Here is a 55,544-nt window from a genome sequence, read left to right on the forward strand (position 1 = left end):
GGTACCTCCTCATACGTCGCGCAGTTCCGCCCGCCGAAAATCCCCCCAGCACCAGCGCTCCTCCTTGCGGGGGCACCCCACCACGTCCCCACCCGGCCGGAGTCGCGCCCGCCCGTAGTGCCTCGATGACCGTTCAGACACCTCCTTCGCCTCCTTGTGGGGAGGCGCGGCGCCTGCCTGCACGTCATGGCAGCGCTACTGCCTGCCTTGCTCCATCAGGCCACGCCGCCAGCGGGGTGAAGCCTCTGTGGCCGCATTCGCCGAAGACCCTGATCGGGGCGCCTCCGGACAGGGCTACCAGCTTCCACAGAGCCGGGCGCGCTCCCGGCGGCACCGGGAGGGCCAACTCGTTGTTGGCATCAGCTAGTTGCCAGTCGTCGGCGCCATCCTTCGGGGGGATCGGTATCGCCCCGGTCAGCGTCATCGGGTACGTCTCCAGCCACGGGTCGTCCAGGAGGGCTTGGCCGTACCGCTCGACCGCTTCGGTCACCGTGCCGCCCGGGGGCGGGCCCTCGGGGGTGGTCGGAGTGCCGTACCGCTCGCCCAGGGCGGCCCTTAGCCGGCCCGCACCCGGGTACGGCGTCAGGTCGGCGTCCAGCGCCAGGCCCACCGGCAGCGCGATCCCCGGAGCTCGGCCCGCCGCACCGAAGTCCAGGATCAGCGCCGAGCGGCCCGACTTCTCGCCGTACAGCCAGATCCGGCGCGTCGTGAGCTTCGCGTCGGCCGTGTCGTACTGGGCGAGGACCTGCCAGCTGTCGCGGATCGCCTGTCCTTGTGGAGCGGTGGGGACGCCCATGCGCGAGCGCACCGTCGCGGCCAGGGAGTCCGGCAGCGCTTCCCGGCCGAGCCAGGCGCGGTCCAGGAGGTGCAGCAGCGCGCACTCTTCGAGCAGACGCATCGGCCAGCCCGGGCCCGAACCCGGTATCGCGCCCAACTCCCTTACACGTGAGGCAAGTCCTGGCGCCTGGGCGTCGACCATGCGGGCGGCCGTCTCCTCCCACAGGCCGTATCCCGGACGCTCCGCCGCCGCAAGCCCGCCGCTCAGCAGGTCCGAGAGTCGCTGCTCCAGTTCTGTGGCGCCCGCCGTGATCCGGTCGGCTCGTTTCTCCGCCCTGCGGTTGGCCGCCTCAACTGGATCATTTTCGCGTTTGGTTGGGGGCTGATCCGCTCTTCCCTTCAGCCACTGCTCCGCCCAGTCCGGTGCCGACCCGTCCGGCACCGTCTGCTCGTCCGCCGACCAGAGGAGCAGCAGGCCTATCGCGTGTTTGCACGGGAACTTCCGGCTCGGGCAACTGCATTTGTATTTTTGGTTATTTGTGTCGATCACTGTTTGGTACGGCTTGCTGCCGCTGCCCTTGCACAGGCCCCACACCGCCCCCGCGCCGTCGCACCCGCTCTCCGACCACGGCCCGGCCGTGCCGAGCCCGCTTCCCGCCTTGCGTGACGCATCGTCAGGTGCCAGTGCGAGCACCTGCTCCGACGTCCAGCGCACCCCCTGCTGAGTCATGTCCCCGAAGGTACGGGTGGCCACTGACAATCGGCTCTGACCTGCGGCGAAGGGCCATTGTCAGTGCCGTGGTGCACGGTTGTGACCACAAGCCGGTCGAACGTCTCGAACGATCTGGAGGGGGAGTCATGGCTGTGTCCGAAATCGAGTCCGCGAACACCCGATCCCGCGCGGAAGCCGCTACGGAAGAGGCTCTGCGGCCGCATGCCGAGCATGCCTTCGCGGGGGAACTCGCGGCGCTTGCCGCGGCTGATGACCGGCCGAGGCCCGTCCGTTGGCGGCTCTCGCCCTGGGCGGTCGCCACCTATCTGCTCGGCGGCACCCTGCCCGACGGCACCGTGATCACGCCGAAGTACGTGGGCCCGCGCCGCATCGTCGAGGTCGCCGTCACCACCCTCGCCACCGACCGCGCGCTACTCCTGCTCGGCGTCCCCGGCACCGCCAAGACCTGGGTGTCCGAGCACCTCGCGGCCGCCGTCAGTGGCGACTCCACGCTGCTCGTGCAGGGCACTGCGGGCACGCCGGAGGAGGCTGTTCGGTACGGGTGGAACTACGCGCGGCTGCTCGCCCACGGGCCGAGCCGCGACGCGCTCGTGCCCAGTCCGGTGATGCGGGCCATGGCGCAGGGCATGACCGCCCGGGTCGAAGAGCTGACCCGCATCCCCGCCGACGTCCAGGACACGCTGATCACGATCCTGTCCGAAAAGACGCTGCCCATCCCGGAGTTGGGCGCCGAGACCCAGGCCGTACGGGGCTTCAATCTGATCGCCACCGCCAACGACCGCGACCGTGGTGTCAACGAGCTGTCCAGTGCGCTGCGGCGGCGCTTCAACACGGTGGTGCTCCCGCTGCCCGCCACCGCGGACGCCGAGGTCGACATCGTCTCGCGCCGCGTCGACCAGCTCGGCCGCTCGCTCGATCTGCCCTCTGTGCCTGATGGGATCGCGGAGATCCATCGGGTTGTCACTGTCTTTCGCGAACTGCGTGACGGGGTCACCGTTGACGGCCGCACGAAACTCAAATCCCCTTCCGGGACGCTCTCCACGGCCGAGGCGATCTCCGTCGTGACCGGCGGCCTCGCGCTCGCCGCCCACTTCGGCGACGGCGTGCTCAGGGCGGGCGACGTGGCCGCCGGCATCCTCGGCGCGGTCGTGCGCGACCCGGCGGCGGACCGCGTCATCTGGCAGGAGTATCTGGAGACGGTGGTCCGCGAGCGGGACGGCTGGAAGGACTTCTACCGCGCCTGCCGCGAGGTGTCCGCATGACAGGGCCCCTGCTGCTCGGGGTGCGGCACCACGGGCCCGGGTCGGCGCGTGCGGTGCGGGCCGCGCTGGAGGCCGCCCGGCCGCGGGCCGTGCTCATCGAGGGGCCGCCCGAGGGTGATGCCTTGGTGGCTCTTGCCGCCGACGAGGCCATGCGCCCGCCCGTCGCGCTGCTCGCCACTGTCGTCGACGACCCGGCGCGGGCCGCCTTCTGGCCCATGGCCGAATTCTCGCCGGAGTGGGTGGCGATCCGGTGGGGTCTGGAGCGCGGGGCGCAGGTGCGTTTCATTGATCTGCCCGCCGCTCATTCGCTGGCGGTGGAGAAGGAGTCGGCGGAGGAGGGCGGGGCGCGGGTCGACCCCCTTGGCACGCTTGCCGAGGCCGCCGGGTACGACGATCCGGAGCGCTGGTGGGAGGACGTCGTCGAGCACCGTGACGCCGCGGCGGACCCCCGGGCGCCGTTCGCCGCGCTCGGCGAGGCCATGGCCGTATTGCGCGAGACCTACGGCGATGGCGGTCATGGGATCGATCTGGTCCGCGAGGCCTATATGCGTCAGCAACTGCGGGCCTCGATAAGGGAGTTCGGGGATCAGGTCGCCGTTGTCTGCGGGGCCTGGCACGTGCCCGCGCTCGCCGGGAAGTTCACCGTGGCCGCCGATCGCGCCCTGCTCAAGGGGCTGCCCAAGGTCAAGGCCGAGCTGACCTGGGTCCCTTGGACGCACCGCAGGCTCGCCCGGCGCAGCGGCTACGGCGCGGGGATCGACTCGCCCGGCTGGTACGGGCACCTCTTCAGCGCCCCCGACCGGCCCATCGAGCGCTGGATGACCAAGGTGGCCGGGCTGCTCCGCGCGGAGGACCGGCAGGTCTCCTCCGCCCATGTCATCGAGGCCGTCCGGCTCGCCGGGACGCTCGCCGCGCTGCGCGGCCGCCCGCTGCCCGGCCTCGCCGAGACCACCGACGCCGTACGGGCCGTGATGTGCGAGGGCTCCGACGTGCCGCTCGGCCTGATCCGGGACCGGCTGATCGTGGGGGAGGTGCTCGGCGAGGTGCCCGACGCCGCGCCCGCCGTTCCGCTCCAGCGCGATCTCGCGAGGGCTCAGCGAAGCCTACGGCTCAAACCGGAGGCACTGGAGCGGGAGTTGGAGCTCGACCTGCGCAAGGACACCGATGCGGGGCGCAGTCGGCTGCTGCACCGGCTGCGGCTGCTCGGCATCGGCTGGGGCGAGCAGACGCAGGCCCGCTCCACCGGCACCTTCCGGGAGAACTGGGGGCTGCGCTGGGAACCGGAGCTGTCGGTGCGGGTCGCCGAGGCCGGGGTGTGGGGCACCACCGTCCTGGCCGCCGCCACCGCCAAGGCCGGGTCGGAGGCGGCCGCCGCGACCGCCCTCGGCGAGATCACCTCGCTCGCCGAGCGCTGCCTCCTTGCCGAACTGCCGGACGCGCTGCCGGTGGTGATGCGCGCGCTCGCCGACCGGGCCGCGCTCGACACGGACGTCGCCCACCTCGCCCAGGCCCTGCCGGCCCTCGCCCGCACGCTGCGCTACGGAGACGTGCGCGGCACCACGACCGCGGGGCTCACCGAGGTCGCGGCAGGCCTCGCCGAACGCATCTGCGTGGGACTGCCACCCGCCTGCGCCGCCCTGGACGCGGACGGCGCCGCCGAGATGCGCACCCATCTGGATGGCGTCCACACCGCCATAGGCCTCCTCGCGGACGCCGAAGCGGGCGGGCTCCGCGAGCGCTGGTCCGCCGTGCTCGGCCGGCTCGCCTCGCGCGACACCGTGCCCGGGATCATCCGCGGCCGCGCGGTGCGGCTGCTGCTCGACGACGGGCGGATCGAGAACGAGGACGCGGCCCGCCACATGAACCTCGCGCTGTCACCGGGCACGCCGCCCGCCGACGCGGCCGCCTGGATCGAGGGGTTCGTCGGCGGGGCCTCCGGCGGCGGCATGCTCCTGGTGCACGACGAGCGGCTGCTCGGCCTCGTCGACGGCTGGCTGACGAGCGTGGCGCCGGACGCGTTCACCGACGTACTGCCCCTGCTGCGCAGGACGTTCGCCGCCTATGAGGCGGGGGTGCGGCGCACGCTCGGGGAGCTGGTGCGGCGCGGTCCGGCCGTGCGGTCCGGCTCCGGTGACGCCGCCGTACCCGGATTCGGGTCCGGGCTCGATGCCGCCCGCGCCGACGCCGTACTCCCGCTGATAGCCCTCCTGCTGGGACGGGACGGATCCAGTGACCCCGATGGAATGGACAGCCTTGGCAGACCTGACGGCCTCGATGACTCCAACTGCCTTGCGGGGGTGGGAGATTGACGACCAGCATGCGACCAAGCGCTGACGAGCGGCTGCGGCGCTGGCGGCTCGTGCTCGGCGGTGAGCCCGGCGCCGAGGGGACCGGCTGCGCGCTCGCCGGGCAGGACGCCGCCATGGACGGCGCGCTCGCCGCGCTCTACGGCGGCGGCAGGAGCGGGGGCAAGGACCGCGGCGCCGGGCTCGGGGCGTCCGCGCCGTCCGTCGCGCGCTGGCTCGGCGACATCCGTACGTACTTCCCGAGCTCGGTGGTGCAGGTCATGCAGCGCGACGCCATCGAGCGGCTCGGGCTCGCCACGCTCCTCCTGGAGCCGGAGATGCTGGAGGCCGTCGAGGCCGACGTCCATCTCGTCGGCACCCTGCTCTCGCTCAACAAGGCGATGCCCGAGACGACGAGGGAGACCGCGCGGGCGGTGGTGCGCAAGGTCGTCGAGGACCTGGAGAAGCGGCTCGCCACCCGCACCCGGGCCACCCTCACCGGCGCCCTCGACCGCAGCGCCCGCATCAGCCGGCCCCGCCACCGCGACATCGACTGGGACCGCACGATCAGGGCCAACCTCAAGAACTACCTGCCCGAGTACAACACCGTCGTGCCCGAGCGGCTCATCGGGTACGGGCGGGCCGCGCGGGGCGTGAAGAAGGACGTCGTGCTGTGCATCGACCAGTCCGGGTCGATGGCGGCGTCCGTCGTCTACGCGTCGGTCTTCGGCGCCGTGCTCGCCTCGATGCGGTCGATCGCGACCCGCCTGGTGGTCTTCGACACCGCCGTCGTCGACCTCACCGACCAACTCGACGACCCCGTCGACGTCCTGTTCGGCACCCAGCTCGGCGGCGGCACCGACATCAACCGGGCGCTCGCCTACTGCCAGTCGCAGATCACCCGTCCTGCCGACACCGTGGTCGTTCTCATCAGTGATCTTTACGAGGGCGGGATACGGGACGAGATGCTCAAGCGCGTCGCCGCGATGAAGGCGTCCGGGGTGCAGTTCGTGGCCCTGCTCGCGCTCTCCGACGAAGGCGCCCCGGCCTACGACCGCGAGCATGCGGCGGCCCTGGCCGCGCTTGGCGCCCCCGCCTTCGCCTGTACCCCGGACCTGTTCCCCGACGTGATGGCCGCGGCGATCGAGCGGCGGCCGCTCCCGATACCCGAGGCGTGAGCGAGGTCATACCTGGGCGCGCCCTGAGCAGGCGATCTGTGACAGGTATCACCGCTCAGGTGTGATCCCTGATTTAGGGACCTACGTCCTGCGGAGATAACCTGCGAGACGGACATGCCGCGTACTCGGACACCGTGTACGCCTCCCTCAGTGACAGCGCCGTCACGTTGCCCTTCGCGGCACGCCCAGCAGACAACGGAACCGCGATACCACTGAAAAGGGACGGACGCGCGTGGACCTGTTCGAGTACCAGGCGAGGGACCTCTTCGCCAAGCACGGTGTACCGGTGCTGGCCGGTGAAGTGATCGACACGCCTGAGGCGGCGCGCGAGGCCACTGAGCGTCTCGGCGGCAAGTCGGTCGTCAAGGCGCAGGTGAAGGTCGGTGGCCGCGGCAAGGCCGGCGGCGTGAAGCTGGCCGCCAACGCGGACGAGGCCGTCGCCCGCGCGACGGACATCCTCGGCATGGACATCAAGGGCCACACGGTCCACAAGGTGATGATCGCCGAGCTGTCCCCGGAGATCGAGGCGGAGTACTACGTCTCGTACCTCCTCGACCGCACCAACCGCACCTTCCTCGCCATGGCGTCGGTACAGGGCGGCATGGACATCGAGGAGGTCGCGGAGAAGACCCCCGAGGCCCTCGCGAAGGTTCCGGTCAACGCCGTCGAAGGCGTGGACATCGAGAAGGCGCGTGAGATCGTCGCCCTGGCGAAGTTCCCGGCCGACGTGGCCGAGGGCGTCGCCGAGGCCATGGTGACCCTGTGGAAGACCTTCGTCGCCGAGGACGCGCTCCTCGTCGAGGTCAACCCGCTGGTCAAGACCAAGGACGGCCGCATCCTGGCCCTCGACGGCAAGGTGTCCCTGGACGAGAACGCCGAGTTCCGCCAGCCGGAGCACGAGGCCCTTGAGGACAAGGCCGCGGCCAACCCCCTTGAGGCGGCAGCCAAGGCCAAGAACCTCAACTACGTGAAGCTCGACGGCGAGGTCGGCATCATCGGCAACGGCGCGGGTCTCGTCATGAGCACCCTGGACGTCGTCGCGTACGCCGGTGAGAACCACGGCGGCGTGAAGCCGGCCAACTTCCTCGACATCGGCGGCGGCGCGTCCGCCCAGGTGATGGCGAACGGCCTGGAGATCATCCTCGGCGACGCGGACGTCAAGTCCGTGTTCGTCAACGTCTTCGGCGGCATCACCGCGTGCGACGAGGTCGCCAACGGCATCGTCCAGGCGCTGGCCCTGCTCGCCGAGAAGGGCGAAGAGGTCACCAAGCCGCTGGTCGTCCGTCTCGACGGCAACAACGCGGAGCTGGGTCGCAAGATCCTCAGCGACGCCAACCACCCGCTGGTGCAGCGCGTGGACACCATGGACGGCGCGGCCGACAAGGCCGCCGAGCTCGCGGCTGCGAAGTAAGGGAAGAGGTTAAGACACCACCATGGCTATCTTCCTCACCAAGGACAGCAAGGTCATTGTCCAGGGCATGACCGGCGCCACGGGCATGAAGCACACCAAGCTCATGCTGGCCGACGGCACCAACATCGTCGGTGGCGTGAACCCCCGCAAGGCCGGCACGACCGTCGACTTCGACGGCACCGAGGTCCCGGTCTTCGGCTCCGTCAAGGAAGCGATGGAGAAGACGGGCGCCGACGTCTCCGTCCTCTTCGTGCCGCCGGCCTTCGCCAAGGCCGCCGTCGTCGAGGCCATCGACGCCGAGATCCCCCTCGCCGTGGTCATCACCGAGGGCATCGCCGTCCACGACTCCGCCGCCTTCTGGGCGTACGCGAAGGCCAAGGGCAACAAGACCCGCATCATCGGCCCGAACTGCCCGGGTCTGATCACCCCCGGCCAGTCCAACGCCGGCATCATCCCGGGCGACATCACCAAGCCGGGCCGTATCGGCTTGGTGTCGAAGTCCGGCACGCTGACCTACCAGATGATGTACGAGCTGCGCGACATCGGCTTCTCGTCCGCCGTCGGCATCGGTGGCGACCCGGTCATCGGCACCACGCACATCGACGCGCTCGCCGCGTTCGAGGCCGACCCCGAGACCGACCTGATCGTCATGATCGGCGAGATCGGCGGCGACGCCGAGGAGCGTGCGGCCGACTACATCAAGGCCAACGTCACCAAGCCGGTCGTCGGCTACGTCGCGGGCTTCACCGCGCCCGAGGGCAAGACCATGGGCCACGCCGGCGCCATCGTCTCCGGCTCCTCCGGCACCGCCCAGGCGAAGAAGGAGGCCCTGGAGGCCGCCGGCGTCAAGGTCGGCAAGACGCCGACCGAGACCGCCAAGCTCGCGCGCGCCATCCTCGGCAGCTGAGCACCGCCTCGCGTAGCGGGGACGCATGAAGGGCCCGCACTCCTCGGGGGGTGCGGGCCCTCGTGCGTCCGCGTACGGGAACGAGCGGTCAGCGGATGTCGACGACCAGGCGATACGGGCCGCGGGCCGGTTCCTTGCGCAGCTTGTCGCGCAGTTCGACGTCCTCGCTGGTCAGCCGCTGCGGGCCGCTGTTGACGGGGACGCCGGAGACGCGTTCACCGGCCGGCACCGGGAGCACGTGGTAGTGCGGCACCGTCACCACGGTGAACATCGTCGCGCCGACGATCAGCGTGGTGAAGGCGATCGCGGCCCGGGTCCAGAACCGGCGGCGCCGCTCGCTCCCGGTGCGTACGACCGGAGCGGACGGCAGCGCGGTGACGGAGGCCGGCCCGGCGGACGCGAGGTCGGCGATGCGTTCGCGCAGCACGGACGAGAGGGCCTCCGGGCTCTTGGCCCCGGCCGCCTCGGGCACCCGGCGGGCGATGGCGTCCCGGGCGTGCAGCAGGCGGCTCGCGGCGGCCGGGGTGCTGGCCTCCGTCTCGGCGGCGGTCTCCGGCAGGTCGAGCCCGAGGCCGTCGTACAGGAGCACCGTGCGCCGGTAGGCGGGCGGGAGATCGAGCAGCGCGTCGAGCAGCGCCCGGCGTTCGGGCTCGGCGGGCGGCTGGTCGGGGTGCTTGTGGGCGCGCCGGAAGCGGTGCCAGGGGGCCATCGCGTATTCGTACGCCGCCGTCCGCACCCACCCCGCCGGGTCGCGGTCGGTGGCGACCGCGGGCCAGTTCTCCCAGGCCAGATGGAAGGCGCGCTCCACCGATTCGCGCGAGAGCCGGGTCCGCCCGGTGAGCAGATAGGTCTGCCTGGCGAGGTCGGGGGCGATGGAGCAGTACAGCGCGTCGAACGCCTCGGCGGCCGTGAGCGGGCCCGGCACGGCCCGCTGCCCGGGGTGCGCTTCCGCGGGCGGGACGGGCCCCTTGGGCGGGGTCCCGGCGTCTGGATCGGTCTCGGTGTGGGTCCCGGCGTCGGGCTCGCCTGCCGCCGCCTCCGACTCCTCGGTGTCGTGGGGCTGCTCCGGCAGGATGCGGGCGGCGTCCCCGGGCGGGGCTCCCGCGCCGGTCGGCGCGCCGGGCTTGAGTACTTCCTTGGCGGGGACGGGCACGGAGGCGGCCGGAGCCGGGGCCGGGTGCTCGTGGCGGGTGTGCGGGGTGGCCGGGGGTTTCGCGGCCTTCTTGGCGGCCGGCTTGGGGCGGGTGTTGGCGGCGTGCGGCTTCGCGGGCTGTTTGGCCCCCTTCGCAGGCTGGGCCCGGGCGGCGGTGGCCGGACGCGCCGAGTCCTGTTCGCCGGAGTCGGAGCCGTCGTTGGGGCTGCCGTCGGACCCGGCCCCGGAGCAGGACTCGGAGCCGTCGTCGACGTCGAGGTCGTCCTGCTCGGCCACCGCTGTCATCTCCGCCTCGATGGCGGCGAGCAGCCGGGCGTAGTGCTCGCCCTTGCGCCCACGTGGCGTTGTGCGGCCGGTCTCCCAGGAGCGCACGGTCGCCCGCGTGACGCCGACGGCCGTCGCGACCTGCGCCTCGGTCAGGTCCTTCGCCTCCCGCAGGCGGCGCCGTTCCTTGGGGGTGGGCAGGGGGGGCCTGGCATCGGTGTCATTGGTATCGGCCGTGCTCTGTGTCATGAAGGCTCCCAGGGCTCCCCGCGAAGGCCGTAGCGGCTGTTGCACCCGTGGCGACGCAGCTCGAAACACCCCGGGTGAAAAAGTACATAACCGTATATTGAGCGACACATCGGCCATTCGCCGGTTACGCGAAGAAAGCGCGTGTCGTTGGCAGCATGGCTCGGGTGACCCAAATGACCGACCGCAGCCTGCCGTTGCTTTCCGCCCAGGCGCGCTCCTCCGTACTCGCCACCTGTTCGCTGCGCGGCGCGATCGCGGCGGGGGTCGGGCTCGGCGCCCTGGCCGTGCCCGTGATGCTGCTGTGGATCACCTCCCCGTACCCCGACAGCGGCCTTGGCGGCGCCCTGCGCACGGCCACCTCCCTGTGGCTGCTCGCCCATGGCGTGCAGCTGGTCAGGCCCGAAACCCTGACCGGCACGCCGGCGCCGGTCGGCGTCATGCCGCTGCTCCTGGCGGCGCTGCCCGTCTGGCTCGCCCACCGCGCGGCCCGCGACGCGCTGATGCCCGACGAGGACGAGGCGTACGAGGACGACAGCCTCGGGCCGCTGCCTCCCGGTTGGCCCGTGTTCTGGGGGGTGACCTGCGGATACCTCGTGATCGCGGTGGCCGCCGTGCTGTACGCGGCCGCCGGACCCATGCCCGCCGCCCCGCTCAGCGCGCTGCTGCACCTGCCGCTCACGGTGGCGCTCGCGGCCGGGGCCGGCGTCTGGACCGCGCACGGCCGACCGCTCGGACCGCTGCCCGACCGTGTTCCGGCGTGGGTGCGGGGCGCGCTGCTGGCCGCTCGTACGAGTGCTGCCGCACGGTCCGCCGGGGCCGCCACCGCGGTGCTGCTCGGCGGTGGCGCGCTGCTCGCGGCGGCCGGGGCCGCCTGGCACTTCGGCGTCGCCGAGGACGCGTTCCTGCGGCTCGCGGAGGACTCGTCGGGGCGGCTCGCGCTGCTGCTGCTCGGCGTCACGCTGGTGCCGAACGCGGCGGTGTGGGGCGCGTCGTACGGGCTCGGGCCCGGCTTCGCCGTCGGTACGGGGACGCTGGTGGGCCCCCTCGGCGTGGTGGGCACGCCCGCGCTGCCGCACTTCCCGCTGCTCGCGGCGGTGCCGACGGGCGCGCACGGGTCCTGGTGGAACTGGGCGGCGGTGATGGTGCCGTTGGCGGCTGGGGTGGTGCTGGCCCGGTTCACCGCGCGGGCGGCCGTGGCCGGGGGCTGGGGGCGCCGGGAGACCGCGTGGGCGGCCCTGCTCGGGGCCGTGCTGTGCGGGTGCGCGCTCGCGCTGCTCGCGGCGCTGGCGGGCGGGCCGCTGGGCACGCGGGGGCTGGCCGTGCTCGGGCCGGTCTGGTGGCGTACCGGGGGCGCGGCGCTGCTGTGGGCGGCGGTCGTGGGGGTGCCGGGGGCGGTGATCCTGCGGGGTTGCCGGAGGCGGGAGGCTTCCTTCGAGCGGCGCTCCGTGCGGGCCAGGGTCGTGGGGGTGTTCGCGTGGCGGTCGCGCCGCAAGCCGGCCGCGCCGGTGGTCGCGGCCGGCGGGGCCGACCGCGACTACGACTTCCTGCCGGTGGGCGGGGGCGGGCTGTGGCACGAGGACGGGGCGCGGGAGGCTCGGTGGGCGGCGCTCAAGGAGGCGTCGGGTGGGCTGATGGCGGACATTCCGCCGCCCGGGGGCGGGGCGGATTCTCCCGAGCCCGGCCCCTTCCCGAAGAGCGGCTCCGGCCCGGACGCCGCTCCTCAATCGCCGGAGGGGCTGGAAGCCGGCGCTGAGTCTGGGCCGGAGGGCGATTCGGGGTTGCGGTTCGGTTCCGGGTGGGGAGCGGGTCTGGCTTTGCCGGAGATTCCCGCGCGGCCGGCGAGCCCGCCGGGGCTGGGGAACCGGGGCTTCGTCCGGGACCCGGCTCCTCGATCGCCGGAGGGGCTGGAGGCCGGTCCTGGATCGGCGCCGGGAGGTGACACCGGAGGCGACGAGCCCGTGCCGGCACCCGCCCCGAAATCCGGCCCCGCACTCGAACCCGCCCCCGTACGGGAAGACGACGCCCCACGCGAGGTCGACCCTGCACGCGAAAGCGGCCCTGCACGCGAAGGCGACCCCACCCCGAAACCCGGCCCCGCACCCGAGGGTGCCCCTGCACTCGAACGCGACCCCGCACCTGAGCGTGACCCCGCACCCGAGCACGACCCCGACCGCTCGCCGGACGGCGCCGAGACGCAGCGCGGGGCCGTCGAGTAGCGCCCCGCGGGAGCTACTCCTTCACCCCGAACAACGGCACCAGCTTCTCCGGGAGGAGGTCGTTGCAGGCCAACTGGCCCGACTTGGTCAGGGCGTCGTCCACGCACGTGTAGTAGTCGCGGTACACGATCTGCATCGTGTAGGTCGACGCCACCACCGTCAGGGCGAGGACCGCCGTGACCAGGCCCGTCACCGCCGCCGTCATCTGCGGCCTGCCCTGCGGCGGCGCCGGGGCGGCGGGAGCCGGGGACGTGGCGGACGGCGCCTGCGGGGGCTTCGGCTTGGCGCGCAGGGAGCTGATCGCCCAGTACAGGCCGAGCGCCCCCAGGAGCAGGGCGACCTCCGGCATGTCGAACAGGGCGAAGAAGAACGCCCACATCCCGGACAGCAGCGCGTAGCGGGCGCGGCGCTGGGCCGGGTCCGTGGGGTCCCAGCGCAGGCCGGGCGGGGGCGGCGGGTTCTGGCCCGGGCCGCCCTCCGGACGCTCGGGGCGCTGGCCGAAACCGCCGGGCGCGCGGCCGGGCTGCTGGTTGCTCCACTGGCTGCCCCACGGCGAACCCTGGGGGTTTTCGCCGCCCTCGCCCGGTACCGGGCGCCGCGGCTGCCAGGGCTGGTCGGGGCGGCCCTCGGGCGGCGGGGCGAAGGGGTTGTCGTCGGCGGGGCCCGCTCCGGTGCCGCTTCCCGTGCCCTCCGGTCCCGAGTTCCCCGGGTCCGTCGAATGAGGGGAGCCGGGGGTGGAGGACTGGCGGGCTGCGAACAGCTGGTGGCGTCGGTCCGGCATCTGGTGAACGTCTTCCCCTCGGACCCACGACCGGCCGGTCGGGCCAGGGGGTCACATCTCGCATGTAAGTGAAACAAGTCAGTGAGACAGGTCTCGTCTCGCGGCGTCCTCCCAGACGCTACCTGGCGGTCCGGCCCCCGTCCCGTGGGGGCCGTCCGGTGTGCCGGTATCGTTGCTGACGGTCGGCGCTTTCGTAGAGTTCCCCGTATCGAGGGGCACGATTCGTTCGTACGACCACACAAAGACGTACGACCGCGAGAAAGAGCCCCGCTGTGGCCTCCCCGCCCCCCTCCGCGTCCACTTCCCCGCCCGAAACAGGGCGCCCTGCCCGCCTTGTGGTGCTTGTGTCCGGGTCCGGCACGAATCTGCAGGCCCTGCTCGACGCCATCGCCGCCGATCCGCACGGATACGGCGCCCAGATCGTGGCCGTCGGCGCCGACCGGGATGCCATCGCAGGTCTGGAGCGCGCCGAGCGGGCCGGGATCCCGACCTTCGTCTGCCGGGTCAAGGATCACGGCTCCCGCGAGGAGTGGGACGCGGCGCTTGCCGCGGCCACCGAGGCGTACGCGCCGGACCTGGTCGTCTCGGCCGGGTTCATGAAGATCGTGGGGAAGGAATTCCTCGCCCGGTTCGGGGGGCGTGTGGTCAACACCCACCCCGCGCTGCTGCCCAGTTTTCCCGGAGCCCACGGCGTACGCGACGCGCTCGCGTACGGCGCCAGGGTGACCGGGTGCACCGTCCACTTCGTCGACGACGGCGTCGACACCGGCCCGATCATCGCCCAGGGCGTGGTCGAGATCCGGGACGAGGACGATGAAGCCGCTCTGCACGAGCGGATCAAGGAAGTCGAGCGACGGCTGCTCGTCGATGTCGTGGGGCGCCTGGCCCGTAACGGCTACCGCATTGAGGGACGAAAGGTTCAGATCGGTGAACTCGGTTAGTACGGACACCGTCAAGCCCATCCGGCGGGCGCTGGTCAGCGTCTACGACAAGACGGGCCTTGAGGAGCTGGCGCAAGGGCTGCACGCGGCCGGGGTCGAGCTGGTGTCCACCGGGTCGACCGCCGCGAAGATCGCCGCCGCCGGCGTGCCGGTCACCAAGGTCGAGGAGCTCACCGGGTTTCCCGAGTGCCTCGACGGCCGGGTCAAGACGCTGCACCCCAAGGTGCACGCGGGGATCCTCGCCGACCTGCGCCTGGACGCCCACCGCGCGCAGCTCGACGAGCTCGGGGTGCGCCCCTTCGAGCTGGTCGTCGTGAACCTGTACCCGTTCAAGGAGACCGTCGCCTCCGGCGCGAGCCCCGACGAGTGCGTCGAGCAGATCGACATCGGCGGCCCGTCGATGGTCCGCGCCGCCGCCAAGAACCACCCCTCGGTCGCCGTGGTCACCAGCCCGCAGCGGTACGCGGCCGTGCTCGACGCCGTCAAGAACGGCGGCTTCGACCTGACCGCCCGCAAGCGCCTGGCGGCAGAAGCGTTCCAGCACACCGCCGCGTACGACGTGGCCGTGGCGTCCTGGATGACCAATGTGTACGCGCCCGAGGAAGGCGGCGCCCAGCTGCCCGAGTTCCTCGGCGGCACTTGGGAGCGCAAGTCCACGCTGCGCTACGGCGAGAACCCGCACCAGGCCGCGGCCCTCTACACCGACGGTCAGCCGGGCGGGCTCGCCAACGCCGAGCAACTGCACGGCAAGGAGATGTCCTTCAACAACTACGTGGACACCGAGGCCGCGCGCCGCGCCGCCTACGACCACGACGAGCCGTGCGTCGCGATCATCAAGCACGCCAACCCGTGCGGCATCGCGATCGACGCCGACCTCGCCGCGGCCCACCGCAAGGCCCACGAGTGCGACCCGCTCTCCGCGTTCGGCGGCGTCATCGCCGTCAACCGGCCGGTGACGGTGGCGATGGCCGAGCAGGTCGCCGAGATCTTCACCGAGGTCATCGCGGCCCCGGACTACGAGGACGGCGCCGTCGAGGTGCTGGCCCGCAAGAAGAACATCCGGGTGCTCAAGGTGGACGGCACCCCGCACCAGCCCGGCGACCTCAAGGCGGTCTCCGGCGGCGCGGTGCTCCAGCAGACCGACGTCTTCCAGGCCGAGGGCGACGACCCCGCGAACTGGACGCTGGCCAGCGGTCAGGCCCTGTCCGAGGCCGAGTTGAAGGAACTCGCCTTCGCCTGGATCGCCTGCCGGGCCGTCAAGTCCAACGCGATCCTGCTCGCCAAGAACGGAGCCTCGGTCGGCGTCGGCATGGGCCAGGTCAACCGGGTCGACTCCGCGAAGCTCGCCGTCGAGCGGGCCGGCGAGGAGCGCGCGCGGGGCTCGTACGCCGCCTCCGACGCGTTCTTCCCGTTCCCCGACGGCTTCGAGATCCTGGCGAACGCCGGGGTCAAGGCCGTGGTCCAGCCCGGCGGTTCGGTCCGCGACGAGCTGGTGGTCGAGGCTGCGAAGAAGGCGGGCGTGACGATGTACTTCACCGGAACGCGCCACTTCTTCCACTGATCCCGCACAGGAGCCGGGCACGCGTTCGCCCGCGTCGGGCTCCGGTACGCGGAAGGCCGCACCCCAAGTGCGGGGTGCGGCCTTGTGGACCGGCCGGGGCGGGTCAGGCGGACTTGACCACCACGGTGGAGCACACCTTGTCGGCGAAGGTCTGCTTCTTGGTGTCCCACAGCGGCCAGAGCCAGCCGAGGTAGCAGGCGATGCTGTCCAGGAAGTGGGCGAGCCGGCGCACGAACGCCATGCCGAAGCCGATCGGCTGGCCGTCGCTCTCGCGGAGCAGCTTGATGCCGACGGCCTTCTTGCCGGGAGTCTGGCCGGTGGTGCCCTCCTGGTAGAGGAGCCAGAGCATCAGGCCGATCAGGGCGACGAAGCCGAGCAGCGCCAGGAAGACGCCGACGCCCTTGCCGATGGCGCCGCCGATGCCCGCGAGCAGGCCGTACGGGACGCCGATGATCAGGCCGTCGATGATGGTCGCGCCCACGCGCTGGATCCAGCCCGCGTACGGCGGCATGCCACCGGCGAAGCCGAGCGGCGCCTGGGGGTAGCCGTAGCCCTGCGGGGCCTGCTGCGGGTAGCCGTAGCCCTGCGGCGGGACGCCCTGCGGGGCCTGCTGGCCCTGCTGCGGGTAGCCGTAGCCGGGCTGGCCCTGCTGCTGGCCGTACGGGTTGCCGCCCTGCGGGGGCTGCTGGGGCTGCTGCCCGTAGGGGTTGTTCGGGTCGCCGAAGCTCATGACGGATTTTCCTCCGTTGGTGTTGCGGGGACGACGCGGCCCGAGCGGAGGAATAGCTGTTCTGAGCGGATTGCCCCCCGGCACTGCCCGCGGCACTGCGCGGGTCATCGTTCTAAATGAGACATAAGTTTGTCCAGCCGGTTGCTGGATGTGTTGTGCAAGTGCAACTTGGGCGATCATGCGTCGCCCTGAAAGAATGGGAAACATGACCGCCCAGATTCTCGATGGCAAGGCCACCGCCGCAGCGATCAAATCCGAACTGGCCGTCCGCGTGGCGGCCCTGAAGGAGCGGGGCGTCACGCCCGGCCTGGGGACCGTGCTCGTCGGGGAGGACCCCGGCAGCCAGAAGTACGTCGCGGGCAAGCACCGCGACTGCGCCGAGGTCGGCATCGCCTCCATCCAGCGCGAGCTGCCCGCGACCGCGACGCAGGACGAGATCGAGGCGGTGGTGCGGGAGTTGAACGAGGACCCCGCGTGCACCGGCTACATCGTCCAGCTGCCGCTGCCCAAGGGCATCGACGAGAACCGCATCCTGGAGCTGATGGACCCGGCCAAGGACGCCGACGGTCTGCACCCGATGAACCTCGGGCGCCTCGTCCTCAACGAGCCGGGCCCGCTGCCCTGCACCCCGTACGGCATCATCCAGTTGCTCCGCAAGCACGGCGTGGAGATCAACGGGGCCGAGGTCGTCGTGGTCGGACGCGGTGTCACCATCGGCCGTTCCATGCCGCTGCTGCTCACCCGCCGCTCCGAGAACGCGACGGTCACCCAGTGCCACACCGGCACGCGCGACCTGTCGACGCACCTCAAGCAGGCCGACATCGTCATCGCGGCGGCCGGCGTTCCGCACCTCATCAAGCCGGAGGACGTGAAGCCGGGCGCGGCCGTGCTCGACGTCGGCGTCAGCCGCGACGAGAGCGGCAAGATCGTCGGCGATGTGCACCCCGGCGTCGCCGAGGTCGCCGGCTGGCTCTCGCCGAACCCGGGCGGGGTCGGCCCGATGACCCGCGCCCAGCTGCTCGTCAACGTCGTCGAGGCGGCCGAGCTCGCCGCCGACGCGGGCTGACCGGAAAGGCCTGAGCCCCATGGGTGCTGGTACGAGTCCCGAGCCGGCCAAGGACGCGGAGCCGTCGGCCGCGCCGGGCGGGTCCACCGCGGACGCGCCCTCGGCGCGGCCCCGCAAGGGCGGCTCGCGGCGGTTCCCCTCCGTCACACGGGACACCGCACGCCCCGAGGGCGGCGGCCGTGCCGCACCCGGCGACGCCTCCGCGCCCGCCCGCCAGTGGCCGCTGCTCTCCGTCCTGGTCGCGGTCGGCTTCGGGCTCCTCATGGTGGCTACCGAACCGTTCGGCCAGGCCTTCCGGGTCGGGCTCGTCATCATCGGCGCGGCCCTGCTCGCGGGCGCGGCCCTGCGGTGGACGCTGCCGTCCGTCGGCATGCTGGCCGTACGGTCCCGCTTCACGGACATCACCACGTACGGGGTGCTGGGCCTGGCCATCGTGCTCCTGGCCCTGATGGCCCAGCCCCGGCCCTGGCTGAACGTGCCGTTCCTTGAGGACGCGGTTCATTTCACGGTCAGGTAGGGCGTGGTACCGGACGGCCCCGCACTCTCCCCCGGGTGAGTGCGGGGCCGTCCGCCGTCCCGCCGGTGGAAAACTACGACAGGTGCGGCACCCCGTCGTCCCGCACCGGGTTGAACTCGCCCTGGAACAGCGGCAGTACAGGCCTGATCCCCTACAACTCCCGCAGTACTGCGATGGGTTGACGTCCTCGTGGCCGTGCCGGGGTTACCCTGCGACGATGCGGATCCGCCCCCAATTCGCCGATGCGCTCATCGCCGTGGCCCTGACCGGTGCCTCCGCGGTGCTCGGCAGGGAGTCCGGGAGCCAGGGCTGGGATCCGCTGGGCGCCCGGGGATATCTGCTGGTCGCGCTGGCCGGGCTGCCGCTCGCCTTCCGGGTGCGGGCGCCGCTGGCCGTACTGCTGTGGACGCACCTCGTCTTCGTCGTGTACGTGGCCGGCGGGTACTGGCCCGTCGTGGCCACCTTCGGGCCGATGCTCTCGCTGTACACGGTGGCGTCCCTGTGCGCCCTGCGTACGGCGGTGGCCTGCGGGGTGCTCATGGTGGGGGTCTGGATCTACGCCGGGGTGGCGGCGGGCCCGCGCGGGTCCATGGCGTCCGTCGTCACCCAGGCCCTCGTGTTCGCGCTCGTCCTGCTCCGCTTCGGGGCGCTGGCCCGTCGCTCCACCGAGCTCGCCCGCCAGCTCCGGCGCGAACAGGCCGAGCGGGCGCGGCGCGAGGTGGCCGCCGAACGCGGCCGGATAGCACGGGAGTTGCACGACGTGGTCGCCCACCACATGTCGGTGATCTCCGTGCAGGCCGGGCTCGCCGGATTCGTCTTCGCCTCCGATCCGCCCACTGCCCGGGCCGCGCTCGCCACCATCTCCGGCACCAGCGCCGAGGCTCTGGAGGAGCTGCGCCGGATGCTCCAGGTGCTCCGCGAGGCCGAGGACGGGGCGCCCGCTGACCCCATGCCGGGCCTGGACCGGATCGGCGAGCTGGCCGACCGCATCCGGGCCGGCGGCATCCCCGTCACCGTACGCACCCTGGGCACCCCGCGCCCGCTGCCGCCCGGCGTCGAACTGTGCGCCTACCGCGTGGTGCAGGAGGCGCTCACCAACGTACTCAAACACGCCGGAAAAACCCGGGCGGAGGTCCAACTCCATTACAAACAGCATGAGTTGACTGTTTCGGTCATCGATGAGGGCGAGGGCGTCGAGCGGGAGGGGGTGATTTCGGACAGAGTGCGTACGGGTGGTGGACACGGCTTGATTGGCATGCGAGAGCGGGCCAAGCTCTACGGCGGGTCGATCAGCATCGGCCCGCGGAGCGAAGGCGGGTTCGCCGTGACCCTGACCCTGCCGACCTCCGCAGGGGCGCTTTCGGGGGAAGAAGACGCATCGGGATGATCAGGGTGCTCGTCGTCGACGACCAGTTCCTCATCCGGGCCGGACTGGTCGGACTGCTGAGGGCCGCGCCCGGAATCGAGGTGGTCGGCGAGGCGGGCGACGGCGCCGAAGCCGTGCGCCAGGCCGCCGCGACCCGCCCCGACGTGATCCTCATGGACATCCGGATGCCCGGTACGACCGGCATCGAGGCCACCCGGCGCATCCTCGCCGAGGCCCCCGACCCAGCGCCGCGCATCCTCATCCTGACCACCTTCGACCTCGACGAGTACGTCTACCAGGCGCTGCGCGCCGGGGCCGCGGGCTTCCTGCTCAAGGACTCCGGGCCCGAGCGGCTGCTCGCGGCGGTCGCCGCGGTCGGCGGCGGCGACGGCCTCTTCGCCCCCAGCGTCACCCGTCGCCTGGTCGAGGCCTTCGCCTCCAGCACCGGCCGGCCCGGCGACGAACCGCCGCCCGAGATCGGCGCGCTGACCGCCCGCGAGACCGAGGTGCTGCGCCTCACCGCGCGCGGCATGTCGAACCTGGAGATCGCCGACCAGCTGTTCATCAGCGAGGCCACCGTCAAGACCCACCTCAACCGCACCATGAGCAAACTCGACCTGGACAGCAGGGCCCAGGCGGTGGTGGTGGCGTACGAGACCGGCCTGGTCACCCCGGGCGGGGTTTAGACACCGGCTCCGAACGTCCCCACCCGCCCCAAGTCACCTCCTTCGTCCCGGTGCGCACCACTGCGGGAACTGACATCCTGGGCCCGTGCATCCCTGGGGGTAGTGACGGAAATTTGGGGGGAGCGATGCCTCGCTGGAAGGCGCTGCCGGAGGAGCTCGACCCGCAGGTGCGGGAGTTCGCGAGCCAGCTGCGCAGGCTGGTGGACCGCAGCGGGCTCAGCGTCGCCGCCATAGCCGACCGGACCGGGTACAGCAAGACGTCCTGGGAGCGGTATCTCGGCGGCCGCCTCCTCGCCCCCAAGGCGGCCGTGCTCGCGCTCGCCGAGGTGACCGGCACCAATCCCGTCCATCTGACCACCATGTGGGAGCTGGCCGAGCGGGCCTGGAGCCGCTCCGAGCAGCGGCACGACCGCACCATGGAGGCCCCCCGGGTCGCCCAGGCGCGCGCCGCGCTCGGCGAGTTCGGTCCTGCCGAGGCGCCGGGCGGGGCGCGCGCCCAGTCGCCCAGCGCGGGGCTCACCGACCGGCGGCCGAAGCAGGCGAAGCAGTGGGCCCCCAAGCCGCCCGCCGGGCCGGGCCACAACCGGCGCCGGATCGTCATGTTCCTGGCCGGGGTGGTCGGCGCGCTCCTCGTCATCACGTCCGCCGTGCTCCTCACCGACCTCGGCAAGAGCGACGGCAAACCGCAGGCAAAGCCCACCCCGAGCCACTCCGCGTCGTCGTCCGCGCTGCCCGCCGGGGTCAAGTGTGTGGCCGCCTCGTGCACCGGCCAGGACCCCGAAGCGATGGGCTGCACCGACAAGTTGGTCCAGACGGTGGGCAGCGCCAAGGTCGGCGTCTCGGTCGTCGAGGTGCGCTACAGCAAGACGTGCCGGGCCGCCTGGGCCCGCCTCAAGCAGGTAGCCCCGGGGGACCGGGTGCAGATCAGCTCGGGCGGCACGGCGGGCGACGCGGTGGTGGCGGACGCGTACCGCGACACGTACACCAAGATGCTCGCCGTGGACGGCCCGGCGGCCGCGAAGGCGTGCGCCACGCTGAAGAGCGGGAAGAGCGGCTGCGCGGCCGGAAAGGCCGCTGCCCATTGAGGGCGAGCGGCCACTACCGGTCAATGATCGATCAGCGTGAGGCGTCCCACAGGTGTACGGGGGTGTGGGACGCCCAGGGTCGGATAGCCTGACCGCTGGACATCTCTTCACGTCAAGATTCAGACGGTCGCACGTCAGGTTTCCGGCGTACGGGGTGCCCGGAAACGAGGGGCAACCCCCCACCACCCGCTGTTTCTAACGGAGATCGCCATGACCCGCACTCCCGTGAATGTCACCGTCACCGGCGCGGCCGGCCAGATCGGCTACGCGCTGCTCTTCCGCATCGCCTCCGGTCACCTGCTCGGCCCGGACGTGCCGGTCAACCTGCGCCTCCTGGAGATCACCCCGGCCCTGAAGGCCGCCGAGGGCACCGCCATGGAGCTCGACGACTGCGCCTTCCCGCTGCTGCGCGGCATCACCATCACGGACGACGCCAACGTCGCCTTCGACGGCGCCAACGTGGCCCTGCTCGTCGGCGCCCGCCCGCGCACCAAGGGCATGGAGCGCGGCGACCTGCTGTCCGCCAACGGCGGCATCTTCAAGCCGCAGGGCAAGGCCATCAACGACAACGCCGCGGACGACATCAAGGTCCTCGTCGTCGGCAACCCGGCCAACACCAACGCGCTCATCGCGCAGGCCTCGGCCCCGGACGTACCGGCCGAGCGCTTCACCGCGATGACCCGTCTGGACCACAACCGGGCGATTTCGCAGCTGGCGAAGAAGACCGGCACCACGGTCTCCGACATCAAGCGCCTCACCATCTGGGGCAACCACTCGGCGACGCAGTACCCGGACATCTTCCACGCGGAGATCGCGGGCAAGAACGCGGCTGAGGTCGTGGGCGACGAGCAGTGGCTGGCCGACGAGTTCATCCCGACCGTCGCCAAGCGCGGCGCCGCGATCATCGAAGCCCGTGGCGCGTCCTCGGCCGCCTCGGCCGCCAACGCCGCCATCGACCACGTGCACACCTGGGTCAACGGCACCGCCGAGGGCGACTGGACCTCGATGGGCATCCCGTCGGACGGCTCCTACGGCGTCCCCGAGGGCCTCATCTCCTCCTTCCCGGTCACCGTGAAGGACGGCAAGTACTCGATCGTCCAGGGCCTGGACATCAACGAGTTCTCCCGCAAGCGCATCGACGCCTCCGTCAAGGAGCTCGCCGAGGAGCGCGACGCGGTCCGCGAGCTCGGCCTCATCTGAGCCGAGCAGCAAGCGCATCCACGAAGCCCCGGCAGCCACTGCCGGGGCTTCGCCCGTTCCCGGCTACCGCACCGCGTCCTTCGTCAGCTGTACGGCGGAGAGCAGGCTGAGCTCCGGCCGGGCGTCGCGCAGCGCCTTGACCGCGCGCACCGACTCGTCGTCCGGGCCCGTGTAGCCGACTGAGGCCCGCTGCTCGCGCACCCAGCGCCCGCGCAGCTCGCGGTCCGGCACGGCCGCCGCCTGCTCGGCGATCTGGAGGGCCGCCTCAAGACCGGGCCGCTCTGCCTCGCCGGCGCCCTCCAATGCCTCCCGCAGCGCCCGCGCGATGTCGTCCGCGTCGCGCAGCGCCAGGACCGAAAGCTCCCTGCGTCCGAACATGAAAACTCCCCGCTCGTTGTGTTCCTGCTCATCAATGTAGTACTTCTTATACATGAGCGAGCAGGTGCACAACAGGTTGGCGATGGTGCGTGCCGAGCGGAAGGTGTCGCGACAGAGCCTGGCCGAGGCGGTGGGAGCGCACTACCAGACCATCGGCTACATCGAGCGGGGGCAGTACAACCCGAGCCTCGACCTGGCGTTGAAGATCGCGGAGTACTTCGGGCTTCCGGTGGAGGCGCTGTTCTCCCTGAAGCCGTTCCGCCCGCTCACCGACGAGGCCTACGGGAGGAACCAGTGATGGACGGCCGGCTGACGCGTTACGACCGGTGGATGCAGCAGACCATGAACCGGCGCGAGGCGGCACCGCTGTACGCGACGGCGGCCCGCAGGCGGGTCCTCGTCGTCGTGCACACAGTGCTGACCGCCGCGTTCGTGACCGCCTTTCTGGTGACCCTGATCGACAGCTCGATGGTCGCGGCGTGCCTGCTGATCGCGCTGCTGCTGCCGTGGTGCGTGGCCACCGGCGCCATCAACGCCTCGACGCGCGGCCTGCTCGAACTGCGCCGCCGGGCCCTGGACGAGCGCCAGCGCGCCGAGCGCAGCGAGGTCCTGGCCCGCGCCCACCGCATCACCACCGCACTGCTGCTCGCCACCGTCGCCGCCGCCGGCGGGTACGAGCTCGCGGGCGGCACTCTGGGCGGAGCGACGGTCTTCCGGGTGCTCCTCGGCGTCCTCGTCACGCACTGGCTGATGCCGATGTGGGTGGCGGGCCTGCGCGCCCAGGACGAGCCGGACGACGAGTAGCCGGTAGGCGGATGTGCGGGCGCACCGGCCGACAAGTGGCCGGTACGCACAAGAGGGTGCCCCCGGCCTTGTGCGGCCGGGGGCACCCTCATCCACGTACAGCGGCTACAGCTCGCGCACTTGGCGGGCGATGTCCCGCAGCGCGTTCGTCGCGCGGATCTGGAGGCCGGGGCCGAACGTGATGCGGCCCGCGCCCAGTTCGCCGAGCCGGCGCGGCCCCGGGGCGTCCGGCAGGACCGCCATGTTCACCGGCACCGGCACGGCCTTCGCGATCTCCGGCAGGTGCTCGGCCGGGGCCGCGAACGGGTAGACGCCGTCCGCGCCCGCCGCCACGTACGCCCGGGCCCGCGCGATCGTCGCGTCCAGCTCGGGCAGCCCGCGGATGTACGTGTCGACGCGGGCGTTGATGAACAGCCGGTCGCCCGCCTCCGCGCGCACCTCGGCCAGCCAGTCGGCGTGCCCGGCCGGGTCCTTGAGGGCGCCATGGGCGGAGTCCTCCAGGTTGCAGCCGACCGCGCCCGTCTCCAGGAGCCGGTCCACCAGCTCCTTGGGGTCGAGGCCGTACCCGTCCTCGATGTCCGCAGAGACGGGGATCGAGACGGACCGCACGATCCGGGTCACGGCGGCGAACATCTCGTCCGCCGGCGTGGACCCGTCCTCGTACCCCAGCGACGCCGACACCCCCGCGCTCGGCGTCGCCAGGGCCGGGAAGCCGGCCTCCTCGAAGACCCGGGCGCTGGCCGCGTCCCAGGGCCCCGGCAGGATCAGCGGATCGCCGGGGGTGCGCCCCTGGTGCAGGGCGCGGAAGGCGGCGGCCGGGTTCAGCTGTGCCATTCGGTCTCTCCGGGTGCCGTGCGGCGGGTCACCATCAGCCGGTTCCAGCTGTTGATGACGGTGATCGCCGCGATGAGGTGGGCGAGTTGGGTCTTGGTGAAGTGCTCGGCGGCCCGCTCGTACACGGCGTCGGGTACGAAGCCGTCGGTGAGGACCGTGACCGCCTCGGTGAGGGCGAGGGCCGCGCGCTCCTGATCGGTGAACAGCTCGCCGGCCTCCTCCCACGCCGCGAGAAGATCGAGCCGCTCCTCGGCCTCGCCGCCCTTGCGGGCAGCCGCGAGGTGCATGTCCAGGCAGAACGCGCAGTGGTTGAGCTGCGACGCGCGGATCATTACCAGCTCGGCCAGGACCGGGTCGCCCAGGCCCCGCTTGGCGGCCGCGCTGAGCCCCGCGAGGCTCAGGTAGACGTCCTTGGGGACCCGGAACTCCCTCGCCCCGACGCTCACTTGTACATTCCGGGTGTGTAGTGGCCGGCCACGCCGCGGGTGGTCACGCCGAAGCGGTTCCAGGCGTTGATGACGGTGATGGTCGCGATGAGCTGCGCGAGCTCGGTCTCCTCGAAGTGCTTGGCGGCCTTCTCGTACACCGCGTCGGGTACGAAGCCGTCGGTGAGGACCGTGATCGCCTCGGTCAGCTCGATCGCCGCGAGCTCCTTCTCGGTGTAGAAGTGCGCCGACTCCTCCCAGGCGCTGAGCTGCACGATCCGCTCCACCGACTCGCCCGCCGCGAGCGCGTCCTTGGTGTGCATGTCCAGACACAGGGCGCAGTGGTTGAGCTGGGATGCGCGGATCTTGACCAGCTCGGCGATCACCGGGTCGAGCCCGCGCTCGGCGGCGGCGGTCAGCTTGATCATGGCCTTGTAGACCTCGGGCGCGGCCTTGGCCCACTGGAGGCGGGGGGACTGCTCGGGTGCGTACGTCTTGGTCTCGTTCGTGGTCATAAGACGAAGGTACGGGGGGTGTGGCACCCAGGTATGGTCCATTCCCATGGTGAAATCCTGGGCCACTTCTCCGGAAACTCTCGGTGTCGATCTGCACATCGACGTGGGCGGCGCGGGCCTGCGCTCGGGCCTCACGGACGCGCTGCGCGAAGCAGTACGCAGCGGACGGCTCACCCCGGGCACCCGGCTGCCGTCCTCGCGCTCGCTCGCCGCCGACCTGGGGATCGCCCGCAACACCGTCGCCGACGCCTACGCCGAACTGGTCGCCGAGGGCTGGCTCACCGCACGCCAGGGCTCCGGGACGACGGTGGCCCAGCGCGCCGTGGCCCGCCCCGACCGGAGCCACACCCGACGCCTGCCGACCCGCCGCAAACCCACGTACAACCTGATGGCGGGCTCGCCCGACCTCGCCTCCTTCCCGCGCGCCGAATGGCTCAAGGCGGCCCGCCGGGCGCTCACCGAAGCCCCGCACGAGGCCTTCGGCTTCGGCGACCCTCGCGGCCGCGTCGAGCTGCGCACGGTCCTGGCGGACTACCTGGCCCGGGCGCGCGGCGTGTACGCGTCGCCGGACCGCATCGTCGTCTGCTCCGGGTTCCTGCACGGCCTGATGCTGATGGCCAAGGTGCTGCGGGCCCGCCGGGTGCGGGAGGTGGCGGTCGAGTCGTACGGCCTCGACTTCCACTGGAAGGTGCTGACCGACGCGGGGCTGCGCACCCCGCCGCTGCCCCTCGACCAACTGGGCACCCGCACACAGGAGTTGGGGGCGATGAAGGGGGCGGGGGCGGTGCTGATGACGGCCGCGCACCAGTTCCCGGTCGGGCTGCCGCTGCTGCCCGACCGGCGGGCGGCCGCCGTCGACTGGGCGCGCACCACGGGCGGGCTGATCGTGGAGGACGACTACGACGGAGAATTTCGCTACGACCGCCAGCCCGTCGGCGCGCTTCAAGGTCTCGACCCCGAGCACGTCGTCTACATCGGCACCGCCAGCAAGTCCCTGGCGCCCGGGCTGCGGCTGGGCTGGATGGTGCTGCCCGAGCACCTCGCGGACGAGGTCGCGCAGGCGAAGGGCGGGGATTGGGCGGGCGGCGCGCTCGACCAGCTGACGCTGGCCGAGTTCATCAGGTCCGGCGCGTACGACCGGCATGTGCGCGGCATGCGGCTGCGCTACCGGCGCCGCCGCGACCAGTTGGTGACCGCGCTCGCCGAGCGTGCCCCCGAGGTCCGGGTCAGCGGCATCGCGGCCGGGCTGCACGCCCTGGTCGAACTCCCGCCCGGCACCGAGCGCTCCATCATCCGGGCCGCGACCTTCCAGGGCCTGGCCCTGGAAGGCCTCTCCCGCTACCGCCACCCCGAACTCGCGCCGGACCGGGACGCGTTGGTGGTGGGGTACGGGACACCGCCGGACTCGGGGTGGACGGGGGCGCTGGACGCGTTGTGCAACGCGCTTCCGTAGAGGTACGGCCGGTTTCAGCGCTCCCGTACGTCCTGGAGCGAGGGCTCCGCGGCGGGGTCCGGGGCCTCGCCGAAGCGGGCCAGGGCGAGCGCGCCCGCCACCGCCACCGCGAAGCCGGTGACGGTCAGCCAGCCGAGCCCGTCCCGGGTGCGGTCGCCCAGCCAGGCCACACCCACCAGGGCCGGGCCGATGGTCTCGCCGATGACCATGCCCGCCGTCGCCGTGGTGACCGAGCCGCGCGACAGCGCCGAGGTGAGCAGCAGGAACGCGGCGCCGCCGCCGAGCAGCAGCGCGTAAAGGGCGGGGTTCGTCAGGTCGAAGGGGTCGTCGATGAGCCGGACCGCGACCTCGACCACGCCGAACCCGCAGCCCGCGCCGAGCCCGAGGACCAGCGCCCGGGCGCGGTCCGGCAGCCGGCCCCCGACCGCGCCCGCGACAAGGACCGCGGCGGCCACCCCGAGCAGCCACCAGTGCAGGGAGGCCGGGCCCGCTTCCTTGCCCTCGGCGCCGGACGACAGGCCGAGCATGGCGAGGCCCGCGCAGACGACCCCGACCGCCGCCCACTCCGTACCCGAAAGCCGGACCTTGAGGACGCGGGCCGCGACCACCGCCGTCACCGCGAGCGAGGCGGCGAGCGCCGCGCCGACCGCGTAGATCGGGACCGAGCGCAGGGCGATGATCTGGAAGACGAAGCCGAGGCCGTCCAGGGCGAGCCCCACGACGTAGCGCCACTGGCGTACGGCGCGAAGCAGCAGCGCCGCGTCGACACCGGAACCGGCGCCCGCCCCCGTACTCGGCTCGGCGGCGCGCGTCGCGGCGGCCTGGAGAACGGTGGCCGTACCGAAGCAGACGGCGGACGCGAGCGCGCAGATCATCCCGAAGAACACAGGGGGGACTGTAGCCGCAGGCCCGGCGGGCGGTGAAAGCCCGGGGGCGAGGTGCCGATGGCCGGGAACTAGTGTGTGGCCGAAACGCGTCCCACAGCGAAGTCGGTACGAGAACGGGGGAGGTCCACGATGCGAAGGTTCAGGTCCGCGACGGTGGTGCTCGGCGGGATGGGAGTGCTCGCCGCGACGCTCACCGCGTGCAGCGACGAGCCGGACCGGCGCTGCGTCAACCCGGTCACGTACAAGGAACTCCCGAAGTACGAGTGCAAGAGCGGCGGCACCGGTCAGTACTACTACGGCGGGTCCAGCCGCAGCGGCAAGGTCTCCGGCGGCTCGTTCGACAAGTCCGGCGTCTCGCGCGGCGGGTTCGGCGGCCACGGCGACTCCAGCGGCGGCTGAGGCACGGGAACGCAGGGCACGCACATGGAACGTCATCGCATACGACCGCGCCCCGACTGGCAGCGGACCGTCGAGGAACAGGGACTGATCTACCCCCTGACCCGCTACCCGGATGACTCGCTGCGCCCGTACTGGGACGAGAGCGCGTACTACTCCTTCACGCTGCCGGAGGTCGAGGCGCTGGAGGAGACGGTCGGGGAACTGCACGGCATGTGCATGGCGGCGGCGGCCCACATCGTCGAGAAGGGCCGCTTCGCGGATCTGGGGATCATGGACGGCCGGCTGGCGGACCTGGTCGCGGAGTCGTGGCGCCGAAGGGCCGAACTCCCCTCCTTGTACGGCCGGTTCGACCTGCGGTACGACGGGAGCGGCCCCGCCAAGATGCTGGAGTACAACGCGGACACCCCGACCTCGCTCGTCGAGGCGGCGAGCGCGCAGTGGTTCTGGATGGAGGAGCGCTTCCCCGGCGCAGACCAGTGGAACTCGCTGCACGAGCGCCTCGTCGAGGCGTGGAAGCGGCAGGCCCCGCTGCTGCCGCCCGGGCCCGTGCACTTCGCCCACTCCGACACCGACGAGCTGGGCGAGGACCTCATGACGGTCGCCTATCTCCGCGAGACGGCCGAGCAGGCGGGCCTCGACACGGAGGCGCTGTCGGTCGAGTCGATCGGCTGGGACCGCATGACCGGCCGTTTCGTGGACGACGGTCTCCGTTTCATCCGGGCCTGCTTCAAGCTGTACCCGTGGGAGTGGCTGGCCTCGGACGAGTTCGGGCCGCAGGTCCTCGACACCCTCGACAACGGGGGCGGTACGGGGACGACGTGTTGGATCGAGCCGGCGTGGAAGATGCTGCTCTCCAACAAGGCGCTGCTCGCGGTGGTGTGGGAGCTGTACCCGGGACACCCGAACCTGCTCCCGGCGTACCTGGACGGGCCCCGGGACCTGGCCTCCGGCCGGGGGTACGTGGCGAAGCCCCTGCTCGGCCGAGAGGGCGCGGGCGTCACCCTGCACCCCCCGGGGACGGCCCCGGCCCGCCCCGAAGAGCCCTGCTGCTACCAGGAGCTGGCTCCCCTGCCGGAGTTCTCGGGGAACCGGGTGGTGCTGGGGGCGTGGGTCGTGGAGGACGAGCCGGCGGGGCTGGGCATCCGGGAGTCGGAGGGACTCGTCACGGACGGGTACGCGAGGTTTGTGCCGCACGTGATTCGGTGAGGGGGGGGTTGCCCACCCGCCCGCCCGTGCAAGGGGTTGGATGGTTCGGCTTCTGGGGGCTGCGCCCCCAGACCCCTTGCGGGGACTTCGTCCCCTGCACCCCTTTCTGGGGCTCCGCCCCCGGACCCCCGTTCGTGCCTTAAGGGCGCTCGTCCTCAATCTCTCCCAAGGCCTAAGGGCCAGGGGGGACCCCCATGACGGGCTGGGTATGCCCGTACCGCACCCTGCTAGGGGCGGGGGGCCTGTGACATTTGCGGCTCCGCCGGGTGGGCGCGACCAGCCACGCACGGTCCGGGGTGGAGCCCCGGCGATGCGCCCCCTCCGCAACCCCATGCTCCTCCAGTGTGCCTCAGGAGAACCCGTGGGGACGGTGTGAACAGGGCGGCATGCGCGGCAGCGCATCGCTACCATGTCCACCTTGGCTGCGCCCGAACATCCCTTCCATGTGAGGAAATTGAAGGGGTGTGGCGTACGCCCATAGTCTCGGGGGAGCAGGACATGACGCAGGCTCACGTGCCGCACCAGGCGCAGGCGACGGGGCAGCCCGGCGGGCTGCCGCCGGTGCATCCCTCGCTCAGTGAGGCGACCCGCCTCATGGCCGCGGGCAGCTACCTCGACGAGGAGTACCGCGACGCCGTCATCGACGAGCTGTACGTCCACGAGGAGCGGGTCACCGCGCCCTCCCTCGGCTTCGACGCGGCCCGCGTCCTCGCGCACGCGCTGCGCGCCCGGAACCTGGAGATCGCCTGGGCGCTCGGCATCCTGGTGGTCTGGGCGCTCAGCGTGGTCGTCACCCGATACGCGTTCCTCATCGTCGCGGGGCCCTGCCTGCTGCTCGGCATCGCCCGCCTCGTCCGCGGCACCGCCCGGCCCGCACCCTGGTACCGCACCGTCTTCGCGTTCATCCTGCGCTGGTGGGCCCGCGGCCTGCTCGTCGTGTTCGCCGTCGCGGTCCTGGTGTCCGTGTTCGGCGGGTACGACTCCTCCTCGCACAACTACTCCTCGAATTACGGAAGTTATGGGAGTTACGGGGAGGCTGGCGGCTACTCCGGCACCGGCGGTCCCGACTTCGTGCCGTCGTTCGTCGCCGGGCCCGGCCGTCTCGTCGGCAGCGGCGCCCTCGACCTCGCGAGCCAGGGGTTCAGCCCCGGGCTCGGCTGGGGGATGCTCGGCTGTTTCGCCGTGCTCGCGCTCTGCGTCGGCCTCCAGCGTCTCCAGTTCGCCAGGATCATGGCCGGCGAGCTGTCGCCCGAAGGCTTCCAGGACTTCGCCGCCGACCCCGCGCAGAACAACGACAACGGACGGCTCAAGCGCCTTGCCGCGATGATCCGCGTCGAGCAGCACGCCCGGCTCGCGGTCTACCGCGCCGACGCCCCCTTCCGCGGCGCGGGCGACCCCTTCGAGCCCTGGTCGGTCACCATCCAGCTGCGCCCCCGCAAGTCGCTCGGCGACCGGCGTCCGACCCGGGTGAGCAACGCCGAGATCCTGCGCATCGTCGAACCCCTCGTCGCCCAGCTCCGCATCCCCGCGCCGACGGTGGCCGCCGAAGCCCTCGCCGTACGCGACCGGCTGCGTCAGCTCGAAGTCACCGAGTACGTCTTCCTGCCCGTCGAGGGGCTCCCCTCGCGCACCCACGCCCCCTACCGCGACGGCGACTTCGAGCAGCACCGCGCCGCCGCCCTGGAGGAGGGCGGCGAGGCGCGCAGGCACTTCCTGCGGATCCGGGTCGGCGGCTGGGAGGAGCACCTCGTCACCACCGTGTTCGTACGCGTCCACACCCAGGGCGGCATGCTGGTCCTGGAGATCGCGCCACACGTCCTGCCCCCGCTGCGCGAGGACTTCTTCCGCGCCGACCGCGCCGCCCACGACTTCAACTGCCGCACCCCGCCGGGCAAGGCGGCCTGGGCGCTTGTGCGCACCCCGGGCTCCGCGTTCCGCTCGCTGCTCGTGATCGGCCGCGCGATCGGCTCCACCTGGCACCGCCTCACCGGCGGATACGGCCGGGCGCTGCCCGACGGCCCCGCCCGTTCCGTGCGCGAACTGGCCGCGGCGCCCGACACCTCCCTCTTCCAGGCGATGGACTACCGGCGTTACGTGAAGTCCATCGAGGACCGGGTGACCAGCGGCGTGCGCAGCGCGCTGTACGAAGCCGGGTACGACACCGGACAGTTCGAGCAGAAGATCGTCAATGTCGCCCAGGGAGGCGTCATGATCGAGAACTCCCGAGGGGCGATCAGCGTCGGCGACCACAACACCGTCAGGAACGAGGGCTGAAATGACCACACCGGGTGACGACAGCACGCCGCGAGACCAGCGATCCGTACACATCAGCGGGGTGACCGGGTCCGTGTCGGTCGGCGACCACAACAAGGTGTCCAGCGTCTACCGCGCGGGCGCCGCCGACGACGAGGCCCAGCGCCAACTCCTCGACGCCATCGTGGAGTTCAGGGCCGGTCTCGCCCAGCTCGTGCGCAACGACCAGACCCGCGCCCTGGACGCCGAACTCGCCGAAACCGAGGAGGAGATCCGCGCCGAGGGCCAAGCCGCTCCCGGCCGCCTCGCCCGTCTCGGCGAGCTGCTCGCCGGTGCCACCACCCTCACGGGCCTCCTCGCCTCGGGCGAGACGCTGGTCCAGCGGGTCCGCGACCTGATCGGGATGTGAGGCCCAGGTGAGCGGTGGCAAGGACGAGGTCCGCTGGAACGCGGCCACCCAGAAGTGGGAGACGGTGCGGGACGCCGCTTCCCCGGCGGCTCCACCGCCACCACCCCCCGCACCCCCGCCGGTCCCGGAGGCGCCGCCCCTCGTCCCCGGCAACGCGTACGACAACACCCACGCGGACCCGTACAGGACGGTCGGCCCGCAGCCGGAACCTCCGGCGCTCCCCGAGCCGCGCCCCGGCCGGCGCGTGCCCGTCGCCGTGGTCGCCGCGATGGTCTTCGTCGCCGTGGCCGGTGCGGGCGGCGGCTGGCTCCTCGCCCACGGCGGGACGCACCACGCGAAGGCCGAGGCCACCCCGCCCGCCTCCGCCTCCGCCACCCCGGACCGGACGGGCGACGACAAGGGCAGCCCGTCCGCGCCGCCGTCCCCTTCGCCCAGTACCACCGTGCCGGCCGGTTTCCAACTCGCCCAGGACCCCAAGGGGTTCAGGCTGTACGTGCCGCAGGGCTGGACCCGTGAGGACCAGGGCCCCAAGGGCGTCTTCTACAACTCCGCCGACCGCACCCGCCTCATCCAGGTGTACCTGGTCTCCGAGGCGGGCCTGAGCCCGTACGACGCGCTGAAGCAGACCTCGGGGGAGCTGGCGAAGAACCCCGGGTACCAGGAGATCAGCCTCGGCAACGACGCGACCGTACCCGGCGTCGCCCCGCAGGCCGCGCGGCTCGTCTACGCGTACGACAACCAGCAGCTCGGCCACCGGCGCCAGGTCGTCGACTACGCCTTCCTGACGCCCGGCGGCCAGCACTACGCCGTACTCTCCGCGGCTCCCGCCGAGGCGTGGCCCGAGCAGGAGCAGACCCTGAAGACCGCGCTCAGCGTCTTCTGCTCGGGCTCCGACTGCCCGTCCCCGTAAGGGAGTTGGCGGCTACCCTTCGGCGAGTACCGCGCGCAGCTGGTCGAGGCCCCAGTCCAGATCCTCCTTGCTGATGACCAGGGGCGGGGCGAGCCGGATCGTCGAGCCGTGGGTGTCCTTGACCAGGACCCCGCGGTCCATCAGCCGCTCCGAGATCTCCCGGCCCGTCCCGTACGACGGATCGATGTCCACGCCCGCCCACAGCCCGCGCCCGCGGACCGCCTCGACCGCGCCCGCACCGGTCAGCAGGCCCAGCTCGTGGTGCAGGTGATCGCCGAGTTCGGTGGCGCGCTGCTGGTACTCGCCGGTGCGCAGCATCGCGATGACCTCCAGGGCGACCGCGCAGGCCAGCGGGTTTCCGCCGAACGTCGAGCCGTGCTCGCCCGGCCGGAACACGCCGAGCACTTGAGACGACGCGGCGACCGCCGACACCGGGACCACCCCGCCGCCCAGCGCCTTGCCCAGGATGTACACGTCCGGCACCACGCCCTCGTGCTCGCACGCGAAGGTCTTCCCGGTGCGGCCGAGCCCGGACTGGATCTCGTCCGCCATGAACAGCACGTTCCGCTCACGCGTCAACTCCCGTACGCCCGCGAGGTATCCGGACGGCGGGACCAGCACGCCGGCCTCGCCCTGGATGGGTTCGAGGAGCACGGCCACGGTGTCGTCGGTGACCGCGGCCCGCATCGCGGCGAGGTCGCCGTACGGGACGATCTCGAAGCCCGGCGTGTACGGGCCGTAGTCCGCGCGGGCCTCCGGGTCGGTGGAGAAGCTGACGATGGTGGTCGTACGGCCGTGGAAGTTGTCCCGGGCGACCACGATCTTCGCCTGCCCGTCCGGTACGCCCTTGACCTTGTACCCCCACTTGCGGGCGGTCTTCACGGCGGTCTCCACCGCCTCCGCCCCGGTGTTCATGGGCAGCACCATGTCCTTGCCGCACAACTCGGCGAGCTCCGTACAGAATTGGGCGAAGCGGTCGTGGTGGAACGCCCTCGACGTGAGGGTCACGCGGTCCAGCTGGGCCTTCGCCGCGTCGATGAGCCGACGGTTGCCGTGGCCGAAATTGAGCGCCGAGTAGCCGGCCAGCATGTCGAGATAGCGTCGGCCCTCGACGTCCGTCATCCAGGCGCCCTCGGCGGAGGCGACCACGACGGGCAGGGGATGGTAGTTGTGCGCACTGTGTGCCTCGGCGGAACGGATGGCGTCTTCGGTCACGGCGTGTGTCGACACGGGTTCTCCGATCGTCATGCGGCATGGGGCGTCGGTGGTGCCCTTTTCTATCGTCGCTCGGATGCCGGACGAAGAAACCTTGCCGTCGGACGTGGCCGGTAGGGTGTTCGGTACGCACGGCGACTGGCGAGCGGGGAAGCGACCCCGGGGAAGCCGTGCGCGGCCTGCCGCACGAGGTGCCGCCCGCCTGGGCACCCCGGGAACCTGTCAACGGACCCCGGAGGACGCCATGAGCCTTCCCCTTTCCCACCCCGCCCTGCTGGCCACCGACCCGGAGCTGGCCGCGCTGGTCTCCGCCGAGGAGCGGCTCCAGTCGGACACCCTGCGCCTGATCCCCAGCGAGAACTACGTCTCGACGGCCGTTCTGGAGGCCTCGGGGACGGTGCTGCAGAACAAGTACAGCGAGGGCTACGCGGGCCGCCGCTACTACGAGGGCCAGCAGAACATCGACAAGGTCGAGACGCTGGCCGTCGACCGCGCCAAGGCCCTGTTCGGCGTCGAGCACGCCAACGTCCAGCCGTATTCGGGCTCGCCCGCCAACCTCGCCGTGTACCTCGCGTTCGCCGAGCCCGGCGACACCGTGATGGGCATGGCCCTGCCGATGGGCGGCCACCTCACGCACGGCTGGGGCGTCTCGGCGACCGGCAAGTGGTTCCGGGGCGTGCAGTACGGGGTGCGCGCCGACACCGGCCTGATCGACTTCGACGAGGTACGCGAGCTCGCCCTCAAGGAGCGCCCGAAGCTGATCTTCTGCGGCGGCACGGCGCTGCCCCGCACGATCGACTTCGCCGCGTTCGCGGAGATCGCGCGGGAAGCGGGCGCGGTGCTCGTCGCGGACGTCGCGCACATCGCGGGCCTGATCGCGGGCGGCGCCCACCCGTCCCCGGCGCCGTACGCGGACGTCATCTCCACGACCACGCACAAGACCCTCCGGGGTCCGCGGGGCGCGATGCTGATGTCCCGGGAATCGCACGCGAAGGCCATCGACAAGGCGGTCTTCCCCGGGCTCCAGGGCGGCCCGCACAACCAGACCACCGCGGCGATCGCCGTCGCCCTGCACGAGGCGGCGCAGCCGGCGTTCTGCGCGTACGCGCACCAGGTCGTGGCCAATGCGCAGGCGCTCGCCCAGGCCCTGCTCGCCCGGGGCTTCGACCTCGTGTCGGGCGGCACGGACAACCACCTGATCCTGATGGACCTGACGCCGAAGGACGTGCCGGGCAAGATCGCGGCGAAGGCCCTCGACCGGGCCGGGATCGTCGTCAACTACAACACCGTCCCGTACGACCCGCGCAAGCCCTTCGACCCCTCAGGCATCCGCATCGGCACGCCGTCCCTGACGTCCCGGGGGCTGGACGTCTCGCACATGGAGCTGGTGGCGGAGTGGATCGACCGGGGTGTGACGGCGGGGCGGGCCGGGGACGAGGCGGCGCTGTCGGCGATCCGGGGCGAGGTGGCGGCCCTGCTGTCGGCGTACCCGGCGCCGGGCCTGCCGTTGGACTAGCCCTGGGGCCCTTCCCCACCCCACCCCTTTCCCGCTGTGACACTCTGCGGCTCCGCCGCGTGGCCTCCGGGGGTGTGGTTCGGCTGCGGATGGAGTACTGGGGCTCCGCCCCAGACCCCGTTCGCGCCTGAAGGGCGCTCGTCCTCAATGTCCCCCAAGGCCTTAAGGGCCAGGGGGGACCCCCATGACGGGCTGAAATGCCCGGTGCGGGCCAGCACCAGTCCTGTTAGGGGCGCGGGGCTGTGACATTGTGCGGCTCCGCCGCGTGGGCACGACCAGTAGCGCTGGGTGCCCTACAGGGGCGCGGGGAACTGCGCGACCAGCCACGAACGACCCGCAGCCGAAAACCGTCCGCACATCCAGCCCCTCCGGCGTTTGAGGAGCGGGGGCCCGGGGGCGGCGCCCCAAGGTTGAGGGGCCAGAGCGGCACGGGGGTTCGGGGGCGGAGCCCCGTGGTGCTGGGGCAGCTTGTGGGGCCGGTCACAATGGCGCGGGTTTCCGGGACGGCGCGCGTACCTGAGAGAATGCTGAGCATGGCCTCCACTCGTCCCCGCGTGCTCTCCGGAATCCAGCCCACCGCAGGCTCGTTCCACCTCGGCAACTACCTCGGCGCGGTCCGCCAGTGGGTGGCGCTGCAGGAGTCACACGACGCGTTCTACATGGTCGTGGACCTCCACGCGATCACCGTTCCGCAGGACCCGGCCGAGCTGCGCGCCAACACCCGGCTCGCCGCGGCCCAGCTGCTCGCCGCCGGTCTCGACCCCGAGCGCTGCACGCTGTTCGTCCAGAGCCACGTCCCCGAGCACGCTCAGCTCGCCTGGATCATGAACTGCCTGGCCGGCTTCGGTGAGGCCAGCCGGATGACCCAGTTCAAGGACAAGTCGGCCAAGCAGGGCGCGGGCAACGCGACGGTCGGCCTCTTCACGTACCCGATCCTCCAGGTCGCCGACATCCTGCTCTACCAGGCCAACGAGGTCCCGGTCGGCGAGGACCAGCGCCAGCACATCGAGCTCACCCGCGACCTGGCCGAGCGTTTCAACGGCCGGTTCGGCGAGACGTTCACCGTCCCGGCGCCGTACATCCTCAAGGAGACGGCGAAGATCTACGACCTTCAGGACCCGTCGATCAAGATGAGCAAGTCGGCGTCGACGCCGAAGGGCCTCATCAACCTCCTCGACGAGCCGAAGACGACGGCCAAGAAGGTCAAGAGCGCGGTCACCGACACGGACACGGTGATCAAGTACGACGCCGAGAACAAGCCCGGCGTCTCGAACCTGCTGACCATCTACTCCACGCTCACCGGCAAGACGATCGCCGAGCTTGAGGCCGAGTACGAGGGCAAGATGTACGGCGCGCTCAAGACGGACCTCGCCGAGGTGATGGTGGAGTTCGTCACGCCGTTCCGTACGCGTACGCAGCAGTACCTGGACGACCCCGAGACGCTGGACTCGCTGCTCGCCAAGGGTGCCGAGAAGGCCCGCGCGGTCGCCGCCGAGACGCTGGCGACGGCGTACGACAGGGTCGGCCTGCTGCCCGCCAAGCACTGAACCGGACGGCCTGGCCGGAGCCCGGACCAAGGGCTCTGGTCAGCCGACGGCAATCCCGTCACACTCGCATTGCACAGCACCCGACCGACAGCATGGAGGAGAACGACGTGGGGACCGTAACGCTCGGCGTTTCGATCGCGGTCCCGGAGCCTTACGGCAGCCTGCTCCAGGAGCGGCGCGCGGGCTTCGGGGACCCCGCCGCGCACGGCATCCCCACGCACGTCACCCTGCTTCCGCCGCACGAGGTCGAGGCGGAGTGCCTGCCGGAGATCGAGGCGCACCTGGCCTCGGTCGCGGCGGCGGGCCGCGCGTTCGCGATGCGGCTCGAAGGCACGGGGACGTTCCGTCCCCTGTCCCCGGTCGTCTTCGTCAAGGTGGTGGAGGGCGCGGGCGACTGCGCGTGGCTCCAGCAGCGGGTACGGGACGAGGCGGGGCCGCTGGTGCGCGAGCTCCAGTTCCCGTACCACCCCCATGTGACGGTGGCGCACGGCATCTCCGAGGAAGCGATGGATCTGGCGCACGGGGCTCTCGCGGGGTTCTCGGCGGGCTGGACGTGTGGGGGCTTCGCCCTCTACGAGCAGGGCGCGGACGGTGTCTGGCGCAAGCTCCGCGACTATCCCTTCGGCCTCGGCGCCCTGGCCGTCCCGGCCCAGGCCACGTCCTTGGACCAGCCCTCCTTGCGCTAGCCCGCCCTGGGGGCTGCGCCCCCAGACCCCTGTCTTTCGACTGCGGGCCGTCGGTGGCTGCTCGCGCAGTTCCCCGCGCCCCTCAAACCCGCTTTCGTCCTCGGACCGTGCGCGGCTGGTCGCGCAGTCACCCGCGCCCCTGGCAGGGTCGACCTTGGCAGTGCTGCCCATGCAGGCATACCGAGCTCGCCCTTACACGGGCAGGCGCCGGAACACCCCCCGCGGCGCATGCCTGAGCGCTGACATCACCACCCGCAGCGCCCCCGGCACCCACACCACCTCCGCCCGCCGCCGCAACCCCGCCTCGATGGCCAGGGCGACCGCCTCGGGGGTCGTGGCGAGGGGGGCCTCGGGGAGCCCCGCCGTCATCTTCGTGCGGACGAAGCCGGGGCGTACGACCATGACGTGCACCCCCGTGCCGTGCAGCGCGTCCCCCAGCCCCTGGGCGAACGCGTCGAGGCCCGCCTTGCTCGACCCGTAGATGAAGTTGCTGCGGCGGGCGCGTTCGCCGGCCACCGAGGACAGCACGACAAGTGAGCCGTGGCCCTGCGTCTGGAGGGCCTTCGCGCAGATGAGGCCCGCCGAGACCGCGCCGGTGTAGTTGGTCTGGGCGACCCGCACCGCGGCGAGCGGCTCGCCCTCGTCGCGGGACTGCTCGCCGAGCACCCCGAACGCGAGCAGCACCATGTCGATGTCGCCCTCGGCGAACACCTTGCCGAGGGCGACCTCGTGCGCGTCGGAGTCGAGGGCGTCGAAGGCGAGCGTGTGGACGTCCGGGCCCAGCTCGCGCAGCTCGGCCGCCGCCGCTTCGAGGGCGGGGGAGGGCCGGCCGGCGAGCCAGACCGTACGGGTGCGGCGGGCCACCAGGCGCCGGGCGGTGGCCAGCCCGATCTCGGACGTGCCGCCGAGCACGAGCAGGGACTGCGGGGTACCGAATGCGTCCTTCATCAGGGCTCCGTAATGTGTTGGGCGGCCCCGCAGGGCCACATGTGGCTGAGGGGACTCACAGCCCCAGCCGTCGGCTCATGTCCGAGCGGAAGACCCCCTCCGGGTCCAACTCCCCTCGCAGGGAACGGAATTGGGGCAGCTTTGGATACATCAGCTGCACCACATCCGGCCGCATCCGCGCGTCCTTCGCGAGGTAGACCCGGCCGCCCGCGCCCGCCACCTCCTCGTCCAGTTCGTCGAGGAGGGCGCCGAGGCCCGGGAGGTTCGCGGGGATGTCGAGGGCCAGGGTCCAGCCCGGCAGGGGGAAGGAGAGCCAGCCGGGGTCGGCCTCGCCGAAGCGTTTGAGGACGGCGAGGAAGGAGGGGCAGCCGTGCCGTGAGATGCGGCGCACGATGGCGCGCAGCGTTTCCTCGTGCCCGTACCCGACGACGAACTGGTACTGCACGAAGCCGCCCCGGCCGTACACGCGGTTCCAGTGCGGCACCCCGTCCAGCGGGTGGAAGAACGTCGAGATGCGCTGGAGCTCGCCCGTGCGGTGCTTCGGGGCCCGGCGGTACCAGAGTTCGTTGAACGCCGAGACGGAGGCGCGGCCGAGCAGCCCCTCCGGCAGGAAGGCGGGGGCGGCCGGAAGCCGGCGCGGCCGGAAGGCGAGCGGGGTGCGGCGGGCGCGGGGCGGCAGCATGTCGAGCGGCGCGTGCTCACCGCGCGTCAGCACGGAACGCCCGGTCCTGGCGCCCCGCGCGAGGAGGTCGATCCACGCCACCGAGTACCGGTAGCGGTGGTCGCCCGACTCAAGCCGGGTCATCAAGTCGTCCAGATCGACGGCCCGTTCGGTGTCAACGGACATCAACGAGGTTCGAACTGGCAGGAGTTGGACGGTCGCGCGCAGGATCACGCCCGTCAGGCCCATCCCGCCCGCCGTCGCGTCGAACAGCTCGCTGCCCGGCGTGACGGTACGTACCGTGCCGTCCGCGGTGAGCAGTTCCAGCTCGCGCACATGGCGGGCGAAGGAGCCCGAGACGTGGTGGTTCTTGCCGTGGATGTCGGCGCCGATCGCCCCGCCGACCGTGACGTACCGCGTGCCCGGCGTCACCGGCACGAACCAGCCGAGCGGCAGCAGCACCTCCATCAGGCGGTGCAGGCTGACGCCCGCGTCGCAGACGACGACGCCCGCCTCGGCGTCGACGGTGCGGATGCGGTCGAGGCCGGTCATGTCGAGGACGGCGCCGCCCGCGTTCTGTGCGGCGTCCCCGTAGGCCCGGCCGAGCCCGCGGGCGATCGTGCCGCGCGCCCCGCACGCCCGGACGGCGGCTGCCGCCTCCTCGTAGCTCCGGGGGCGAAGGAGCCGGGCCGCGGTGGGGGCGGTGCGACCCCAGCCGCTCACGGACGTCGGCGGGCCGGGGGGTGCGGGCACGGTGTCGGGTGACGTGTCGGCAGACATGAATAGGACGGTATCGCCTGTGTCGTCCCTTTTGTCAGAACCTCTCTCGCCCCTTTGTCGGCGCCCGGCTCGGCGCCTCGACCGACGGGACTCGCCCCTTGGCCGCGGCCGCCCACAGCTCCGTTTCGACGCCCGCATCGATGAATCACCGGTAAATATCACATAAGCCACTAACCGAAATGGGTGATTACAAGTGTGTCTATCGCATTTATCCCCGATTCGCATTCCTTCGCGCAGGAGAGTCGCCCGTGGCCTACGGCCAGTTGGCGGGCCGACGTCACGGAAGAGGGGTGGCAGATGCAGAAGCCGTCGTGCACCGATGCCGACCAGCGGCTCCTGGCCGCACTGCGCGACTGCGGCACGGACCCGCGGGTCGCCGCCGCCGCCCGCGCCCTGTCCTGGGCCGGTGAGCACGGCGCGCTCTGGCTCGCGGCCGGGTTCGCCGCGGCCGCCGCCGACCGGGACCGGCGCGGCGCCTGGCTGCGCGGCACCGCCCTGGTCGCCGCCGCCCACCTGGCCAGCATGGGCGTGAAGCGCGTCGTGCGCAGGCCCCGGCCGCGGCTCCCGGCGGCCGAGCCCCTGGTGCGTACCGCAGGGCGGCACTCCTTCCCCAGCTCGCACGCCAGCTCGGCAGCCGCGGCCGCCGTCGCGTACGGCGCGCTGCGGCCCGCCGGGGCGCAGCTCGTGCCGCCGCTGGCCGCCGCGATGTGCGTGTCCCGCATGGTCGCTGGGGTGCACTACCCGAGCGACATCGCGGCGGGCGCTCTGCTCGGCGGTGTCACCGCGCGGGCCGGCGCCGCCTGGATGCGCAAACCGCTCGAAAGGGGGCGCCGATGACCGGGCCCGGTGCGGTACTCCTCGACGAGGCGGGGCCGGTCTCGGCCACCCGGCGCCTGCTCGCGCTGCCCGGCCAGCTGGTGCGCACCGCGCGGCCCCGCCAGTGGGTCAAGAACCTGCTCGTGGTGGCCGCGCCCGCCGCCGCGGGCAGGCTGACCAGCCCGCACGTCATCGCCCAACTCTCCATGGTCTTCGTCCTGTTCACGGCCGCCGCGTCCGCCGTCTACCTCATCAACGACGCCCGCGACGCCGAGGCCGACCGCGCCCACCCCGACAAGTGCCACCGCCCGGTCGCCGCCGGAAAGGTGCCGGTGGGCGTCGCGTACGCGGCCGGTGGGACCCTCGCCGTGCTCGCCCCACTGGCCGCCGCGTTGACCTGCAACGCGATGACGGCCACGCTGCTCACCGGGTACGTCGTCATGCAGCTCGCGTACTGCGTCAAGCTGAAGCACGTCCTGGTCGTCGACCTCGTCGTCGTCACCACCGGGTTCCTGATGCGGGCGATGACCGGCGGGGTCGCGCTCGGCATCCCGCTGTCCCGCTGGTTCCTGATCACGGCCGGGTTCGGCGCGCTGTTCATGGTCTCCGCCAAGCGGTACTCCGAGGCCCTCCAGATGGAGGGGCGCGGCGCAGCCACCCGCTCGCTCCTGGACGCGTACACCACCGGCTATCTGCGCTTCGTGTGGCAGCTCGCCGCCGGCGTCGCGGTCCTCGCCTACTGCATGTGGGCGCTGGAGAGCGGCGGCGTGTCGGGCGGTTCGCTGCTTCCCTGGCGGCAGCTGTCGATGGTCCCCTTCATCGGGGCGATCCTGCGCTACGCCGTCTTCGCGGACCGGGGGAGCGCGGGGGCACCCGAGGACGTGGTCCTGCGCGACCGTGCGCTGGCTGTCATCGGCCTGGGCTGGGTCGCGATGTACGCGCTCGCGGTGGCCGACCTGTGAGAGTCGCCCGGTCCGAGGTGATCGGTTTCGCGCTGGCCGGGATCTGCGCGTACGCCGCCGACCTCGGCCTGTTCGTGTGGCTGCGCTCCGGGCTCGGCTGGGATCCGATCGCCGCCAAGTCCCTTTCCTTTGTGGCCGGTTGTACGGTCGCCTACCTCGGCAACGCGTTCGGCACTTATCGCGGACGCCGGGTCGGCTGGCGCGAGTACGCCGTGTTCTTCGCGGTGAACGTCGCGGGCGCCCTCGTGCAGCTGCTCTGCATCGCCGTCTCGCACTACGGCCTCGGCTTCACCTCGCCCCGCGCCGACACCCTTTCGGGTGCCGTCTTCGGCATGGCCCTCGCCACCTGCCTGCGGTTCTGGGGAACGAGAACACTGGTCTTCGGGGGAGCCGGCGGCCCGCCCCCGGAGAGACACGGCAGAGCCGAACAGGGTAGTCGTACGTCATGGACTGGCTGAAGAAACTTCCCGTCGTCGGGCCCTGGATCGCCCGGCTCATGCGGACGCACGCCTGGCGTTCGTACGAGCGGCTCGACCGCGTCTACTGGTCCAGGCTCGCCGCCGCGATCACCTTCATCAGCTTCCTGGCGGTCTTCCCGCTGCTGACCGTCGGCGCCGCCGTCGCTGCCGCGCTGCTCTCCACCGGGCAGGTGCACAAGCTCCAGAACACCATCGCCGAACAGGTTCCCGGCATCTCCGACCAGCTCGACCTCCAGGCGCTGATCGACAACGCGGGCACCGTCGGCGGCGTCGCGGGAGCCCTGCTGCTGCTCACCGGCATCGGCTGGGTCTCGCAGATGCGCGGCTGTCTGCGCGCGGTGTGGGAGGTGGAGGACGCCGACGCCGGCGAGAACCCCGTCCTGCGCAAGCTCAAGGACGGCGGCGTACTCATCGGCCTCGGCGGCGCCGGCCTAGCCTCGTGGGCCGCGTCCTCCATCGGCTCCACCGCGATCGGCTGGACCGCCGACCGGCTCGGCATCGACCAGGGCGGCGTCGGCGGGGTGCTGCTGCGCATCGCGGCGATCGTCGTCGCCGTCCTCGCCGACTTCCTGCTCCTGCTGTACGTCCTGACACTGCTGCCCGGGGTGAGCCCGCCGCGCCGCCGCCTGATGGTCGCCGCCCTGCTCGGCGCGGTCGGCTTCGAGCTCCTCAAGATGCTGCTCGGCGGCTATATGAAGGGCGTCGCGGCCAAGAGCATGTACGGGGCGTTCGGGGTGCCCATCGCGCTGCTCCTGTGGATCAACTTCACGGCGAAGCTGCTCCTGTTCTGCGCGGCGTGGACGGCCACCCCGGCCAAGGCGGACGACGACCCGGAGGTCACCGCTTCCGAATCGGCCAACGCCGGTTGAGCAGGAAGATCGCGCCCACGACGAGGGCCAGCGCGCCGCCCGCGACGCCGAGCGCGACACCGATTCCGCCGCTCTGGCCCTTGGCCGCGGCCGCCTGCCCGGTCCGGTTCTTCGCGCTGCCCTGAGCGCTGCCCGAGCCGGTCCCGGTCGTCGCGGACTTCGGCGGGACCAGCTCACCGACCGGGGTGACCTTCCCGTTCGCCGCGAACCCCCAGTCGAGCAGCCGGGCCGCCTCCTTGTAGACGGCCTGGCTCTCCCCCGACGCGGGGTTCATGACGGTGACGAGCAGCACCTTGCCGTCCCGCTCCGCGACGCCGGTGAAGGTCGAGCCCGCGTTCGTGGTGTTGCCGTTCTTGACGCCCGCGATGCCCTTGTACGGGCTGAGCCCGAAGTCGCCGGTGAGCAGCCGGTTGGTGTTCTGGATCTCGACCGTGTCGCGCTTCTTGTCCTTGCCCTCGGGGCCGGGGAACTTCGCGGTCGCCGTCGCGCAGTACTCGCGGAAGTCCTTGTTCTGGAGCCCCGAGCGGGCGAACAGCGTCAGGTCGTACGCGCTGGAGACCTGGCCCGGCATGTCGTAGCCGTCCGGCGAGACGACCCGGGTGTCCAGGGCCTGGAGCTCGTCGGCCTGGGCCTGCATGTCCTGGACGGTCTTGGCCACGCCGCCGTTCATCGAGGAGAGCACGTGGACGGCGTCGTTGCCCGAGCGCAGGAAGACCCCGAGCCACAGGTCGTGCACCGAGTATGAGAGGTTCGCCTTCACCCCGACCAGGCTGCTGCCCGGGCCCATGCCGGCGAGGTCGTCCGCGGTGACCATGTGCTGCTGGTCGCGGGGGAACTTGGGCAGCACGGTGTCCGCGAACAGCATCTTCAGGGTGGAGGCGGGCGGCAGCCGCCAGTGCGCGTTGTGCGAGGCGAGCACCTGGCCGCTCTCGGCGTCCGCGACGATCCAGGACCGGCCGGTCACGTCCTTGGGCAGCACGGGCGCGCCCGCGCCGAGCCGCACCTGGGTGTCGGGCTGGCCCAGCAGGTCGCCGCCGACCTTCGACATGTCCGCGGGCGGCGGGTCGTTGCGGGCCTTGCCCGGAGCGGCGGGCGTGGCGGACGCGGTCGGCTTGTCGTCCCGGGGCAGCGCGACGGCGGGGCCCGCGGCGAGGGCGGGCAGCACGGCGGCCGAGGCCACGGCGACGGAGAGGGCGAGCGAGGCGGGCCGCTTGGACACGCTCAGCCGCGATCCGGGGGGACGGGACGCGGTCCTCTGGGACGAGGTCTTCTGGGAAACGTTCAGGGCAGACACGTTCGAGAACGTACAGGCTGCGGCCGCCGAACCGATCATCGTACGGATGACCCGCCGGGAGCTCCCACCCGCCCGGAGGTGCCCGGCGGCCTGCGCCGATACCGGACGCATGAAACTCAGCCGCCCTCCCTCCTGGTTCCTGCTCGCCTTCGGCGCGTGGAGCTGGGTCATCTGGACCACCTTCCATAGGTAACTGACTAGTAGAGGCGTGCTAACAGAAAAGAGCAGGTGAGAGGCGCTGCCCCCCTTCGTATCAGCCGTAGGGGCCGAGCAGTTGGACACGGGGCGAGTCGCCGTGTACGCCCGGCAGTCCGAGGCACGCCCCGACTCTTCCGAGGCGTCCCCGGAAGCACAGTTGGCGGCCGGTGCGGCGCCGGCGGCGGGCCGAGGTTGGGAGGTCGTTCACACCTTCAAGGACGTTGGCCGCTCCGGTTGGGATCCGAATGCCGTCCGGCCAGGGTCCGAGGACCTCATGTCCGCCGTGCGCGCGGGCGAGGTGGACGTGGCCGTGGTCAACGAGCTGTCCCGGCTGACCCGCAAAGGCGCACACGGCGCGCTGGAGATCGACAAGGAATTCAAGAATGACGAGTGCGCTTCCCTGTCCGTTGAACCTCCGCTCCCGCCGGAGCCTGACGACGCGTCGGAGACGGAGACGGAGACGGACCGGCTTCGTGCGGAGCTGGCGGAACTGCGCCAGGAGCGCGACATCCGGGCGCGGCGAGACGCCTTGGACGGCCCGTCAGGGAGGCGGTGGGCCCGATCCCACGGGTGGCGGCCGCTCGATGACCCGGGACCGCCTGTTCACCCAAGCCCGCCAAAACCGCGCCCGGTGCCAGGGCCCGACCGTTGTCGGCGGACTCCGCTGACCCTCGCGACCAGGAGCAGAGCAGCATGTCTCTTCTGACCAGCTCCGCCGGTGTCGACGGAATCACCCCTGATGGGTATGGGCGGCTCATCGTCCAGCCCGTGGAGCGCGAGAGCATCGCCCAAGCTCGCCGGTCTGTCGATCGTCTCCAGCGAGCTGTCCGAGGACTCCGACCCGACGGCACATCAGCAACGCGGACGCCGTCCTGACCGCGATCAGCCAGGCCCGAGGAACAGGGCGCCACCCTGGACAGCGTTCGTCGCCCGTCCTGCTGACGCCCTGGCGCTCGGCAAGCTGAAGCAGACCAAGGACTCCAACGTGCCCTTGCTCGGGATCGCCCCGACGCTCCCAACTCGCCGTACTGTCCTGGGTGTTCCGCTGCACGTGTGCAGCACGGTGGAGCCCGGGGCGATCTGGGGTCTACCCAAGGACCGGGGCATGGTGGTGATGCGGCGGGACGTAAAGCTGGATGTGTCCAGGGACGCCGAGTTCACGAGCGATCAGGTAGCGGTGAAGGCCACGATGCGGGCAGCCGGAGCGTTCCCGCACCCTGCCGCAATCCAGAAGATCACCGCGGGCGCGGCAACGGTCACGGACAACAACCCCGACATGGACGAGGCTACGGCTGAGCGCATCGCGACGGAAGCACTCAAGTACGTTGCTGCGGCAGCGCAGTTCCCGACCGTGCACATCCAACCGTCCAAGGTGGTGGACGAGGGTTGGCATGCGTTGATCCTCCACACGCAGTTGTACGCCAAGCTCTGTGAGGGGCTGGGGCACTTCGTCAACCACTGGTGGTCGCGCCGGTAGACCCAATCAACACGGCTGGGGATTGGGGCGTGTTCGACATCGCCGATCCTGTGACCCGGGAACCCATCAAGGCTGATGCCCTGGCGTCCGTACTCGCGAAGATTGTGCAAGGCCCCCTGCCAAGTGCAGCGGTCAGCGCACGGAGAGGCTTCGTGACCCCGTCCAAAGATTGACCTCCGGCCCCGGTTGGCATTCCCCCGAGTGCTGGCCGGGGCCTCTACTTGTTCGCCCGAACGCCCCGAAGCCCGATAATGCCGATGATCGTCCCGAGGATGAACGAGACGATGGCGAGCGTCAGGTGCACCCAGAAGTACGCCGTGGGCCGGCTGTGGTCGAAAGCAAGCCCGCTGGCGTCGGCCCACAGGTTCTTGGCGAAGGTCACCCAGACCACCCAGGACCAGGCCCCGAACGCGAGCAGGAACCAGGAGACGCGACGGCTGAGCTTCATGGGGGAGTCCTTCGGGGTGGGTGTGGCTTGCACTGCCAGTATCGAACCCGCCCCACCGGGATCTGTGAGCGGGCTCGTTTTTTCTGGGGGCGGGCGTGGGAGCCATCGGGTTCCGTTCGCTGCGCCACCTCAAGCGGGAAGAGGCCGCCCCGCTCAGAGCGAAGAGGCCGCTGCCGCTCAGCGCGACGAGGCCGCCGCCGCTCAGGCGTGAAGGTGGCGCCGCCGAGGGCTCCGTCACGCTCGGCTAACGAGTACCTGTGAGTAGAAGGTTGACCCTTCCACAATGTGAAGGTCGTGTGATTGGGTGAGCGTCATCACAGGCGCAGCGTGCTGACTCCGCGCGTCGACCAGGGGTGGGGCGTTCCGAGGAGAGCACGGCGATGCGGTCGATCCGTATGCGGATTGTGGCGATTGGTGCGGCTTTGGTGGTCGCCGGAATCGGCGGCTGGCAGCTGCTGCCCTCCGACCAGGTGAAGAAGGACCCCATCGTCGTAGGCACCACCGATGTGATCACCTCGCTCGACCCGGCGGGCGCCTACGACGCGGGCTCCTGGGCGATCTACAACAACGTCTACCAGTCGCTGCTCACCTTCAAGCAGGGCAGCACGACCCCGGTTCCGGATGCCGCGAAGAGCTGCACGTTCGTCGGGCAGAAGCTCCAGACGTACCGCTGTGTGCTGCGCGACGACATCAGCTTCTCCAGCGGGCGCAAGATGACGGCCGAGGACGTGAAATTCTCCTTCGACCGGATGCTGAAGATCGCCGACAAGCTGGGCCCCGCGCCGCTGTTCTCGATGCTCGGCTCGGTGCAGGCCGAGGGGGCCACGGTCACCTTCAACCTGAAGAGCAAGGACGCCACCTTCCCCTCCAAGCTCGCCACCGGCGCGGGCTCGATCGTCGACAGCAGCCAGTACCCGGCGGACGGGCTGCGCAAGGAGAACTCGGTCATCGGCTCGGGGCCGTACCTGCTCAAGGAGTACAAGAAGGACTCCGACGGGAAGCCGGTCAGCGCGCGCCTGGAACCCAACCCCGGGTACAAGGGCGCGGTCACCAAGCAGGGGCTGCCCGTCACGGTGCGCTACTTCGCCGAGGCCGACCAGCTGAACGCCGCCTGGCAGGCCAAGCAGGTCGACGTCACCCACCGCGAGATGCCGCCCGAGGTGCTCGCCAAGCTCTCGCCCGGGCCCGACCTGCGCATCACCACCTCGCCCGGCTACGACATCCGCGAGCTCAACTTCAACCTGAAGTCGCCGAGCCCCGTCTCCAAGACCAAGGTCCGCGAGGCCGCGGCCGCCCTCGTCGACCGCGAGGCGCTCGCCACCGCCGTGTACAGCGGCACCGTCGACCCGCTCTTCTCGCTGATCCCGCAGGGCTTCACCGGGCACAGCACCGCGTTCTTCGACGCCTACCCCAAGCCCGACCCGGTCAGGGCGAAGGCACTCCTGAAGGGCGAGCAGCTCCCGGTCCGCTTCACCATGGCCTACCGCAAGCTCGGCGCGAACGGCGCGGAGGCCGAGCAGCTCAAGAAGCAGCTGGAGCGCGACGGCCTGTTCAAGGTCGATCTGATCGCCGAGCCGGACTGGACGAAGATGCAGCAGAACTACGCCGAGGGCAAGTACGACTCGTACACGGCCGGCTGGCTCGCCGACTTCCCCGACCCGGACAACTTCGGCCAGCCGCTCGTCGGCACCGGCAACAGCCTCCACAACGGCTACTCCGACAAGGAGACCGACCAGATCATCCAGCACACCCAGGAGTTCACCGACCGAGGCCGGGCCGCCGACGACTTCAAGGCGCTCCAGGAGAAGGTCGCCCAGGACGTCCCGCTGATCCCGCTGTGGCAGGGCAAGAACTACGTCCTGGGCAACAAGGACGTCAGTGGCTCGCAGTACCTGTCGGACGGCACGGGCGTGTGGCGGCTGTGGGAACTGGGCTGGATCTGAGGCCGTATCGGACGGGCGGGAACCGGCGCGCTGGAGGGGCCGGTTCCCACCGGGGGGCTGGAAGTGGTGGGGGTTTCGGCCCGTGGCGTCGGCAGGGTTTGAGACGAAGCGGTTCACCCAAAGGGCTTTTGTCCAAGGAGTCACCGGTTCTGCTCCATTGACCGCGCTTAGACACGCTGCTTCCGTCGGGGGATGCGCCTTTCCCGTCGTACGCTCCTGAGCTCACTCGCCGGATCGGCCCTCGCCCTCGGGGTGGGTACCGAGGCCGGGTTCGCCGCCGAGGCCGGGGCCGTGGCCGCCAAGGGACCCGCCGCGCGGGCGCTGGCCCGGCTGCTGCCCGCCCACCGCGACCAGGTCACCTTCCGTACGGTGCCGCGCGCGGCCGGCCGCGACCGCTTCCGCGTCTCGGGCGGGGTCGGCCGGATCCTCGTCGAGGGCAGCACCCCGGCCGTCCAACTCACCGGATTCCACACCTACTTGAGACAGGTCGCGCACGCCCACATTTCCTGGGCGGGCGAACAGACCCGGCTTCCGGGCCGGCTTCCGGCCGTGCCCGAGCCCATCGAGAGAACGGCCAACGTCACCCACCGCTTCGTCTTCAACGACACCAACGACGGCTACACCGGCACCTACCACGACTGGTCGTACTGGGAGCGCGAGCTCGACGTCCTGGCCCTGCACGGCTACAACGAGGTGCTCGTCTACCTCGGCGCGGACTCCGTCTACCACCGCACCTTCCTCCAGCACGGCTACGCGGACGCCGAATTGAGGGCCTGGATCCCCGGCGCCTCCCACCAGCCGTGGTGGCTGCTCCAGAACATGTCCGGCTTCGGCGGCCCCATCTCCCGGCAACTCCTCGACCAGCGCGCCCAGTTGGCGGCCCGCATCGTGGGCCGGCTGCGCGAACTCGGCATGACCCCGGTGCTGCCCGGCTACTTCGGTACGGTCCCGCCCGGCTTCGCCACCCGCAATCCGGGCGCGCACGTGGTCCCGCAGGGCACCTGGGTCGGCTTCGGTCGTCCCGACTGGCTCGACCCGCGCTCCGACCACTTCGCCCGCATCGCGGCGACCTTCTACCGCGTACAGACCGAACTGCTCGGCGCGACCTCCATGTACAAGATGGACCTGCTGCACGAGGGCGGCACCCCCGGCGACGTCCCGATCGGCCCGGCCGCCCAGGCCGTCGAGAAGGCGCTGCGCACCGCGCACCCCGGGGCGATCTGGAACCTGCTCGGCTGGCAGGAGAACCCGCACCGCGAAATCATCGAAGCGGTCGACAAGACGAAGCTGTTCATCGTCGACGGCCTCTCCGACCGCTTCCCGTCCGTCACCGACCGCGAACAGTCCTGGGAGGGCGCGCCGTACGCGTTCGGCTCCATCTGGAACTTCGGCGGCCATACGGCGATGGGCGCCAACACCCCCGACTGGGCTGCCCTGTACGAGAGTTGGCGCACCAAGCCGGACAGCGCCCTGGACGGCATCGCGCTGATGCCGGAGGGTGCGGACAACAACCCCGCGGCCTTCGCCCTCTTCTCCGACCTGCCCTGGACGGACGGTCCGCTCGACCTGGAGGCCTGGTTCCAGGAGTGGCCGGCCTACCGGTACGGCGCGGCCGACGCGCACGCGGCCGAGGCGTGGGACGTCCTGCGCCGCACGGCGTACGGCACGACGCGCGAGGACTCGTGGAGCGAGGGGGCCGATGGCCTGTTCGGCGCCCGCCCGAGCCTGACGACGACGTCGGCTGCATCGTGGTCCCCGCCTCAACTCCGTTATGAGGGAGGCGAGTTCGACAAGGCGCTGCCGGCTCTGCTGGCCGTGGCGCCTGCCCTGCGCGGAACGCCCGCCTACCGCTACGACCTGATGGACGTGGCCCGCCAGACCCTGTCCAACCGTTCCCGGGTGCTGCTGCCGGGGATCCGGGCGGCGTACGAGGCGAAGGACAAGGAGCGGTTCGCGCAGCTGACGGGGGAGTGGTTCCGCTGCCTGGCCCTGCTGGAGCGAGTGGTGGCGACGGACCGGGGCCATCTGCTGGGCCGCTGGGTCGCGGACGCGAGGTCGTGGGGCGCGACGGCGGCGGAGAAGGACCAGCTCGCGTACGACGCGGTGTCGCTCCTGACGGTGTGGGGGCCGCGCGGCGCGGCGAACGGCGGCGGCCTGCGGGACTATGCGAACCGGGAGTGGTCGGGCCTGGTGTCCGGCCTGTACACGCTGCGCTGGCGCACCTACTTCGACACCCTGTCGGCCTCCCTCACAACGGGGCGGCCCCCGGCCCCGGTCGACTGGTACGCCCTGGAGGACAAGTGGGTACGGACGCATCCGGCGTACGGGGTGTCGCCGACCGGGGATGTCGTGAGGGTGGCGGGGGAGGTGACGGCGGCGCTGGGCCTGTGACCCGGGGCTAGCTCCTCTTGCGGGACGCTGCCGCCTGGGACATGCCCGGGAGGAAGTCCGTGAACAGCTCGTGCACCTCGTGGACGAGGGGGCGCAGTACCCGGAAGCGGGCCAGTGCCACGCCCCGCGTGGTCAGCTTCGCCCCCCGAGCCGCGAGCCGATAGCTCCGCTCCCGCCCAGGAGACCGGTCGAAGACCCAGTACAGGACGAGCCCCATCTGCGAAAGCCACATCAACTCGGGCAGCACGTCGACGAGTTCGGCCGGCACCTTGGTCTTCGTGCCGGCCAGCACCTCCCGGTGCACGGAGATCGCCGCCTCCCGCGCATGCTCCGACTCCGACGAGAACGGGCTGAGCGGACTGTCCGGATCCGCCGCGTTCTTGAAGAACTGCGCCGCGAACTCGTGGTACGGCGAGGCGATGTCCAGCCAGACCCGCAGCACCCCGGCGAGCCGGGCCTCAAGATCGGTCTCGGTGTCCAGGACGCCCCGCACCGCCGCTTGGTGCTCGGCCGCGATCCGGTCGTAGAAGCCCTGGATCAGATGCTCCTTGCCGGCGAAGTAGTAGTACGCGTTGCCGACCGAGACCCCGGCCTCCTGCGCGATGGCCCGCATCGTGGTCTTGTCGTACCCCCGCTCCTGGAACAGCCGCATCGCGGTCTCCAGGATGAGCGTGCGGGTCTGCTCGCCCTTGGCGGGGCGGGACCCGGAGGCATCGGGGTCCGTCTCTTCGGGCGCGTTCTCTGCTGGCACGGCAAGAGCCTAATCGGACAGGCCCCGGCGGGGACCGGAGGGTTCCGGCCCGGGGCGCAACCCTCAACCCCTCACACACGCGGCAGCCTGATCCCATCGGGGGCCTCCGGTCTCGCCGGTGCTGCCGACGTCCGGCCTACGCCCTCACACGCTGAGCGAGCGCGCGTAGTTGACCTGCCCCATCAGAAGACGATCGCCAGGACCACGGTGTGGGTCGGCATCTTCTCCTCCGTGCGGGACAGGTCGGTGGCGTTCCACATCGCGCCCTTGAGCGGGAGAGGGCCCGCCGGGGTCATGATCGTTCCGTTGGCCACGGTGATGTCACCGAGTGCGAGGAGCGGGGCCCCGCCGGCCATCGCGGGCAGGTTCTGCGGCGGCCCCCACTGCGGGGCGCCGCCCGGATGCCCGTAGCCGGGACCGCGAGGGCCCCGCACCCGGAAGTCAACTTCCGGGTGCGGGGCCCTCGTTGCGTATGTACGGCCAGGCAGGAAACTCAGAAGCGGCGCGTGATCAGCGCGCGCTTCACTTCCTGGATCGCCTTCGTGACCTCGATGCCTCGGGGGCACGCGTCCGTGCAGTTGAACGTCGTGCGGCAACGCCACACGCCGTCCTTGTCGTTGAGGATCTCCAGGCGCTGCTCGCCCGCCTCGTCACGGCTGTCGAAGATGAAGCGGTGCGCGTTCACGATCGCGGCCGGGCCGAAGTACTGGCCGTCGTTCCAGAAGACCGGGCAGGAGGAGGTGCAGGCCGCGCACAGGATGCACTTCGTCGTGTCGTCGAAGCGCTCGCGGTCCTCCGGCGACTGCAGCCGCTCGCGGGTCGGCTCGTTGCCCTTCGTGATGAGGAAGGGCATCACGTCGCGGTACGCCTGGAAGAACGGCTCCATGTCCACGACCAGGTCCTTCTGGACCGTGAGGCCCTTGATGGCCTCGATGGTGATGGGCTTGGACGGGTTGATGTCCTTGATCAGCGTCTTGCAGGCGAGGCGGTTCTTGCCGTTGATGCGCATGGCGTCGGAACCGCAGATGCCGTGGGCGCAGGAGCGGCGGAAGGTCAGCGAACCGTCCATCTCCCACTTGATCTTGTGGAGACCGTCGAGCACGCGCTCCTTCGGGTCGATCTCCAGCTGGAAGTCCTCCCACGTCGCTTCCTCGGAGATCTCCGGGTTGAAGCGACGGATGCGGAAGGTGACGGTGATCAGGTGCGAACCGTTGTCCGCCTCCAGCGCCGCGAGCTTGTCCATCGTCGGGGTTGCCATCAGTACTTACGCTCCATCGGCTGGTAGCGGGTCTGGACGACGGGCTTGTAGTCGAGGCGGATCGAGTCCTTGCCGCTGTCCGCGACCTCGCGGTACGCCATGGTGTGGCGCATGAAGTTGACGTCGTCGCGGTTCGGGTAGTCCTCGCGGTAGTGACCGCCGCGGGACTCCTTGCGCGCCAGGGCGGAGACGGCCATGACCTCGGCCAGGTCGAGCAGGTTGCCCAGCTCGATGGCCTCAAGCAGGTCGGTGTTGAACCGCTTGCCCTTGTCCTGGACGGACACGTTCTTGTAGCGCTCGCGCAGCTCGGCGATCTTCTCGACCGCCGTCTTGATCGTCTGCTCGGTGCGGAAGACCATGACGTTGGCGTCCATGGTCTCCTGCAGCTCCTTGCGGATGACCGAGACGCGCTCGGTGCCGGTCGCCGACAGCAGGTTCTCGACCTGTGCCTGGACCTGCGCCGCCGGGTTCTCGGGGAGCTCGACGTAGTCCGCGCCGTGCGCGTACTCCGCGGCCGCGATGCCCGCGCGCTTGCCGAACACGTTGATGTCGAGCAGCGAGTTGGTGCCCAGGCGGTTGGCGCCGTGCACCGAGACGCAGGCGACCTCGCCGGCCGCGTACAGGCCCGGAACGACCGTGGTGTTGTCGCTCAGGACCTCACCCTCGACGTTCGTCGGGATGCCGCCCATGGCGTAGTGCGCGGTGGGCTGGATCGGGATCGGGTCCGTGTACGGCTCGATGCCCAGGTAGGTGCGCGCGAACTCCGTGATGTCCGGGAGCTTGGCGTCGAGCTGCTCCGGCGGGAGGTGCGTCAGGTCCAGGTAGACGTGGTCGCCCTCGGGGCCGCAGCCACGGCCCTCGCGGATCTCCGTGTAGATGGAGCGCGAGACGACGTCACGGGACGCGAGGTCCTTCATGACCGGCGCGTACTTCTCCATGAAGCGCTCGCCGTCCTTGTTGCGGAGGATGCCGCCCTCACCGCGGGCGCCCTCCGTAAGCAGGATGCCCATGCGCCAGATGCCCGTCGGGTGGAACTGGAAGAACTCCATGTCCTCCAGGGGCAGCCCGCGGCGGTAGCACGCGGCCTGGCCGTCACCGGTCAGGGTGTGCGCGTTGGACGTCACCTTGAAGAACTTGCCGGTGCCGCCCGAGGCGTAGATGACCGACTTCGACTGGAAGACGTGGATCTCGCCGGTCGCCAGCTCGTAGGCGACGACGCCGGCGGACTTCTTGACGCCGTCCTCCTCGACCAGGAGCTGATCGAGGACGTAGAACTCGTTGAAGAACTCCACGCCCTCCTTGATGCAGTTCTGGTAGAGGGTCTGGAGGATCATGTGGCCGGTGCGGTCGCCCGAGTAGCAGGCACGGCGGACCGGGGCCTCGCCGTGGTTGCGGGAGTGACCGCCGAAACGGCGCTGGTCGATCTCACCCTTGGGCGTACGGCCGAACGGCAGGCCCATCTTCTCCAGGTCGAGGACCGCGTCGATGGCCTCCTTCGCCAGGATCTCGGCGGCGTCCTGGTCGACCAGGTAGTCGCCGCCCTTGATCGTGTCGAAGGTGTGCCACTCCCAGTTGTCCTCCTCCACGTTGGCGAGCGCGGCGGCCATGCCGCCCTGCGCCGCACCGGTGTGGGAGCGGGTGGGGTAGAGCTTCGTCAGGACGGCGGTGCGGCTGCGCTTGGTCGACTCGATGGCCGCGCGCATGCCGGCGCCGCCGGCGCCGACGATGACGGTGTCGTACTTGTGGATCTTCATCAGAGAATTCCTCAGTCCCTCAGCCCGTGGCCTAGCGGATGTTCGGGTCGAAGGTGAAGATCACCAGCGTGCCCAGCAGGACGGTGAACACCGTGGCGGTGTAGAGCAGCATCTTCAGCCAGAAGCGGGTGTTGTCCCGCTGCGCGTAGTCGTTGATGACGGTGCGCAGGCCGTTGGCGCCGTGCAGCATGGCCAGCCACAGCATGGTCAGATCCCAGATCTGCCAGAACGGGGACGCCCAGCGGCCCGCCACGAAGGCGAAGCCGATCTTGGAGACGCCGCCGTCCAGGACGAGCTGGATCAGCAGGTGGCCGAGGACCAGGACGACCAGCACGATGCCGGACAGCCGCATGAACAGCCAGCCGTACAGCTCGAAGTTCGTACGGGTCGACTTCGGGGTCTTCTTGGTGCGCTTGCGCGGGGCCTCGATGAGCGGGGCGGGGTGATCGGTGTCGTACAGGCTCACGCCCTCGACCTCGCCGATCGCCGCGGCGGAAGAGGTTTCGGCAGACATCTCAGTCCTCAGCTCCCGAACAGTTCACGAGCGGCATGGCCGAGCACCGGGTAGAGCGCGCCCACCATCAGCACGAGCCAGATGACCACGACGGACCAGAGCATCTGCTTCTGGAGACGCGGCCCCTTGGACCAGAAGTCCACGGCGATGATGCGCAGGCCGTTGAGCGCGTGGAACAGGATGGCGGCGACGAGGC

At 71.4% G+C, this 55,544-nt stretch carries 53 protein-coding genes (1 of these 53 running past the window's edge); 33 read left to right on the forward strand and 20 right to left on the reverse strand.

The window, feature by feature from the left end; genetic code table 11:
- Positions 1–184: 184 nt before the first annotated feature.
- Entirely contained in the window at positions 185–1,507 is a 1,323-nt protein-coding gene (locus ADK54_RS27040; RefSeq protein WP_053728387.1) for an SWIM zinc finger family protein, read from the reverse strand.
- 128 nt (positions 1,508–1,635) lie between these two features.
- Here ADK54_RS27040 and ADK54_RS27045 point away from each other — a divergent pair, with 128 nt between their 5' ends.
- From ADK54_RS27045 to sucD, 5 genes are all read left to right on the forward strand, one after another.
- Positions 1,636–2,772: an ATP-binding protein gene (locus ADK54_RS27045; protein WP_053728338.1), complete on the forward strand. Its 1,137-nt coding sequence runs from the start codon at positions 1,636–1,638 to the stop codon at positions 2,770–2,772.
- Positions 2,769–5,081, forward strand: coding sequence for a DUF5682 family protein (locus ADK54_RS27050; RefSeq protein ID WP_053728339.1), 2,313 nt, complete (start codon positions 2,769–2,771; stop codon positions 5,079–5,081). Before ADK54_RS27045 ends, ADK54_RS27050 begins: the two co-directional genes overlap by 4 nt.
- An 8-nt stretch (positions 5,082–5,089) precedes the next feature.
- Positions 5,090–6,235 carry a VWA domain-containing protein gene (locus tag ADK54_RS27055; protein ID WP_199827039.1) on the forward strand — a complete coding sequence of 382 codons (1,146 nt, stop codon included), beginning with the start codon at positions 5,090–5,092 and terminating at the stop codon, positions 6,233–6,235.
- A gap of 232 nt (positions 6,236–6,467) precedes the next feature.
- On the forward strand, positions 6,468–7,646 hold the full coding sequence (sucC, locus tag ADK54_RS27060) for an ADP-forming succinate--CoA ligase subunit beta (RefSeq protein ID WP_053728341.1): 1,179 nt from the start codon (positions 6,468–6,470) through the stop codon (positions 7,644–7,646).
- Between the two features lie 22 nt (positions 7,647–7,668).
- Positions 7,669–8,553 (forward strand): succinate--CoA ligase subunit alpha, encoded by an 885-nt coding sequence (gene sucD / locus ADK54_RS27065; protein ID WP_053728342.1) that lies wholly within the window; start codon positions 7,669–7,671, stop codon positions 8,551–8,553.
- Between the two features lie 88 nt (positions 8,554–8,641).
- On the opposite strand, the gene ADK54_RS27070 is transcribed toward sucD, so the two are convergent.
- Entirely contained in the window at positions 8,642–10,219 is a 1,578-nt protein-coding gene (locus ADK54_RS27070; RefSeq protein WP_053728343.1) for a sigma factor-like helix-turn-helix DNA-binding protein, read from the reverse strand.
- Positions 10,220–10,392: 173 nt separating this feature from the next.
- Here ADK54_RS27070 and ADK54_RS27075 point away from each other — a divergent pair, with 173 nt between their 5' ends.
- Positions 10,393–12,435 carry a DUF6350 family protein gene (locus tag ADK54_RS27075; RefSeq protein ID WP_053728344.1) on the forward strand — a complete coding sequence of 681 codons (2,043 nt, stop codon included), beginning with the start codon at positions 10,393–10,395 and terminating at the stop codon, positions 12,433–12,435.
- Between the two features lie 13 nt (positions 12,436–12,448).
- Here ADK54_RS27075 and ADK54_RS27080 read toward each other — a convergent pair whose 3' ends face one another.
- Positions 12,449–13,216, reverse strand: coding sequence for a hypothetical protein (locus tag ADK54_RS27080; RefSeq protein ID WP_053728345.1), 768 nt, complete (start codon positions 13,214–13,216; stop codon positions 12,449–12,451).
- A 272-nt stretch (positions 13,217–13,488) separates the two neighbouring features.
- On the opposite strand from ADK54_RS27080, the gene purN reads away from it, so the two are divergent.
- Together purN and purH are read left to right on the forward strand one after the other, a co-directional pair.
- A complete protein-coding gene (purN, locus tag ADK54_RS27085; protein ID WP_053728346.1) occupies positions 13,489–14,157 on the forward strand; it encodes a phosphoribosylglycinamide formyltransferase in 669 nt (222 codons plus the stop codon).
- A complete protein-coding gene (gene purH, locus ADK54_RS27090) occupies positions 14,084–15,718 on the forward strand; it encodes a bifunctional phosphoribosylaminoimidazolecarboxamide formyltransferase/IMP cyclohydrolase (protein WP_078966662.1) in 1,635 nt (544 codons plus the stop codon). Before purN ends, purH begins: the two co-directional genes overlap by 74 nt.
- A 103-nt stretch (positions 15,719–15,821) precedes the next feature.
- On the opposite strand, the gene ADK54_RS27095 is transcribed toward purH, so the two are convergent.
- Positions 15,822–16,448: an RDD family protein gene (locus tag ADK54_RS27095; RefSeq protein WP_053728348.1), complete on the reverse strand. Its 627-nt coding sequence runs from the start codon at positions 16,446–16,448 to the stop codon at positions 15,822–15,824.
- Positions 16,449–16,653: 205 nt separating this feature from the next.
- On the opposite strand from ADK54_RS27095, the gene ADK54_RS27100 reads away from it, so the two are divergent.
- The 6 genes from ADK54_RS27100 to ADK54_RS27125 all read left to right on the forward strand — a co-directional run bounded on the left by ADK54_RS27100 (position 16,654) and on the right by ADK54_RS27125 (position 22,368).
- On the forward strand, positions 16,654–17,514 hold the full coding sequence (locus ADK54_RS27100; protein ID WP_053728349.1) for a bifunctional methylenetetrahydrofolate dehydrogenase/methenyltetrahydrofolate cyclohydrolase: 861 nt from the start codon (positions 16,654–16,656) through the stop codon (positions 17,512–17,514).
- A 19-nt stretch (positions 17,515–17,533) separates the two neighbouring features.
- Positions 17,534–18,031, forward strand: coding sequence for a DUF3017 domain-containing protein (locus tag ADK54_RS27105; protein WP_053728350.1), 498 nt, complete (start codon positions 17,534–17,536; stop codon positions 18,029–18,031).
- Between the two features lie 217 nt (positions 18,032–18,248).
- Positions 18,249–19,418, forward strand: coding sequence for a sensor histidine kinase (locus ADK54_RS27110; RefSeq protein ID WP_053728351.1), 1,170 nt, complete (start codon positions 18,249–18,251; stop codon positions 19,416–19,418).
- A complete protein-coding gene (locus ADK54_RS27115; RefSeq protein WP_053728352.1) occupies positions 19,415–20,083 on the forward strand; it encodes a response regulator transcription factor in 669 nt (222 codons plus the stop codon). The genes ADK54_RS27110 and ADK54_RS27115 overlap by 4 nt, the downstream gene beginning before the upstream one ends.
- A gap of 125 nt (positions 20,084–20,208) precedes the next feature.
- On the forward strand, positions 20,209–21,168 hold the full coding sequence (locus ADK54_RS27120; protein ID WP_053728353.1) for a helix-turn-helix domain-containing protein: 960 nt from the start codon (positions 20,209–20,211) through the stop codon (positions 21,166–21,168).
- A 210-nt stretch (positions 21,169–21,378) separates the two neighbouring features.
- Positions 21,379–22,368: a malate dehydrogenase gene (locus ADK54_RS27125; RefSeq protein ID WP_053728354.1), complete on the forward strand. Its 990-nt coding sequence runs from the start codon at positions 21,379–21,381 to the stop codon at positions 22,366–22,368.
- Positions 22,369–22,431: 63 nt separating this feature from the next.
- Here ADK54_RS27125 and ADK54_RS27130 read toward each other — a convergent pair whose 3' ends face one another.
- Positions 22,432–22,746: a hypothetical protein gene (locus tag ADK54_RS27130; RefSeq protein ID WP_053728355.1), complete on the reverse strand. Its 315-nt coding sequence runs from the start codon at positions 22,744–22,746 to the stop codon at positions 22,432–22,434.
- A 52-nt stretch (positions 22,747–22,798) separates the two neighbouring features.
- Between ADK54_RS27130 and ADK54_RS27135 the strand changes: the two genes are divergently transcribed.
- Together ADK54_RS27135 and ADK54_RS27140 are read left to right on the forward strand one after the other, a co-directional pair.
- Complete coding sequence (locus tag ADK54_RS27135) at positions 22,799–23,044, forward strand: helix-turn-helix transcriptional regulator (protein WP_053728356.1); 246 nt, start codon at positions 22,799–22,801, stop codon at positions 23,042–23,044.
- Complete coding sequence (locus ADK54_RS27140) at positions 23,044–23,550, forward strand: hypothetical protein (RefSeq protein WP_053728357.1); 507 nt, start codon at positions 23,044–23,046, stop codon at positions 23,548–23,550. Before ADK54_RS27135 ends, ADK54_RS27140 begins: the two co-directional genes overlap by 1 nt.
- Before the next feature lie 105 nt (positions 23,551–23,655).
- Here the strand turns inward: ADK54_RS27140 and ADK54_RS27145 are convergent, their stop codons facing one another.
- From ADK54_RS27145 to ADK54_RS27155, 3 genes are read right to left on the reverse strand one after another with little or no spacing between them, the layout of a single operon-like run.
- Complete coding sequence (locus tag ADK54_RS27145) at positions 23,656–24,375, reverse strand: isocitrate lyase/PEP mutase family protein (RefSeq protein WP_053728388.1); 720 nt, start codon at positions 24,373–24,375, stop codon at positions 23,656–23,658.
- On the reverse strand, positions 24,372–24,830 hold the full coding sequence (locus ADK54_RS27150) for a carboxymuconolactone decarboxylase family protein (protein WP_053728358.1): 459 nt from the start codon (positions 24,828–24,830) through the stop codon (positions 24,372–24,374). The genes ADK54_RS27145 and ADK54_RS27150 overlap by 4 nt, the downstream gene beginning before the upstream one ends.
- A complete protein-coding gene (locus tag ADK54_RS27155; protein WP_053728359.1) occupies positions 24,827–25,324 on the reverse strand; it encodes a carboxymuconolactone decarboxylase family protein in 498 nt (165 codons plus the stop codon). The genes ADK54_RS27150 and ADK54_RS27155 overlap by 4 nt, the downstream gene beginning before the upstream one ends.
- Before the next feature lie 46 nt (positions 25,325–25,370).
- Between ADK54_RS27155 and ADK54_RS27160 the strand changes: the two genes are divergently transcribed.
- Positions 25,371–26,777: a PLP-dependent aminotransferase family protein gene (locus ADK54_RS27160; protein ID WP_053728360.1), complete on the forward strand. Its 1,407-nt coding sequence runs from the start codon at positions 25,371–25,373 to the stop codon at positions 26,775–26,777.
- Between the two features lie 14 nt (positions 26,778–26,791).
- On the opposite strand, the gene ADK54_RS27165 is transcribed toward ADK54_RS27160, so the two are convergent.
- Positions 26,792–27,652, reverse strand: coding sequence for a hypothetical protein (locus ADK54_RS27165; RefSeq protein WP_053728361.1), 861 nt, complete (start codon positions 27,650–27,652; stop codon positions 26,792–26,794).
- Between the two features lie 141 nt (positions 27,653–27,793).
- On the opposite strand from ADK54_RS27165, the gene ADK54_RS27170 reads away from it, so the two are divergent.
- From ADK54_RS27170 to ADK54_RS27190, 5 genes are all read left to right on the forward strand, one after another.
- The gene (locus ADK54_RS27170; protein ID WP_053728362.1) at positions 27,794–28,063 is read left to right on the forward strand and encodes a hypothetical protein; all 270 of its coding nucleotides are present in this window, start codon (positions 27,794–27,796) and stop codon (positions 28,061–28,063) included.
- A 24-nt stretch (positions 28,064–28,087) separates the two neighbouring features.
- Positions 28,088–29,269 (forward strand): glutathionylspermidine synthase family protein, encoded by a 1,182-nt coding sequence (locus ADK54_RS27175; RefSeq protein ID WP_053728363.1) that lies wholly within the window; start codon positions 28,088–28,090, stop codon positions 29,267–29,269.
- Between the two features lie 498 nt (positions 29,270–29,767).
- Positions 29,768–31,543, forward strand: a complete 1,776-nt coding sequence (locus tag ADK54_RS27180) for a hypothetical protein (RefSeq protein WP_053728364.1) — start codon at positions 29,768–29,770, stop codon at positions 31,541–31,543.
- A 1-nt stretch (position 31,544) separates the two neighbouring features.
- Positions 31,545–31,931, forward strand: a complete 387-nt coding sequence (locus tag ADK54_RS27185; RefSeq protein WP_053728365.1) for a hypothetical protein — start codon at positions 31,545–31,547, stop codon at positions 31,929–31,931.
- Positions 31,932–31,938: 7 nt separating this feature from the next.
- Positions 31,939–32,841 (forward strand): hypothetical protein, encoded by a 903-nt coding sequence (locus ADK54_RS27190; RefSeq protein ID WP_053728366.1) that lies wholly within the window; start codon positions 31,939–31,941, stop codon positions 32,839–32,841.
- Positions 32,842–32,853: 12 nt separating this feature from the next.
- Here the strand turns inward: ADK54_RS27190 and rocD are convergent, their stop codons facing one another.
- Positions 32,854–34,089 (reverse strand): ornithine--oxo-acid transaminase, encoded by a 1,236-nt coding sequence (gene rocD / locus ADK54_RS27195; RefSeq protein ID WP_053728367.1) that lies wholly within the window; start codon positions 34,087–34,089, stop codon positions 32,854–32,856.
- Positions 34,090–34,300: 211 nt separating this feature from the next.
- Here rocD and glyA point away from each other — a divergent pair, with 211 nt between their 5' ends.
- From glyA to ADK54_RS27210, 3 genes are all read left to right on the forward strand, one after another.
- Positions 34,301–35,572, forward strand: coding sequence for a serine hydroxymethyltransferase (gene glyA, locus ADK54_RS27200; RefSeq protein WP_053728368.1), 1,272 nt, complete (start codon positions 34,301–34,303; stop codon positions 35,570–35,572).
- 533 nt (positions 35,573–36,105) lie between these two features.
- Positions 36,106–37,119 (forward strand): tryptophan--tRNA ligase, encoded by a 1,014-nt coding sequence (gene trpS / locus ADK54_RS27205; protein ID WP_053728389.1) that lies wholly within the window; start codon positions 36,106–36,108, stop codon positions 37,117–37,119.
- Between the two features lie 107 nt (positions 37,120–37,226).
- Positions 37,227–37,805: a 2'-5' RNA ligase family protein gene (locus ADK54_RS27210; RefSeq protein ID WP_053728369.1), complete on the forward strand. Its 579-nt coding sequence runs from the start codon at positions 37,227–37,229 to the stop codon at positions 37,803–37,805.
- Positions 37,806–37,997: 192 nt separating this feature from the next.
- Here ADK54_RS27210 and ADK54_RS27215 read toward each other — a convergent pair whose 3' ends face one another.
- A complete protein-coding gene (locus ADK54_RS27215; protein WP_053728370.1) occupies positions 37,998–38,753 on the reverse strand; it encodes a decaprenylphospho-beta-D-erythro-pentofuranosid-2-ulose 2-reductase in 756 nt (251 codons plus the stop codon).
- Between the two features lie 55 nt (positions 38,754–38,808).
- Complete coding sequence (locus ADK54_RS27220; RefSeq protein ID WP_053728371.1) at positions 38,809–40,194, reverse strand: FAD-binding oxidoreductase; 1,386 nt, start codon at positions 40,192–40,194, stop codon at positions 38,809–38,811.
- Between the two features lie 297 nt (positions 40,195–40,491).
- Between ADK54_RS27220 and ADK54_RS27225 the strand changes: the two genes are divergently transcribed.
- The 4 genes from ADK54_RS27225 to ADK54_RS27240 are packed head-to-tail and all read left to right on the forward strand — an operon-like array spanning position 40,492 to position 43,320.
- On the forward strand, positions 40,492–41,031 hold the full coding sequence (locus ADK54_RS27225; RefSeq protein ID WP_053728372.1) for a phosphatase PAP2 family protein: 540 nt from the start codon (positions 40,492–40,494) through the stop codon (positions 41,029–41,031).
- The gene (locus ADK54_RS27230; protein ID WP_053728373.1) at positions 41,028–41,972 is read left to right on the forward strand and encodes a decaprenyl-phosphate phosphoribosyltransferase; all 945 of its coding nucleotides are present in this window, start codon (positions 41,028–41,030) and stop codon (positions 41,970–41,972) included. The genes ADK54_RS27225 and ADK54_RS27230 overlap by 4 nt, the downstream gene beginning before the upstream one ends.
- Entirely contained in the window at positions 41,969–42,430 is a 462-nt protein-coding gene (locus tag ADK54_RS27235) for a GtrA family protein (protein ID WP_053728374.1), read from the forward strand. The genes ADK54_RS27230 and ADK54_RS27235 overlap by 4 nt, the downstream gene beginning before the upstream one ends.
- Positions 42,418–43,320, forward strand: a complete 903-nt coding sequence (locus ADK54_RS27240; protein WP_053728375.1) for a YihY/virulence factor BrkB family protein — start codon at positions 42,418–42,420, stop codon at positions 43,318–43,320. Before ADK54_RS27235 ends, ADK54_RS27240 begins: the two co-directional genes overlap by 13 nt.
- Here the strand turns inward: ADK54_RS27240 and ADK54_RS27245 are convergent.
- Positions 43,289–44,725, reverse strand: coding sequence for a D-alanyl-D-alanine carboxypeptidase family protein (locus ADK54_RS27245; RefSeq protein ID WP_234392214.1), 1,437 nt, complete (start codon positions 44,723–44,725; stop codon positions 43,289–43,291). The genes ADK54_RS27240 and ADK54_RS27245 overlap by 32 nt on opposite strands.
- 184 nt (positions 44,726–44,909) lie before the next feature.
- Between ADK54_RS27245 and ADK54_RS43825 the strand changes: the two genes are divergently transcribed.
- On the forward strand, positions 44,910–45,518 hold the full coding sequence (locus tag ADK54_RS43825) for a recombinase family protein (RefSeq protein ID WP_234392215.1): 609 nt from the start codon (positions 44,910–44,912) through the stop codon (positions 45,516–45,518).
- Positions 45,519–45,551: 33 nt separating this feature from the next.
- Positions 45,552–46,289, forward strand: coding sequence for a phage major capsid protein (locus tag ADK54_RS46865; RefSeq protein WP_078966665.1), 738 nt, complete (start codon positions 45,552–45,554; stop codon positions 46,287–46,289).
- Between the two features lie 217 nt (positions 46,290–46,506).
- On the opposite strand, the gene ADK54_RS27255 is transcribed toward ADK54_RS46865, so the two are convergent.
- Positions 46,507–46,737 carry an SCO4848 family membrane protein gene (locus tag ADK54_RS27255; protein WP_053728377.1) on the reverse strand — a complete coding sequence of 77 codons (231 nt, stop codon included), beginning with the start codon at positions 46,735–46,737 and terminating at the stop codon, positions 46,507–46,509.
- A 380-nt stretch (positions 46,738–47,117) separates the two neighbouring features.
- Between ADK54_RS27255 and ADK54_RS27260 the strand changes: the two genes are divergently transcribed.
- The gene (locus ADK54_RS27260) at positions 47,118–48,680 is read left to right on the forward strand and encodes an ABC transporter substrate-binding protein (protein ID WP_053728378.1); all 1,563 of its coding nucleotides are present in this window, start codon (positions 47,118–47,120) and stop codon (positions 48,678–48,680) included.
- A gap of 192 nt (positions 48,681–48,872) precedes the next feature.
- The gene (locus ADK54_RS27265) at positions 48,873–51,071 is read left to right on the forward strand and encodes an alpha-N-acetylglucosaminidase (protein WP_053728379.1); all 2,199 of its coding nucleotides are present in this window, start codon (positions 48,873–48,875) and stop codon (positions 51,069–51,071) included.
- Between the two features lie 7 nt (positions 51,072–51,078).
- Here the strand turns inward: ADK54_RS27265 and ADK54_RS27270 are convergent, their stop codons facing one another.
- From ADK54_RS27270 to sdhC, 6 genes are all read right to left on the reverse strand, one after another.
- Entirely contained in the window at positions 51,079–51,822 is a 744-nt protein-coding gene (locus ADK54_RS27270; RefSeq protein WP_053728380.1) for a TetR/AcrR family transcriptional regulator, read from the reverse strand.
- A gap of 182 nt (positions 51,823–52,004) precedes the next feature.
- The gene (locus ADK54_RS46245) at positions 52,005–52,256 is read right to left on the reverse strand and encodes a hypothetical protein (RefSeq protein WP_159047910.1); all 252 of its coding nucleotides are present in this window, start codon (positions 52,254–52,256) and stop codon (positions 52,005–52,007) included.
- 59 nt (positions 52,257–52,315) lie between these two features.
- A complete protein-coding gene (locus ADK54_RS27275; protein ID WP_053728381.1) occupies positions 52,316–53,080 on the reverse strand; it encodes a succinate dehydrogenase iron-sulfur subunit in 765 nt (254 codons plus the stop codon).
- A complete protein-coding gene (gene sdhA, locus ADK54_RS27280; protein ID WP_053728382.1) occupies positions 53,080–54,834 on the reverse strand; it encodes a succinate dehydrogenase flavoprotein subunit in 1,755 nt (584 codons plus the stop codon). Before sdhA ends, ADK54_RS27275 begins: the two co-directional genes overlap by 1 nt.
- Before the next feature lie 31 nt (positions 54,835–54,865).
- On the reverse strand, positions 54,866–55,348 hold the full coding sequence (locus tag ADK54_RS27285) for a succinate dehydrogenase hydrophobic membrane anchor subunit (protein ID WP_053728383.1): 483 nt from the start codon (positions 55,346–55,348) through the stop codon (positions 54,866–54,868).
- 8 nt (positions 55,349–55,356) lie between these two features.
- Positions 55,357–55,544, reverse strand: the 3' end of a protein-coding gene (sdhC, locus tag ADK54_RS27290) for a succinate dehydrogenase, cytochrome b556 subunit (protein WP_078966666.1). The gene runs 193 nt beyond the window's last position; 188 of the gene's 381 nt are visible here — the last part of the coding sequence; the start codon falls outside the window, past its right edge; its stop codon occupies positions 55,357–55,359.

This window comes from Streptomyces sp. WM6378, assembly GCF_001279695.1.
Lineage (GTDB): Bacteria > Actinomycetota > Actinomycetes > Streptomycetales > Streptomycetaceae > Streptomyces.

Coding starts and splice junctions, on each gene's coding strand:
- ADK54_RS27135 (WP_053728356.1), top strand. CDS start 22,799: ATGAGCGAGCAGGTGCACAACAGGTTGGCGATGGTGCGTGCCGAGCGG.
- ADK54_RS27045 (WP_053728338.1), top strand. CDS start 1,636: ATGGCTGTGTCCGAAATCGAGTCCGCGAACACCCGATCCCGCGCGGAA.
- ADK54_RS27285 (WP_053728383.1), bottom strand. CDS start 55,348: ATGTCTGCCGAAACCTCTTCCGCCGCGGCGATCGGCGAGGTCGAGGGC.
- ADK54_RS27130 (WP_053728355.1), bottom strand. CDS start 22,746: ATGTTCGGACGCAGGGAGCTTTCGGTCCTGGCGCTGCGCGACGCGGAC.
- trpS (WP_053728389.1), top strand. CDS start 36,106: ATGGCCTCCACTCGTCCCCGCGTGCTCTCCGGAATCCAGCCCACCGCA.
- ADK54_RS27260 (WP_053728378.1), top strand. CDS start 47,118: ATGCGGTCGATCCGTATGCGGATTGTGGCGATTGGTGCGGCTTTGGTG.
- ADK54_RS27095 (WP_053728348.1), bottom strand. CDS start 16,448: ATGAGCTTCGGCGACCCGAACAACCCCTACGGGCAGCAGCCCCAGCAG.
- ADK54_RS27070 (WP_053728343.1), bottom strand. CDS start 10,219: ATGACACAGAGCACGGCCGATACCAATGACACCGATGCCAGGCCCCCC.
- purH (WP_078966662.1), top strand. CDS start 14,084: ATGTCGTGGGGCGCCTGGCCCGTAACGGCTACCGCATTGAGGGACGAA.
- ADK54_RS27180 (WP_053728364.1), top strand. CDS start 29,768: ATGACGCAGGCTCACGTGCCGCACCAGGCGCAGGCGACGGGGCAGCCC.
- ADK54_RS27100 (WP_053728349.1), top strand. CDS start 16,654: ATGACCGCCCAGATTCTCGATGGCAAGGCCACCGCCGCAGCGATCAAA.
- ADK54_RS27170 (WP_053728362.1), top strand. CDS start 27,794: ATGCGAAGGTTCAGGTCCGCGACGGTGGTGCTCGGCGGGATGGGAGTG.
- rocD (WP_053728367.1), bottom strand. CDS start 34,089: ATGACGATCGGAGAACCCGTGTCGACACACGCCGTGACCGAAGACGCC.
- ADK54_RS27040 (WP_053728387.1), bottom strand. CDS start 1,507: ATGACTCAGCAGGGGGTGCGCTGGACGTCGGAGCAGGTGCTCGCACTG.
- ADK54_RS27245 (WP_234392214.1), bottom strand. CDS start 44,725: ATGCGTCCGGTATCGGCGCAGGCCGCCGGGCACCTCCGGGCGGGTGGG.
- ADK54_RS27220 (WP_053728371.1), bottom strand. CDS start 40,194: ATGTCTGCCGACACGTCACCCGACACCGTGCCCGCACCCCCCGGCCCG.
- ADK54_RS27160 (WP_053728360.1), top strand. CDS start 25,371: ATGGTGAAATCCTGGGCCACTTCTCCGGAAACTCTCGGTGTCGATCTG.
- ADK54_RS27055 (WP_199827039.1), top strand. CDS start 5,090: ATGCGACCAAGCGCTGACGAGCGGCTGCGGCGCTGGCGGCTCGTGCTC.
- ADK54_RS27165 (WP_053728361.1), bottom strand. CDS start 27,652: ATGATCTGCGCGCTCGCGTCCGCCGTCTGCTTCGGTACGGCCACCGTT.
- ADK54_RS27275 (WP_053728381.1), bottom strand. CDS start 53,080: ATGGCAACCCCGACGATGGACAAGCTCGCGGCGCTGGAGGCGGACAAC.
- ADK54_RS27105 (WP_053728350.1), top strand. CDS start 17,534: ATGGGTGCTGGTACGAGTCCCGAGCCGGCCAAGGACGCGGAGCCGTCG.
- ADK54_RS27140 (WP_053728357.1), top strand. CDS start 23,044: ATGGACGGCCGGCTGACGCGTTACGACCGGTGGATGCAGCAGACCATG.
- ADK54_RS27230 (WP_053728373.1), top strand. CDS start 41,028: ATGACCGGGCCCGGTGCGGTACTCCTCGACGAGGCGGGGCCGGTCTCG.
- ADK54_RS27110 (WP_053728351.1), top strand. CDS start 18,249: ATGCGGATCCGCCCCCAATTCGCCGATGCGCTCATCGCCGTGGCCCTG.
- ADK54_RS27125 (WP_053728354.1), top strand. CDS start 21,379: ATGACCCGCACTCCCGTGAATGTCACCGTCACCGGCGCGGCCGGCCAG.
- ADK54_RS27185 (WP_053728365.1), top strand. CDS start 31,545: ATGACCACACCGGGTGACGACAGCACGCCGCGAGACCAGCGATCCGTA.
- ADK54_RS27215 (WP_053728370.1), bottom strand. CDS start 38,753: ATGAAGGACGCATTCGGTACCCCGCAGTCCCTGCTCGTGCTCGGCGGC.
- ADK54_RS27155 (WP_053728359.1), bottom strand. CDS start 25,324: ATGACCACGAACGAGACCAAGACGTACGCACCCGAGCAGTCCCCCCGC.
- ADK54_RS27120 (WP_053728353.1), top strand. CDS start 20,209: ATGCCTCGCTGGAAGGCGCTGCCGGAGGAGCTCGACCCGCAGGTGCGG.
- ADK54_RS27265 (WP_053728379.1), top strand. CDS start 48,873: ATGCGCCTTTCCCGTCGTACGCTCCTGAGCTCACTCGCCGGATCGGCC.
- ADK54_RS27050 (WP_053728339.1), top strand. CDS start 2,769: ATGACAGGGCCCCTGCTGCTCGGGGTGCGGCACCACGGGCCCGGGTCG.
- glyA (WP_053728368.1), top strand. CDS start 34,301: ATGAGCCTTCCCCTTTCCCACCCCGCCCTGCTGGCCACCGACCCGGAG.
- sucD (WP_053728342.1), top strand. CDS start 7,669: ATGGCTATCTTCCTCACCAAGGACAGCAAGGTCATTGTCCAGGGCATG.
- ADK54_RS27115 (WP_053728352.1), top strand. CDS start 19,415: ATGATCAGGGTGCTCGTCGTCGACGACCAGTTCCTCATCCGGGCCGGA.
- ADK54_RS27240 (WP_053728375.1), top strand. CDS start 42,418: ATGGACTGGCTGAAGAAACTTCCCGTCGTCGGGCCCTGGATCGCCCGG.
- ADK54_RS46865 (WP_078966665.1), top strand. CDS start 45,552: ATGGGTATGGGCGGCTCATCGTCCAGCCCGTGGAGCGCGAGAGCATCG.
- sdhA (WP_053728382.1), bottom strand. CDS start 54,834: ATGAAGATCCACAAGTACGACACCGTCATCGTCGGCGCCGGCGGCGCC.
- ADK54_RS27255 (WP_053728377.1), bottom strand. CDS start 46,737: ATGAAGCTCAGCCGTCGCGTCTCCTGGTTCCTGCTCGCGTTCGGGGCC.
- ADK54_RS27080 (WP_053728345.1), bottom strand. CDS start 13,216: ATGCCGGACCGACGCCACCAGCTGTTCGCAGCCCGCCAGTCCTCCACC.
- ADK54_RS27075 (WP_053728344.1), top strand. CDS start 10,393: ATGACCGACCGCAGCCTGCCGTTGCTTTCCGCCCAGGCGCGCTCCTCC.
- ADK54_RS27225 (WP_053728372.1), top strand. CDS start 40,492: ATGCAGAAGCCGTCGTGCACCGATGCCGACCAGCGGCTCCTGGCCGCA.
- ADK54_RS27175 (WP_053728363.1), top strand. CDS start 28,088: ATGGAACGTCATCGCATACGACCGCGCCCCGACTGGCAGCGGACCGTC.